Raw genomic sequence first — 54861 nt, 5'->3', positions numbered from 1 at the left:
TGAAGGCCATCGGTGACCAGGCCGCCAAGGACCTCGGCTTCAAGGTGACGATGCAGAATCTCGACACCTCGGCAGCCATCAATCGTTTTATCACCCAGCCGAATTCGGTCGACATTGCCGATCTCGAAGGCTGGCAGGCCAAGCTCGCTGCCAAGCGCGGCGTGATCCAGGGCATCGAAGCCAAGAGGATCAAGGAATTCGACAACTTCCTGCCGATCTTCACCAAAGGTGAACTCGACGGGCACAAAATCCCGCGCCAGGGTATCTCTCCCTATGAGGCGCTCTACATCGAGAAACCGGGCTCGACCGAACTGCATGACGGCGTCACCGAATGGCTGACGAATGTCCCGCAGGTCTACAATGCCGATTCCGTCGGCTACCGTCCCGATCTGGTCGGCCATCCGGTCACCGAATGGAAGGAATTGATCGACCCGAAGTTCAAGGGCAAAGCGGCGATCCTCGACGTGCCGGCGATCGGCATCATGGACGCCGCTCTTTGTTTTGAGAGCGCCGACCTGATAAAATACGGCAACAAGGGAAACATGACCAAGGCCGAGATCGACTTCACCATCGACAAGCTGATCGAACTGAAGAAGTCGGGCCACTTCCGGGCCACCTGGACCACATTCGACCAATCGGTGCAGTTGATGGCGGCTGGCGAGGTGATCATCCAGTCGATGTGGTCGCCAGCCGTCGCCGCTGTGAGGGTCAAGGAAATTCCTTGCGTCTATGCCCCGGTAAACAAGAAGGGCGACAAGGAAGGCTATCGCGGCTGGTGCAACGGCATGGGCCTGATGAAACATCTTACCGGAAAGAAGCTCGACGCAGCTTATGAATATATGAACTGGTACATGTCGGGCTGGCAGGGTGCCTTCGTCAGCCGCTACGGCTATTACAGTCCGGTCCCGTCCACTGCGAAGAAGTTCATGACGCCAGCCGAATACACCTTCTGGTACGAGGGCAAACCGGCACCGGAAGAGGTCAAGGATCCCTATGGTGTGCCAATGGAGAAGGTGGGCACCGTGCGCGACGGCGGCTCCTTCGTCGAGCGCGTAACCAATATCTCGTGCTGGAACACGCTGATGGACGAGGCGGCCTACATGAACAAGCGCTGGAACGACTTCAAGGTCGCCTGAGGCGCTAGCCGTAACCGGGCACGCCGTGCCCGGTCGTACCTTCATCCGAAATCTTCGGAGTTCCGCGATGGCGCAAAGCGCTGCGTTGAAGCAAAATCTGGCCGGATGGGCTTACGTGGCTCCACTGGTCGTCGTGCTGATCCCCTTCTTCGTGCTGCCACTGATCGCCGTGGTGGCCGCGAGCTTCTTTGACACCGACGGGTTCGGGGGATTGTTGCCGGCCTTCAACCTCGACAACTACACCGAGATCCTGACCTCGGGACTGACGTTCAATCTCTATTACGAGACGATCAAGTTCACCGTGCTGACCTGGTTCTTCAGTCTCCTCATCGGCTTCTTCGTTGCCTATTTCCTCGTCTTCCATGTCAGAAACCAATTGCTCGCGCTTGGGCTGTTCCTGCTCTGCACGGTGCCGTTCTGGACCTCGAACATCATCCGGATGATTTCCTGGATCCCCTTGCTTGGCAAGGAAGGGCTGGTCAACGAGGCCTTGCTCAAGCTCGACTTGATCGACCAGCCGCTCGAATTCCTGCTGTTTTCGAGCTTCGCGGTGGTGGTCGCCTATGTCCACCAACTGACCATCTTCATGATCGTGCCAATCTTCAATGCCATGGGGCGGATCGACAAACGCATCGTCGAGGCCGCGCTGGACGCCGGCGCCAGTCGTTTCGACATCATGCGGCTGATCATCGTGCCGCTGTCGAAGAGTGGTATCGCGCTGGGCTCGATCTTCGTCATCTCGATCGTCATGGGCGATTTCTTCGTGGTCAAGGTGATGTCGGGCGGCGGTTCGGCCTCGGTCGTCGGCGCCTTCTACGAGGACATCTCTGTGCTGCAGTATCCGACCGCAGCCGCAAGTGCGGTTCTGCTGACGACAATCCTCGTTGTCACGGTCGGCCTGATCCTGCGCTTGGTCGACATTCGCAAGGAGATCACGCGATGAGCCTGGCCCGTGTCTCGGACGCAACCGTCGCCAGCGCACCGGCGCGCAGAAGCAGGGCGATCGCGCCGGCCAGTGGACGCCGGCCGTGGACCTTCTACGTGCTTGCCACCCTGTTCACCCTCTATTTGATGGCGCTCTACGGTCCAATGGCCTGCATCTATATTCTTTCCTTCCAGGATCTGCGCGGCGGGCTGGTCTTCCCGATGAAGGGCCTGTCGCTGCACTGGTTCGTCGACCTCTTCACGCAAGTTCGCACCGGCGATGTCAAAGGCTCCTTCGAGCGCTCGTTCGAGCTTGCGATCGTGGTCACGGTGCTGACGGTGGCCGTGTCCTTCTTGGCCGGGCTCGGCTTCCGCAAGCGCTTCGCTGGCGACACGATCATCTTCTACCTGATGATCGGCAGCCTGGTTGCTCCTGGCCTGGTGCTCGGCATCGGCGTCGGGCTCATCTTCAACGCGGTCGGCGTCGAGGCAAGCCTGTTCACATCGGCGCTTGGCGCGCAGCTTTCATGGACGCTACCTTTCGGGGTGCTTGTCATGTTCGCTGTCATGTCGCGGTTCGACCATGCCTGGGAGGAGGCCGCGCGCGATCTCGGCGCCTCGCCCTGGCAGACGATCCGCCTCGTTGTGATCCCGGTGCTGGCGCCCGGCATTGTCGCTGTCGCGCTGTTCGGCTTCACGCTGTCTTACGATGAATTTGCCCGGACGCTGCAGACGGCCGGCTCGCTCAACACGCTGCCCCTGGAGATCTGGAGCATGACGCTGAACATCACCTCACCGGCGCTCTATGCGCTCGGCACTGTCACAACGATCGTCTCCTTTGTTGTCATTGCTGCGAGCCTGGGCACGATCGCCTCCATGCGGAATCGGCGCGAGTCGCGCCCGTCTGGCCAGTTGGGAGGCGCGGCATGAGCCTCGGCAAGGGCCATATCGAAATCGCCGGGGTCGCCAAGAGCTATGACGGCTTCACCTATGCGGTCGACGGCGTCAATCTGAAGATCCCGGACGGCGCCTATTGCTGCATTCTCGGCCCGTCAGGCTGCGGCAAGACCACGATCCTGCGCATGATCGCGGGCCATGAGGATCCGACCGTCGGCGAGATCCTGATTGGCGGCGAGAATGTCGTCGGCCTGCCGCCGGTCGAGCGCCGCACGGCGATGATGTTCCAGTCCTACGCGCTGTTTCCGCATCTCACGGTGCGCGACAACATCGCCTTCACGCTCAGGGTTCGCGGGCTTTCGAAGACGGAGCGCTACGCCAAGACCGACGCCATGATCGAGAAGGTGCGGATGGCCGAGTTTTCCGACCGCCTCCCGGCGCAGCTGTCTGGTGGCCAGCAGCAACGCGTTGCGCTGGCCCGCGCCGCCATCACCGAGCCGCGGGTGCTGCTGCTCGACGAGCCGCTGTCGGCGCTCGACGAGCATTTGCGCATCAGGATGCGCGCCGAGCTGAGACGCATGCAGCGCGAACTCGGTATCACCTTCGTTCATGTCACGCACACCCAGCTCGAGGCGATTGCGCTCGCCGACATGGTCGTCGTCATGGAGAACGGCAAGATCAAGCAGTCGGGTCCGGCCCGCGAAATCTATGCCGCACCGAAGGATCGCTACGTCGCGGAGTTTCTTGGCGGGCAGAATGTCCTGAGCGGCAAGGTCGGCAAGATCAACGGCACGCGGGCGATGATCGCGAGCCCCGAGATCGCCGGCATTCAGATTCCAGTGCACGCTGGTGCCCGGCTTGAGGCCGGCCAGGCAATCGACATCGCGGTGCGGCGCGACGATGTCGAGCTCTTCCGCCAGGATACGGTACTCTCCGAGGACATGGCATCGGTGCCGGCGACGATCCTCGGCATCGAGTACCAGGGAAACTTCGTCAAGGTGATGCTTGACGCGGCCGGCGAGACGGAATTCGTCGCCTATGTGCCGGAGCGCCGTTTTTTCAAGAATCCGTTCGATGTGGGCGACAACGTCCTTGCCGCATGGCTGATCGACCGCGCACATTTGCTTGCCTAGCCCGGAGCCCGTGATGGAAATCAATCTTACACTCAACACACGCCCGATCAGCGTCTCGGTGGATCCGGCGACGCTCCTGGTTGAGCTTCTGCGCGAGCAGCTCTCGCTCACGGGAACTCATGTCGGTTGCGACACCAGTCAATGCGGTGCCTGCCTCGTGCATTTCAACGGCGAGTCCGTGAAGAGTTGCACCATGCTGGCTGTCTCGGCCGATGGTGGCTCGGTGATGACGGTCGAAGGCCTGTCGGTTGCCGGGCGTGCCAGTCTGCATCCGATGCAACAGGCCTTTCATGAAAACCATGGGCTGCAATGCGGCTTCTGCACGCCGGGCATGTTGATGAGCGCGGTCGATCTCGTCGGACGCGATCCCGACCCGACCGAGACGAAGGTGCGCGATTGGTTGGAGGGCAATCTCTGCCGCTGCACCGGCTACCACAACATCGTCAAATCGGTGATCGCCGGCGCTGCCGCCATGCGCGATGCGAAGTGAGGGGCTTATGAACATGTCAAAAGTGGTCGGTATCGGCGCGTCGCCAAAGCGCAAGGAGGATCTGCGCTTCGTTACCGGGCGCGGCAACTACGTCGCGGACATGAGGCGGCCGGGCATGTTGTACGGCGCGTTCCTGCGCTCGCCGCATGCGCATGCCCGGCTTGGAGCGATCGATGCGACGGCAGCGCGGGCCATGCCGGGCGTGGCGGCGATCTATACCGGCGAAGATCTTAAAGCCGACAATGTCGGCGGACTACCGGTCGGCTGGGGCATCCACGGCAAGGACGGCAACCCGATGAAGGAGCCGCCACACCCGCCGATCGCGCATGGCAAGGTGCGCCACGTCGGCGACGCCGTCGCCTTTGTGGTGGCGGAATCGGTCGAGCAGGCGCGGAGCGCCGTGGAGGCGATCGAAGTCCAGTACGAGGTCCTGCCCGCCGTGGTCGGCGTCGTCGAGGCCCTGCAGGCGGGGGCGCCCGCCGTCCACGACGAGATCCCAGATAATCTTTGTTGCGACTGGGAACTGGGCGACGCCGCCGCCGTGGAGGCGGCTTTTACTGACGCCGCGCATATCGCCAGCATCGAACTCGTCAACAACCGCCTCATAGGCAATCCGATGGAGCCGCGCGCGGCCATCGGTGAATATGATTTCGCCACTGGCCAGCATACGCTGTGGACCACCAGCCAGTTTCCGCATGTGGTGCGCTTCTTGATGGGCGAGTTCGTGCTTCATATCCCCCAGCACAAATTGCGCGTCGTGGCGCCAGACGTCGGCGGCGGCTTCGGCGTCAAGCAGTTCCACTATGCCGAGGAAGCCGTCGTCACCTGGGCAGCCGCCAAGCTCGGCCTACCGGTCAAGTGGGTATGCGAGCGGTCGGAAGGCTTCATCTCCGACGCCCATGGCCGCGACCATTTCACCGAGGCCGATCTGGCCCTCGATGAGAGCGGCAAGTTCCTGGGTTTGAGGGTGCGCACCCTCGCCAATATGGGGGGCTACCTCTCGACCTTCGGACCCAATATCCCGACCAATCTTTATGCACCGCTGCTATCGGGGGTGTACCGGATGCCGGCCATCCACTGCTCGGTCAAGGTGGTCTTCACCAACACCGTTCCCGTCGATGCCTATCGCGGTGCCGGGCGGCCGGAAGCAACCTTCGTGTTGGAGCGTCTGGTCGACGTGGCGGCGATCGAGATGGGTATTGATAAGCGCGCCATCCGACGTCTCAACATGATCCCGACAGAGGCCTATCCCTATCAGACGCCGGTCATCGTCGAGTATGACAGCGGCGACCCGATGGGTTGCCTCGACCGGGCCGAGAAGCTCGCCGATGTGGAAGGATTCGAGCAGCGGCGGCTGGAATCGGCGCGCCGCGGCAAATATCGCGGCCTTGGGCTCTCCACCTACGTGGAAGCCTGTGGGCTTGCGCCATCGCGGCTCGCCGGTAGTCTCGGCGCGCGCGGCGGCCTCTATGAAAGTGCCACGGTGCGCGTGCATCCGACCGGTGCCGTCACCGTGCTGATCGGCACTCACAATCACGGCCAGGGCCATGAAACGACGTTCGCGCAGATCGTCTCGGATCGCCTTGGGGTACCCTTCGAGGATATCGACATCGTCTGCGGCGACACCGCCAAGGTGCAGTTCGGCATGGGCACCTACGGCTCGCGCTCGCTCGTGGTCGGCGGCGCGGCACTTTCGAAGGCGGCCGACAAGGTGATCTTGAAGGGGAGGAAGATCGCGGCCCACCAACTCGAGGCCGATCTAGGGGATATCATCTTCGACGCGGGGGAGTTTTCCGTCGCCGGCACGGACCGCAAGAAGAAGTTCACCGAGATCGCCGGCGCGGCCTATGTACCGTTCGATTATCCGTTGGAAACGCTCGAACCCGGGCTCGAGGAGCAATCCTTCTACGACCCGGTCAATTTCACCTATCCCGGCGGCGCGCATTTCGCCGAAGTCGAAATCGACCCCGACACCGGCACGGTGACGCTCGAGCGCTATACCGCCGTCGATGATGTCGGCACGATCATCAATCCGATGATTGTCGAGGGCCAGTTGCAAGGCGGCATCGCCCAGGGTGTCGGTCAGGCGCTGTTTGAGCACGGGGTCTATGACGAAAGCTCCGGACAACTGCTCTCCGGGTCCTTCATGGATTATTGCATGCCGCGCGCCGACAATTTTCCGTCGATCATCGTGGCGCCGCATTCGACGACCTGTACCCATACGCCGATGGGCGTGAAAGGTTGCGGCGAATGCGGCACCATCGGTTCGCCGGCTGCCGTCATCAATGCCGTGGTCGACGCCCTGCAGCCACTGGGCATCACCCATGTCGACATGCCGGCAACGCCCAACCGGATCTGGAACATCATCCGCAATTCACGCGCCGCGCTTGCAGCCGAATGAGGGGGCTTCGATGAAATCCTTCGCCTATCTGAAGCCCGAGACGACCGTTGCGGCAGCCGATCTGCTTTCCGAGCATGACGACGCCAAGATCCTGGCCGGCGGCATGACGCTGCTACCCACGATGAAGCAAGGCCTGGCCGCGCCGGCAGCGATCATCGATCTCTCAGCGGTAGCGGCACTTCGCGAGATAGCATTCGAGGAGGGTGCCCTGGTCGTCGGCGCAATGGCTCGTCACTACGACGTGGCGGTCTCCGTTCTGGTGCAGACGCATATCCCCGGCCTGGCCTTGCTCGCCGGGCAGATCGGCGACCCGCAAGTGCGCCATCGCGGCACGATCGGCGGCTCTGTAGCCAACAACGATCCAGCCGCCGACTATCCGGCGGCGATCCTCGCGCTCGATGCGACTGTGGTCACGACCAGACGGACCGTTGCCGCCGACGCGTTCTTCGTCGATATGTTCGAGACGGCGCTCGAGCCTGGGGAAATCGTCACCGCTTTCCGAATCCCGGTTCCGGACATGGCAGCCTATGCGAAATTCCGCAGCCCGGCGTCGCGCTATGCGCTTGTCGGCGTGTTCGTCGCACGGACGGCCGGAAAGGTGCGTGTCGCCGTCACCGGTGCGGCCTCGTCGGTTTTCAGGGCGCTCGACGTCGAGGCGGCGCTGCAGGAGCGGTTCGATCCGGATGCGCTCAACCGCGTCTCGATGGATCCATCGGGACTGAATTCCGATATCCACTCGGATCGCGACTATCGCGCCAATCTGGTGATGGTCATGGCACGCCGAGCGGTAGCGGCTGCGCTTCGAAACGCCGGCCAGGGTGCAACAAAAGGACAATAGCGGCCGGCCGGCGCGGTTCGGCCGCGCGAGTCCGGCCCGGGAGGGCTTATGACCGTCAATCCAGCCAATTTCGGCGCGGCCAGCGCGCCGGGCGACCTTGCGCGTCTTTCCGCCGCCGACATGGTCGCCGGCTACAGAGCAGGGCGTTTCGACGCTGTCGACGTGATCGACGATACGGTGTCGGCACTGCGCCGCGCGGACGCTGTCTGTGACATCGTGGTGACCGACCTTTATGACGAGGCTGTTTCCGCCGCCAAGGTGATAGCACAACGCTACCGAAAGGGCATTGAGAACCGTGCGCTGGCGGGCGTTCCTGTTACTGTCAAGGATCTCGTCTTCGTCGCCGGCAAACCGGCGAAAGCGGGCGCACCTTCGCTCGCCGGTTTCGTGCCTGAGGTCGACGCGCATGTCGTGCGCCGCCTCCGTGACGCCGGCGCCATCGTAACCTGCAAAACGACCACCTGTGAATCCGGCTACAAGCTCACCGCCGACAGTCCGGTCAGCGGCATTACCCGCAATCCCTGGTCACCGGACCGCACCAGTGGCGGCTCAAGCGGCGGTGCCGCCGCCGGTGTCGCCGCCGGCTGCGGCCCGCTGGCGATTGGCACCGACGGCGTCGGTTCAATCCGCGTCCCGGCTTCGTTCTGCGGGGTCTTTGGTCTGAAGCCGACCTTTGGCCTCGTTTCGCGCGCGCCCGGCTTCTTCCCGCCGTCATGGGGATCGCTCGCGCATACCGGCCCCATTGCTCGAACGGTCACCGATGCGGCCCTGCTGCTCGAGACAATTGCGGGCTACGACGTGCGCGACGCCGCCTCGCTCGCCCTGAAGCCACAGGAATATTCGAGGATACCGCCGTCAGCGAAGGGCCTGCGCGTCGCCTTCTCGGCCGATTTCGGCTACGCGCCGATCGACCCGCAAGTCCGGGCGGCGTTTGCCACCGCAGTGGATATCCTGGCTTCCGCCGGCGCCGAACTCGTCGAGTTCCCTTTTACCCTCGACCCGCAGATGCTGGACAAGGTGCTCAAGCCGATCGCCTTCACCGAACAAGCGGCATCGGTCGGCGACCGCGGTGAAGAGGCGTTTGTCGGTTCGGACGATGCGTTCCGCGCGGTTCTTCAAAAAGGCCTTGGCTACAGTGGCGCGGACTACATGGCGGCAACGCATCTGCGCACAAGGCTGAGGAGCCAGTTCGTCGAACTGTTCGGCACCGTCGACATATTGCTGACGCCGACGGTCGCAGTCACCGCCTTCGCCGCCGGCACGCTTGGCGCATCCTGCGTCGACGGGCGTCAGGTCGACGCGCATCTGGGCTGGTCGCCCTTCACCTGGCCGGTCAATCTGTGCGGCCTGCCGGCCGCGACGGTTCCTTGCGGGCGCGATTCCTCGGGTCTGCCGATTGGCCTGCAGATGATCGCGCCATGGATGCGGGAGAGCTCCGTCATTGCGCTGGCGGGAGCCTTCGAGCAGGCACGGCCTTGGGCTCTGGAATGGCCGCCGCTCAACTTCCAGTGAGGGGTTCTTCGCTTTCAGCTTCACGCATGTCCGGCATCAGCACACCGCCGATCTCGCGGCTGATATCGAGATAGTGCGAAAGATAGTCGTACAGTGCCTTGGCGGCCGGCGTGGTCGCGCCTTGCGCCTTGTAGAGCAGCAGGTCCACCTTCGGCAGTGTCGGAAATTCGCCGCTAGCGACGATCTCGCGCATGCCCGAAACGAGCGCGCTGCGGCCGAGCACTGTGATGGCCATACCCGAAAACACCGCGGCCTGGAGCCCGCTGACGCTTTCACTGACGCAGGCGATGCGCCAGGGGCGGCCCGCCATTTCTAGGTGCTCGATGGCGTGGTCGCGATAGATATTGCCAGGCGGCAGCAGTGCCAGCGGCAAGGGTGTCTCGATATGCGCCGTTGAGTGTTCCCCGGTGATCCAGACGAGCTGTTCCTGACGCACGACCCGCCCGCCGACGAAGTCGTTCATCCGCGTTACCAGCGCGATGTCGATTTCGCCGCGATGGACCTGCGCGACCAGCGGCGTCGACAGCGAACATTGAAGCTGGACCTGGACACGCGGGAAGGCGCGCTGGAATACAGCCAGGATCGACGGCAGCAGATAGGCCGCGTAGAGATCGGGCGTACCGAGAATGACCTGGCCTTCGATGTCGGGCGACGAGAGGCGCGACAGCAGCTCGTCGTGCAGGCGCAGGATCGAATTTGCATAGGAAAGCACCAGCCTGCCATCGGAAGTGAGCACCATCTTGCGTCCGTCATGACGGAACAGGTTGCAGCCGCAAATGTCGTCGAGTCGCTGAAGTTGCAGGGTAATGGCCGGCTGTGAGCGGCTGAGGCGCCGCGCCGTCTCCGTAATGCTGCCGGTTTCCGCGACACATTGCAGCGATCGGAGCATTCGTATGTCGACGCTGATGAGGTTCATATTCGTGCCCGAGCCAGATCCAATGCGCCCAGCCAATTTCAAGCAAGATTCATTCCAAATCTGATGCGCATGCATATGGCTTCCACCCACGAATATGAACGCCGAGATGCGGCCGGGTCTGACTGCGAAGAAGCAGATGGCCGCAGCCCGATCACCGTGCATGACGGCTACTAGCGAGCGGTCGGCTGGTCGATCGCCACGGGGCTTGCGGGCTGGACCAGATCTGCGAACGCAGGGTAGCAATTTGATCCCAGTCAATGCGAGGTGCCGGGTATTCGGGGTTAGAGTCGGGGAGTCGGGAGAGCGCTACCGCCTTTCCCCCCACTCGGAGAGCATGCGATATGTTCCACAGTGTCGGGCGTGATGGGCCTGTCTCGGTGCTGCAAAGACCGGTAGGGAACGGGAGAGTCTGACCCGAAAGCTATCCACGACGCGAACGGCAACTTCGCGCCTGATTTCGGTCGTAGAGGCAAACTTTGCCTTCGACGAAGCTGCGCGTCTTGGACGGCCGCGTGAGATTGCCTGAGAAGCAGACGACGGTGGGATTTGTCATGGCAGTCACCGGGGTTGCGGGTCCAGTATGACCGGGCAGCTTTCGTCTTTCGCCCAGTCGGCGAAGCTCAGATAGTAGGCGCGGACGTCGTCATATCCGGCTCGGACCGCGGCGGCGGCCGCGAGTGCCGCCCGGCCACCACCGTCGCAATGGGTGATCACGTGACCCCCGGCCTGGAAGCCGGCCTTGGAGAGGAGATCGCGAAGAGCGCTGGGCGACTTCAGGCGGCGATCGTCGAGCAGGTCCGCATGCGGAAGCGAGCGCGCGCCCGGCAAATGGCCGCCCCGAGCGTTACGCCGCAAGTCGGTGCCGGCAAACTCGTCCGCCGTTCGAGCGTCGAGAAGTTGGACGCTGTCCAGGTCGGCCTTCAGCATGTGCCGATCGACCAGCCCAACCGATCCGGCTCCCGGTCGAGCTTGGAACGCCGCTACTTCCGAAGCTTCGCGTGCCTTTGCCAGAAGTTCCGCGCGTTCGCGGATCGCAGGCCATCCGCCGTTCACGATCAGCGCCTCGGCGCCGAAATACTGCAGGACGAACCAGACGCGGGCGGCCTCCGTCATGCGCCCGTCGTCATAGATCACAGCGGGCCGTGGGCCGCCGACGCCGAGATCGGTGATCGCCTGCTCCCAGTAGGCGACGTTCTCAAAGGAGGTCTCGCCCGACTTCGCGGCGGCCTCCCATTCTTCGATTGGCACGCGAACGGCCATCGCCGGGTGATCGGCCTCGAAGGACGCAGGCTCACGTACGTCCAGCAGACGAAACTCGCCAATTGATGGCAGCGCGTCGGGCTCGATGATGGGATCGTGTGGCATCAGATTCTCTCTGACAGGAGGCGCGGCGCCGAATTGTGCCGCAACTGCATTTTGGGCGAGTACTGGCATGGATGCGCTAGACCTCGACCTTGGTGCCGTCGAAACGGGCGAAGCTGAACCCCTCGAACGGCTCGCGATATGTTTGCCGCTCGTTGCGGAGAATGCTGATCGCGAGCTCTTCGCCGAGCGCCAGCGACGCCGAGAAATCCGAGCGCCAATGGATGCCGGCCCAGTCGCGGCCGACGCCGTAGTTCCAGGCAAGCTTGTTGAGCTCGCCTCCGACAGTGAGCGGCCCACCCCGGTAGGGGATGAGCTTAGTCGGATCCTTGGGATCAGTCTGAACCGGGTTCGAAATCACGGCGTCCTCATCGAAGAGCGCCTTGAGGATCGTCACGTTGGACGCGGCGATCTGGGCGGCTCCGCCGGGATAGCTCGAGTGGATCGGCGCGCCCTCGGGGTAGACGTGCGACAGGAGATGGCTGCCGAACTTGCCGACGCTTCGCGCCAACGCAGCCGAGTTCAGGACGTCGCTGTGGACCGGATAGACGTCCACCTTGTTGGCGATACGGTGATGGATCAGACCGCCATACGCTTCCGGCCGTAAAGTGCGGTGGACATAGAACTTCTGCCAGTACGCAACGCGAATGGCCAGCGAGGCGGTGATCGGCAGCAGGCTCTGCGCGTAGGGCAGCCCGAACGTGCCGTAACCGCCGGTCTGCGTCTTCGACTTCACATACGGATTGGATTTGCTGAAGGGGATTCCAAAACCGCCATAGTCCGGATTGGCCTTGTCGGGTGCTACACCAAGGAGCAGGGCTGCCGACCAGAAGGCGGCCGGGTTGTTGTGGACGTATTCCGCGAGATCGCGGCCGGTTGCGATGTAGCGCGGCGTCGGGTCGAAGCTGGTCGGCTTGGCGGGCGGATTGCCGTTCTGGATGGCGAGCCACTCGTCGTAGCCGGTGAGGAAATCGGTCCCGGCCGCGGCGGTGCGAATGCGGGCGGAGATGAGTTGGCTGCCGTAAGGAGCGTCCTTGAGCAGGAATTGCGAGATGTAGGGACCCTGAAGTGTGCCGGGCGGCGTCACATAGCGACCGGTTCGCCGCGACGGATCAGCCACGTCGACGTAAAGCGCCGTCCCACGAAACAGCGACTGTGGAGTAATGCTTCCGTTCCTGCGCGGCCCCTTGAAGGCAGCGAGCTTGCTCAACTCTTCAACCGCGGCGAGCACGTCCTTGCTGCTGGTGTCGTCCGTCAGCTCCGACAGCGGAACGTCGCGCAGGATCGACTGCCAGTAGAGTTCGACAGCCTCGCTGGCCCGCGCCACGCTGTCGAGCGCAGGTGCCGGCGGGATCGCGAACTGCGGACCGACGCAGCCCGTCAGGTTCACGGCAAGGGAGCCGATCGGATTGAGCTGCTTGCGCTTGCCGCCGAGCGGTATCGCCTCGAAGTCGGCCGGATCACCCGAGGCGTAGGCCTTCAGCGTCGCGTCGAAGGCTGGTCTGTCGACTTCACCGCGTTTGTCGTGCGGCAGGCCGCGCGTATCGGAACCGATGAGAGTTGGGTATTTCTCTTCGTCGCCACTGACCGGATGCGGCACGACCGCCACCGCGAAATCCGTGTCCGCCGCGGCGCTCCGCACGACAAAGGCGTGTTTGCGGAAAACAAGGTGGGCGTCCGTCGTCTCCTCGCCGGCATGCGCCCTGGCCGAGCGGACGACCGCAAGGGAAGGCAAGCCTGTGACCGCTATCGCCGCGACGCCTCCGGCTGCTCCAAGAAAGCGGCGGCGGCCGCCGTTGTGGACATCTGCCCTATCCGGTGCGGATGCCTCACGGCCGGTCTGGCCGTCGCCTTCTGATCCGTGATCCCAGTGCGTCATTGCGATCTCCTTGTTTCGCCGAAGCGCTGCATTGATCGAAGGTGTGCCGCGCCTAAACCTCTTCGAGAATTCGCGCTTGCAGGGCGACGGCCGACGTGTCCGCGGCCTCGCGTCGAGGGCGAGGGAGATCGACCGGATTGTCGAGCGCTATGGCGCCGTCGCGGATGACAATCACCCTGTCGGCAAGGGCCACCGCCTCGGCGACATCGTGAGTGATGAGAACCGTCGTGAAACCGTGCTCGCGCCAGATGCGCTCGAGCAGACGATGCATCTCCATGCGCGTCAACGCGTCAAGAGCCCCGAACGGCTCATCGAGGAGAAGAACACCGGGCCGACTCACCAGGGCACGGGCAAGGGCGACGCGCTGACACTGGCCCCCCGACAAGACCGCGGGCCAATCGTTTGCCCGGTCCGCAAGCCCGACATCGGCGAGCGCTGCCGTGGCGGTCTCGCGCCAGCCATTCGCCCGTGCGATTCCGACATTGCCGAGAACACGATGCCAAGGGAGAAGCCGCGCGTCCTGGAAGAGCAGCCGGACGTTCGACTGCAGCGATTGGACCTTCGCGCCGCCGACCGAGACGGTCCCGCTCGTGGGGCGGTCGAGGCCGGCGATCAGGCGAAGGAGCGTGGACTTGCCGCAGCCGGAGCGACCGACAATCGCCAGCAGTTGCCCCGCCGGAATACTCAGACCGAACTCGGACAGCACCCGCCTTTCTCCGAACGACTTGGACAAGCCGTCGAGCAGCACGGCTTCTCCGTTCGCTGAGCGCTCTTCAAGACCACGCTCTGCGAATTCGCGGAGCGTCTCGGTACGAACCAGGACGGAATCCGTTTCCTGGAATACTGTGGGGCCGCCTTCGCGCAGCCGGAGCGCGGTTGCAACTTCTCTCATGGTGCTGCCCTGGTGGCGGCGGGTTGGTACGCCGGATGCCAGGCGAGAGCGCGCGCCTCGATCAGCCGGGTGATCGCGTCGGCGAGCTTGCCGAGCAGCGCGTAGACGATGATGCCGAGGACAACGATGTCGGTCTGAAGGAATTCCCGCGCATTCATTGTCATGTAGCCGATGCCCGAGGAGGCCGAGATCGTCTCGGCGACGATCAGCGTCAGCCACATGATGCCGAGCGAGAAGCGCAGGCCGACAAGAATCGACGGCAACGCACCCGGCAAGATCACCCGCCAGAACAGCGCTAGGCGGCCGAGCCCATAGACGCGCGCCATCTCGATCAGCTTGACGTCGATGGTGCGGATGCCGTGAAAAGTATTCAGGTAGATCGGAAACGCGGTCCCGACCGCCACCAGAAAGATCTTCGCCTCCTCACCGATCCCGAACCAGAGGATGACGAGGGGAATCATGGCCAGGTGCGGCACGTTGCGCAACATCTGCATCGACGAGTCGAACACGGTCTCGGCCGGCCGCGAAATTCCGGCCAGAACGCCGAGGACGAAACCGATACTGCCGCCGATAGCAAGCCCCTTCAGCGCCCGTTCCGTCGAGATGGCGGCATGGGTGAGAAGCGTCCCATTGCGCAGGCCTTCCCAAAAAGCGGCGGCCACCGCGCTCGGAGCTGGCAGCAGGCGGGTCGACATTATTCCGCTGCGCGAAGCAATTTCCCATACGACCACAGTGCCGATCGGCAACGCCCAGGACGCGAGGATCTGCAGTGCCGCTGCGCCTGCGTTTCGAAGCTGCGTCGGGTGAGCCACGGTCAGGATGCCCTTGGCGGCGCCGGGCGCAGATACGGCAGGTCTGTGGCACGCCCGTCAGTCGCTGTGCCGAGGTACCTGCCGTCTCCATGAGACGGCAGGAACCACAGCACGTTGACGCGGTCGGGAAAAAGCTCGTCGGCGACGTTCACGACTGTGGCTTCCTCACGGCATCGGCGATCGAGATCGCGGTCGGGATCAGGCCGAGTTCATGGAACACATCGGCGATCTTCTGCTGCGCGGCCACCACGTCCGGTGTGATCGGTTTCACGCCATAGGAGCGCCGCTGGACTGCGACTTCGAGAATGTCGGCAGGAATGCCGAGTGCCGGCGAAAACTGTTCGGCCACATCGCCGCGATTGGCGTTGATCCATGTGTCGATCTCGCCGAGGGATACCACGATGGTGTCGACGACCTCGGGGTGAGTGTCGACGAAGCCGCGCGAGGCGAGATAGAATTCGTGGTTGTCCACCACGTCGCTGCCGTTCGCCAATTGGCGGGCACCGGTGGCTGCTTCCGCGGCCGCCAGAAATGGTTCCCAGATCACCCAGGCATCGACAGCCTGCTTCTCGAATGCGGCGCGTGCGTCGGCAGGCGGCAAAAATGAGACTTCCACGTCAGAATAGGCCAGCCCGGCTTTCTCCAGCGCCTTGACGAGAAGGTAATGGACATTCGAGCCTTTGTTCAGCGCGACCTTCTTTCCCTTCAGGTCGGCGACGGTCTTGAGCGGGCTATCCTTGGGGACCAGGATCGCCTCGGCTTCAGGCGCCGGAGGTTCATAACCCACATAGACGAGGGGAGCACCGGCAGCCTGCGCGAAGATAGGCGGCGCTTCGCCAGTCGTGCCGAAATCAATGGACCCGATGTTGAGCGCCTCAAGCAGTTGCGGCCCCGCCGGGAACTCGGTCCACTCGACCGTGTAGCCCTGCGGTTTCAGCTTTTCCTCAAGGAGCCCCTTTGTCTTCAGTAGAATGAGTGTGCCGTACTTTTGGAACCCTATTCGGACGATTTTGTCATCCGCATGAGTTGCGGTGGCGGCGGCCAGCGCAATGGTGCCGGCGAGAGCGAGCTTCGCAAGGTAGCTTATGAAGGCATTCATCAATCGGACTCCTCTTCCCAACGTCAGTACAGGACTTTGAAATCAGCTGGCATGAAGCATGCCGCAGTGCTCTGCGCCCGCAATTCAGGAGCGCAGTCGGGGATGCCCGATTTCGTTGAGCGTAACGGGCGGGAGGAGCCCTCACAAAGGATATTCTACTAATCTGATAGAATTTATTGAGAAAGGTTTTCCTTTGGAGGAGAGGACCGACAAAGCACCGGCCCGTGGCCCGAACAAGAAGGCGCCACCTGGCGTCACGTCGACGAAGGCTGGCTGAGCAATGCGGTCGCGAGGCGCTGGCATTGAACGCGGATGTGGGATCGCTTCGATCTCGAAAAAGGTGCCGCGGGTAAGCGCACTGCTGAAATGCGATCTCTGCGGATACGTGAAGCAGCGACGATTTGGCCGTGGTGCCCGGCGAGCATCAGAGACAGGCATGTATCGACCATGCTGAGGCCGCTGCCGATGATGAGGACTTGATCGGCTGGATCGGGCAGGGCGGCGTCATCTGCCCCCTGACTGCGCAAGCAAGGACTGACTGCGGCTCGCCTTCTGATCGTGTCCCGTCGCCAGAACGCATCGCTGCGTCACAACACTTGAACCATCGGCCAGCTCCAAATACTCATCGCGCTCAACGATTCCGACGCATTCCTCGTCGATTATGCGCAATCTTCCATATGAGCCGTTCTCTTTCGAAGTCTCATGCAGCAGCTGCCCGAGATATCTGCCATACAGGCGGCGGGGAGCGAAATAGGTCGTCGGATCATCGATCTGGATATTGCGAGCCCGCAGCCAATGCACGAATGGTCGGGATCATCGGCGAAGGCCTCATATTCGAGGCCGGACATTGAGAAGGTGATCCGGGAGGTCGGTTGAATAGGCTAAGCCTCGTCCAAGCAAGGTCCGCTTTTCGAGGATGACGATGTCAAGGTCGGAATCTCGATTGCGCAGAAGCTGGTCGTCATCAGCACGCCGCTTGCACCGCCGCCGATGATTGCAATCGAGCTCGCCGATACCGTGGGGGCGGCCAAATTCCATTTTCGGCGATGGGCGACCGTCATCAACGAGCGATCTCCGTGCGGCTCGCGAGCGCGGGGCGCGACCCGGGAGGGGGGTATAAGGAGAAATCCGACACGCTCCAGTTAGATGTGATTACTAGGCGGCGTCGAGATTGCGTAGACGCTCGACACAGAGCGCCCGCAACACGCGCGCGGCATCCTGGATGGGCCGCCTCCGCCTGCGAGTAGGCGAGCGCCATAGCCAGGAGATTCTCGATCCCAACCGAGCCTTTGCCGAGGGCGCTCGTCTGCATCATTTCATAGCCGGTGAGCGGAAACCGAGAGCGGCAGAAATTCGCTGGGCGGCTTTGGCCACCATTTCACCGAGTTCGCATATGCGTTCTTCTGGTACGCGGTTTTCCGGGGCGGCGATGTTCAGTGCTGCGACTATCTTGCCAGGCGAAGCGAACACAGGCGCGGTGATCGAAATCAGATCGTCGTTGATCTCACCGCGACTGACGAAAAACTTGGCCTTGCGGATTTGCTCGAGCCCGCCCCTTAGAAGCCGAGGATCGGTCACAGTTTTCTTGGTGAAGCGCTTCAAGGGGCCGGAAAGAATGGCCTCGCGCTCCTCGTCATCCATATGGGCCAGGAATGCCTTACTCGAACCAGCATGTAGTGGGCGCCGTCGGCCGACAATCGCGTTGACGCGAAGATCTCGCTTCGGCTCCCATTTGGCGACGCAGAGGCTTTCCTGGTCATCGCGGATTCGCAGTTGTGTGGTTTCGCCGATCTCCTGACCGAGTTCTTCCAGAACAGGGTTTGCAATGCGGATCAGGTCCATCTGTTCGCTAGCGGCGTGGCCGAGCATCAGCGCGGCGAGGCCGAGACGATAGCCCTTTCCATCCGATGACCGCGCCAGCAAGCCGCGCTTCACCAGCGTCTGCAAAAGCCGGAAAGCTCGTGCCTTGCTGTCACCAGAACGCCGCGCGATTTCGGAAACACCAAGATCTGCCTCGCCGGCCACAGTGTGCAACAAACTGATCGCGCGATCGACGGAATCGACCGTGTATCGGGTGTCTGCCTGATCGGTCATTTCTCACTCCCTCCCCAAAACATCTGATTCCGAAGGTTAAATGAGGAATTTCGTTTCGTCCAGTGAAACAACGGTTTATCTGCGTTGACAAACGGAGAAGCTTTCTTTTCAACTCGCTGTCAGGAAGGAGGCCGGCACCGTAAGCGAACCCCCCAACAGGGTCGATGATGGCAAGCGGCAGCGGAAAAGAACTCCTCCGATGGAACTATCCAGAGTGGACACGGAGAAAACCAATGAAGAACCGGACAATATCGCGCCGTGCGCTGATGCAATGGGCGCTCGGCAGTGCCGCCGTCTTGCAAGGCGCCAACTGGACGGGAGTGGGGATGGCCCAAGCTGCGGCGGCAAGCGGCCAGTTGCGGATCGGCATGGCTGCTCCGCCGACGACGCTGGACCCGCATCTGAAGAGCAACGCGCCGAACAACGCGCTTGCCACCCACATCTACGACACGCTTGTCACCAATGACGAAAAATCCGTCTCGAGACCGGGGCTCGCGACGGCCTGGCGCGTGGTCGACGACACCCATTGGGAGTTCGACCTGCGGCCGGACGTGCGCTTCAGCGACGGCGAGCCGCTCACGGTAGACGACATCGTCGTCTCATTCGACCGGGCCAACACAATCGAAAGCACCGCGTCCTTCCGGACCTACACGCGCAACATCAAGTCGATCACCTCACCCCAACCCGGCAAGCTTCTCATCGAAACCAAGCAGCCGGAGCCGCTTTTGCCCAATTCCCTCAGTCGCATTCGCATCATCCGCGCCAAGTTCAAGGATACCGCGAGCGATCAGTTCAACAACGGCACCGCGGCGATCGGCACCGGCCCGTATGTGCTGAAGGAATATGTTTCCGGCAACCGTGTCGCGCTTTCCGCCAATCCCAACTACTGGGGACCGAAGCCTGCCTTGCCGGACGTCGAGCTTCGCATCGTCACCGATGCCGGCGCGCGGCTTGCGAACCTGCTCGCCGGCGATCTCGATCTGGTCGAACAGGTGCCCTATGAAGGCGTTGCTCGCGTCGAAGAGGACGAACGTTTTCATATCATCCGCGGCGTCTCGAGCCGGGTCGTCTTCTTTTCCCTGGACACGTTCCGAGACGTCACGCCCTTCATCACTGGCAAGGACGGCAAGCCGCTCGACCGCAACCCGCTGAAGGATCTGCGCGTGCGGCAGGCGCTGTCCATGGCGATCGACCGCGGCGCCATTGTGGAGCGCTTGATGCAGGGCAATGCCATTGTCGCTTCGCAGTTCCTGCCTGCCGGCGCCCCGGGCACTTCGGCTGCTATCAAACCCGTTCCATTCGACACTGCAAAAGCCAAGGCCCTGCTCGCCGAAGCTGGCTACCCCGAGGGCTTCCGACTGACTATCCACGGGCCCAACGATCGTATCGTCAACGACTCCAAGATCGTGCAGGTGGTGGCCCAGATGCTCACCCGCATCGGCTTGAAGGTCAGCGTGGACGTCATGCCCTGGTCGGTTTATGCCGACAAAGCGGATGCGCATACGTTCAGCTTCAATCTGGATTCTTGGGGCGTAAACACAGGCGAGACTTCGAACCCGCTGACGGCGCTGATTGCGACGCAAAATTCCGACGCTGGTCTGGGCATCGCCAATTCGGGCCGCTACTCCAATCCCGACGTTGATGCCAAGCTCGCCGTGGCCAAGCGGACGCTCGATGATGCCAAGCGCGAAAAGATGCTGTCGGAAATTAGCGAGATTGTCTTCAACGATGTCGCCCTGATCCCGATGCACCACGAGGTTCTCGTGGTGGCTGCCCGCAAGGATATTCAGTTCACGACGCGGGCCGATCAGTACACGCTGGCCATGAACGCCAAGACTGCCTGAGGAGTTGTCGACTTGACGAGCATTACCACTGGGTTCGTTGCAGATCGCGGTCGCGCTATCTATGATCTTGGCGCGACCGCAATCTTTGCTTCCAAATCAGATCCGCGCTTTCACTATTGTCTCTATGTACCGCGCTCGGTCGGAGACGGCGCCAAGGTCGATCTGCTGGTTGCCATGCACGGCACCGGCCGAACCTCCTTCCTGGACTTCCGAGACGGTTTCGCTGAGTTCGGGCGCTGGAATGACTGCGCCATTTTGTGCCCGGTATTTCCAATGGGCGTTCTGGGCGATGGTGCCCGCAGTGGTTACAAATACATGCTGGAGGGCGAGATCCGCTACGATCAGGCGCTGCTCGCCATCGTCGAGGAAGTCAGTGTCAAATACCGTCAGGACTGGAGCCACTTCGCTATGTTCGGCTTTTCCGGCGGCGGGCATTTCACGCATCGTTTCGCCATTCTGCATCCCTATCGGCTGTGGGCGGCTTCGATCGGCGCGCCCGGCTCGGTGACCCTGCTCGACCCGACCCGGGACTGGTGGGTAGGCATTCGCGATCTTCCAGAGAAGTTCGGTATCACCTTCAACGCCGCCGCACTGGCCAACGTGCCTGTCCAGATGATTGTCGGCGACGCTGATCTGGAGACTTGGGAAATCACGCATCGTGAAGGCGGGCCCCACTGGCTACCCGGAGCCAACGATGCCGGCCGCACGAGGCCGGAACGCCTCAGGGCATTGTGTCAATCGTTCGAGCAAGTGGGCGTGCGCGTCCGCTTCGATTTGCTGCCGGGGGTCTCGCACGACCGATTGGAGGTTCTTGATCCCGTCCAGGATTTCCTCGCAGAAGAACTCAAGCAACGACGGAACGCGTCGTGATGAATGCAATGATCGTTGCCCCACAGCCCGAAGCGGTGGAGGCAGGCGCCCTTGTGCTCAAGCGCGGCGGCAACGCCGTCGATGCGGCGATTGCCTGCGCTTTCATGCAGGGCGTCGTGGATCCACAAATGTCCGGCCTTGGGGGCTTTGGCTCGATGCAGGTCTATATGCCACGGCGCGGCGTGCACGAGGTGCTTGAGTTCTATGCAAGGGCGCCGCTCAAGGCCTCCCCGGATATGTGGAGCGAACTGCTGGTCGGCCAATCGCGTGACGGTTTCGCTTTTCTGCTGGAAGGCGGCATCAGCGAGGTCGGCTATCTCGCCGTTTGCACTCCGGGCAGCGTCAAGGGTTACGCCGAGGCGCTGGAGAGATACGGCACCTTCGATTGGGCCGACGTCATCGCACCCGCGGCCGGGCAGGCGAGGCGAGGTTTCATGGTCCGTCCGCATGTCCATTGGTATTGGGCGCAGGACGGAGTCGATACCGGCGAAGTGCGGACCCTCGACAAGCTGGGTTTCAGCAAGACCGGACGCGCCATTTATTTCCGCGCCGACGGCACGGTGAAGCTGCCGGGCGACATCGTCGTCAACGCCGACCTCGCGCACACGTTGGAGCGCATCGCTGCAGCTGGCCCTGATATCTTCTACAAGGGCGAGATCGCCGACGAAATCGCAGCCGACATGGCCGCGAATGGAGGCCTGATCGAGAAAGACGACCTGGCTAACTATCAGCTCTCTATCGCCGAGCCACTCTGGGGGGAGTATCGCGGCTACGGCATCGCGACCAGCCCGCCGCCCGCCAGCGGCATATCCATGCTGCAACTGCTCCATACCCTTGAGCATTTTGACATCGGTGCCCTGGGCCACGGCAGCACCGAGCATGTCATCGTACTGGCAGAAGCGATGAAACGCATGACCAACGACAAGGATCGACACCTCGGCGATCCAGCCTATGTCGATGTGCCGGTCGGGCGTCTTTTGTCCCGGGAGTATTGCGGTCAAATGGCCGACGAGATCAAGGCTGGGGTTCGGGCCCAAGTCCAGCGAGTGGAGGACCGGTCGCCGCGCGAGACGACGCATATCTCGGTGATTGACCGGGAAGGGAATGCCGTCGCATTGACCCACACGCTGGGCAGTCCGTCGGGAGCGATCACCGATGGCTTGGGTTTCATGTATAACGGAACGATGAGCCGCTTCGATCCGAGGCCGGGCAGGGCAGGATCGCTGGCTCCTGGCAAACGGCGAGCCAGCTCAGCGGCGCCCACTATTGTCTTCAAGGATGACCGGCCGGTAATTGTGATGGGAGCGCCGGGCGGCAGCTATATCGCGCCATCGATGGCCCAAGGCCTGATGAACATCATTGATTTCGGCATGAGCATGCCGGAAGCGGTGGCCGCCCCGCGGATCGTGGCGGTGTCGAACACGATCGACGTCTCCAACCGCGTTCCACGCTATGTCACCGACGAAATCGAGGGCAAGGGCTACGAGGTGAAGCGCTCCTGGCAAAGTTACGCCTTTGCCGCTCTTCACGGAATCCAGATCGAGGACGGAGTTTGTCGCGGCGGCGCCGATCCGCAACGCGATGGCATGGCTATGGCGGTGCCGGCGTGACGCGTTTCGTACACGCGACCTGCAACAGTTCCCGGCAGGCAAGCTGGGGTAGGTCGTCATGATCGCCGCCATCGTGCGTCGTCTGTTCCAGGCCGCATTGGTCATGTTTGCCATGACCGTCATCGTCTTCATCGCGGTCAATGTCATCGGCGATCCGGTCGATATCCTGATCTCGCCTGACGCCGACCAGATCGAGCGAGCGCGCGTCGTCCAGGCCCTTGGCCTCGACCTGCCGCTTTGGCAGCAATATTTCCGCTTCCTCCAAGCCGCGCTGCATGGCGATCTCGGCCAGAGCTACGTCTACAACGAACCGGCGATCAGGGTGATCTTGGAGCGGCTGCCGGCAACGCTTGAACTGGCCGTTTCGGCGATACTCATAGCGACCGTCGTCGGCGTGCCGCTCGGCCTCTATGCCGGGCTGCGGCCGGATGGCATCGTTAGTCGCATCATCATGACGGTCAGCATTCTTGGTTTCTCGCTGCCGACCTTCTGGGTCGGGCTGGTGCTGATCATGCTTTTTGGCGTGCAGCTCGGATGGCTGCCGAGCGGCGGACGCGGGCAGACCGCCGAGCTGTTCGGCGTCCAGTGGGCATTCCTGACAAAAGACGGGCTTGCCCATCTGGTCCTGCCGGCGGTCAACCTCGCTCTGTTCGATGCCTGCCTCATCCTGCGCCTGACACGCGCCGGTGTCGCCGAAGTCCTGCCGCTCGACTACATCAAGTTTGCACGAGCCAAGGGCCTCAAGGAATCGCGCGTCATCGGCGTCCATGTCTCGAAGAACATCATGATCCCGGTGGTGACCATCGTCGGCCTGGAATTCGGTTCGATCGTCGCCTTCTCGGTCGTTACCGAAAGTGTGTTCAGTTGGCCCGGAATGGGCAAGCTGATCATCGACAGCATCAACGTGCTCGATCGCCCCATCATCACGGCCTACCTGATGGCAATCGTCGTCTTCTTCGTCATCATCAATCTCGTCGTCGATCTCACTTACACCGCGCTCGACCCTCGGGTGCGGCTTCAGGGCGAGGGGTCGTGAGATGAGCATCGACACCTTGCCGCCGCCACTGCCGACCGAGGTTGAAAAAGGTGAGGAGCCGCCGTTCCGGCTCCTCGTGCGGGCATTCTTCCGCTCGCCTATGGCTGTCGTCGGTCTGGTGCTGCTGACGGCGATCGTTCTGCTGGCGCTTTTCGCGCCGCTCATAGCGCCGCAGAACCCCTATGACCTCAGTCAACTGGATATCATGGACAGCCGCCTGCCGCCCGGCTCGCAATCGATGGCCGGCATGACCTACTGGCTCGGCACCGACGACCAAGGCCGCGATATGCTTTCCGGCATCATCTACGGCTTGCGCATATCCCTCGGTGTCGGCGTCAGTTCAGCGCTCTTCGCAGCGCTGTTCGGCGCTTCGCTCGGTCTGCTCGCCGCCTATATCGGCGGCCGCACCGAGACGGTGATCATGCGCATCGTCGACCTGCAACTCTCCTTCCCGTCCATCCTCGTCGCCCTGATGATCCTTGCCTTTCTCGGCAAGGGGGTGCTCAACGTCGTACTCGCTTTGGTGATTGTCGAATGGGCGACCTATGCGCGCGCCGCGCGCGGCACCGCATTGACGGAGCGGCGCAAGGAATACATGGAAGCCGCGGAATCGCTGGCCATTCCGCGATGGCGTATCCTGTTCGTCCATCTGCTGCCGAACTGCTTGCCGCCGCTGATCGTGATCGCGACGGTGCAGGTGGCGCGCGCCATCGCCTTGGAGGCGACCTTGTCCTTTCTCGGTCTCGGCGTGCCGATCACCGAGCCGAGCCTTGGTCTGTTGGTCTCCAACGGTTACCAGTACATGCTCTCCGGCATGACATGGATCAGCTTCTATCCAGGGGTGGCGCTTTTGGTAACCGTGGTGGCGATCAACCTCGTCGGCGATCGGCTTCGCGACGTGCTCAATCCGCGGGGGCGAGCATGAGTGGGGCACTGCTGGAAGTTCGCGATCTGCGGACCCATTTCGGATCGGCAAAAGCCGTCGACGGCGTCTCCTTCAGCGTCGCGCGCGGCGAGGTTCTGGGTCTCGTCGGCGAAAGCGGCTCGGGCAAGTCGGTCACTGGCTTTTCGATCATCGGTCTGGTTGATCCGCCTGGGACGATTGTCGGTGGCCAGATCGTGTTCGCCGGACGCGACATCACCCGCTCCAGCCGCGAGGAGATGCGTGCGCTGCGCGGGCGCCGCATGGCCATGATCTTCCAGGATCCGATGATGACCCTGAACCCGGTCCTGCGCATCGATACGCAGATGATCGAAGCGGTGCAGGCGCATGAAGATGTCTCACGAGCCGACGCCAGGGCGCGGGCCCGCGATGCGCTGGGTATGGTGGGAATTCCGAGCCCGGATGAGCGGTTGCAGGCCTATCCCCATCAGTTTTCCGGCGGCATGCGTCAGCGCGTCGTCATCGCTATCGCGCTGCTGCACCGGCCGGACTTCATCATCGCCGACGAGCCCACCACGGCGCTCGACGTGACGATCCAGGCGCAGATCCTGGCCGAGATGCAAAAGCTCGTGGCGCAGAACAACACGTCGCTGATATGGATCACGCATGATCTCGCCGTCGTCTCGCGGCTCGCCGACCGGATCGCCGTGATGTATGCGGGCCGCATCGTCGAATCCGGCCCGGTGTCGGACGTTCTCGCCCGTCCGCTGCACCCTTATACCGCCGGTCTGATCGACTCCGTTCCCAGCCGCAACCAGCGCGGCGAGCGGCTTCGGCAGATCCCCGGAATGGCGCCCAGTGTTGCGCGGCTGCCGACTGGATGCGCTTTCGCCCCGCGCTGCGCCCGTGCCGAGGCGATGTGTGCCGAGGCGGTGCCACTGTTCACTGCTGGCACACGCGAGCACCGCTGCGTTCATCCCTTACCGGAGCTCCGCATATGATCTCCTCCACTCCGGTTGCGGCAAATGTCCAAAGCGCCTCGGCCGGTTCTGCCGAGGCGGTGCCGCTGATCGAGCTGAACGACATTTTCCACAGCTTCGGCACGCGGCCAGACCTCGCCGCCCGTCTGGCAATCTCGCTCAAACTCGCCAAACCGGCAGCAAGGGTGCAGGCGGTCGATAGCGTCAGCCTCACCGTTCGCAGGGGCGAGGTTCTGGGCCTCGTCGGCGAATCGGGATGCGGCAAGTCCACCCTCGGGCGGATCGTCGCCGGCATCGTATCGCCCACCAGGGGATCGGTATCGTGGCGCGGCAAGGATATGAGGGCGCTCCCGCCTTCCGAGCGGCGTGAAGCCAAACTGCGCGTGCAGATGATATTCCAGAACCCCTATGCGTCGCTCAATCCGCGCCGCAAAGCGGCCGATATCGTCGGCGAGGCGCCGCGCGTTCACGGGCTGGTCAAGGGCGATCTCGGCACCTTTGTCGATGAACAGTTCCGACGTGCCGGCCTCGATCCGGCGCTGAAGCACCGCTTTCCGCATCAGTTCAGCGGCGGTCAGCGCCAGCGGATCGGCATCGCGCGCGCTCTGGCCGTGCAGCCGGAATTTCTCGTCTGCGATGAGGCCGTTGCCGCTCTGGACGTCTCGATCCAGGCGCAAATCCTCAATCTCTTCATGGACCTGCGCGAGAGGCTGAACCTTACCTACCTGTTCATCAGCCACGATCTCGGGGTGGTCGAGCACATCTCCGATCGCGTGGCGATCATGTATCTCGGCCGCATCGTCGAAGAGGCTCCGGCCGAGGAGATCTTTGCACGGGCCAACCACCCCTACACGCAGGCGCTTCTCGCCGAGGTGCCGCGGATCGAAACCACCAAACGCAGCTTTGCCGCGATCAACGGTGAATTGCCGAGCCCGCTGTCGCCGCCGAGCGGATGTCATTTCCACCCGCGCTGCCCGCACGCGATGCCTCGCTGCCGGACCGAAGCGCCCCGCCTGAAGGTGGTTGCTGCCGGACACAAGAGCGCATGCCACCTCAATGACGCTGCTGCCTGAACGCCTTGGAATTTTTAGATGACCGACCTCCAGGCACTCCAGTCCGTGACCGATGACATGGTCCTCTGCCGCGACGTCATGGTGACGATGCGCGATGGCGTAAGACTGGCGACCGACATCTACCGACCGGCAAGGGGAGGCCGCGCGCTGGACCGGTCAGCTCCCGTCATCATCGAACGGACGCCTTATGGCAAGGCGATGGCGTCGCGCGCCGAGCTCGAAGTCGGCATGACCGAACCGATGGATCGCGCGACAGTCGCCGAGCATTTCGTGCGCCATGGTTACATCGTCATCTATCAGGACTGCCGCGGCCGCTACGGCTCGGAAGGAGAGTTCGTCAAATATCTCTCAGAAGGTCCGGACGGCTACGACACGCTCGCATGGATCGCGGCCCAGCCCTGGTGCAACGGCCGGATCGGTACCATGGGCCTTTCCTACGCCGCGCATACCCAAATGGCGGCGGCGTGCCTTGCGCCGCCCGCTCTTGCAACCATGATCCTCGATTCCGGCGGGTTCTCGAACGCCTTCACCTGCGGCATCCGCCAAGGCGGCGCGTTCGAGCTGAAACAGGCGACTTGGGCCTACCGGGAAGCCCGCGAGAGCGCCGTTGCCGCCGGCGACGAGTTGGCCCGAAAGGCGATCGACGCCGAGAACCTGCATCGCTGGTTTGGCAAAATGCCCTGGTCGGAGGGCCGTTCCCCGCTCCGCTGGGCTCCGGACTACGAGGCTTATCTGCTGGAGCAGTGGCGGCACGAGACCTTCGACGATTTCTGGAAGCAGGCCGGCATTCATGCGGCGGGCTTCTACGACGCCATCCCCGACATTCCGATCGCCCTGATGTCGAGCTGGTTCGACGTCTATGTCTCGACGACGTTCGAGAATCTGGCAGGCCTTGCCAGCAATGGCAAACGGCCGCTCTCCATGATCATGGGTCCGGGCTTGCATGGCGACCGGAATCTGACCTTTGCCGGCGACGTCGACTTCGGACCGAACGCTCCGCTCGGCGGCAATGTGGCAGCAAGCTGGCTGGAGTTTCGTCGCCGCTGGTTCGATCGCTGGCTGAAGTGTGGGCCGCAGAACGATCTCGACAAGGAGCCGATCCGTCTTTTTGTCATGGGCGGGGGAAAGGGCACGAAAAATGAAGCGGGCCGTCTCGATCACGGCGGGCGCTGGATCAGGGCTCAAAAATGGCCGCTGCCCAATGTGGAGGAGCTAAGCTACTACTTGCATCGCGAGGGCAGGCTCTCGAAGTCCCTTCCTGCGCCCGACGACCCGCCGCTGAGCTATGATTTCGATCCCGCCGATCCAGTCCCGACCATAGGCGGCGCGCTGACAAGCGGCCAACCGATCTTCGCTGGCGGCGGCTTCGACCAGAGGGAGGACGAGAGGTTCTTCGGCTGCCGAAATTTCGGCCTGCCGCTTTCTGCCCGCCTCGACGTCCTTTCGTTCGAGACAGAGCCGCTGGTCAACGATCTGACCGTGCTTGGCAAGGTGGCAGTGGAGCTCTGGGCGGCGACCGATGCGCCTGACACCGATTTTACGGCGAAGCTGATCGACGTTCATCCACCGAGCGCGGACTATCCGACGGGCTTTGCCTTGAACCTGACCGACGGGATTTTCCGATGCCGGTTCCGGCATTCATTCGAAAGAGCCGAGCTGGTGAGGCCAGGTGAGATCATGCGGCTTCGCATCGAGCTGTTTGCAACCGCCAACCTGTTTCGTGCCGGCCACCGGCTACGGCTGGACATATCCTCGAGCAATTTTCCAAAGTTCGACGTCAATCCGAATACCGGTGAACCAGCTGGCTTCGGTCGTAGCCGTCAGGCGGCGCGCAATACGGTTTTTCTCGATGAGATGCGACCCTCGCGGTTGATCATGGATAAGATTGACATCAACTAACGGCACGCGTTTGGGCGCGACCGCTACTGTCGAACCTTCGACCGGACACGTCCTTGACCGGATCGCATCTGGTCATGAAATTTTGCCGGGCGGCGCGGATGTTGTCTTCGAATGCGGTCCTCCAGGGAACCGTGGGGCGGGCCGTTTTTGACGAGCCGTGACGTGGATTTGGTGGGCGGCTGATGGTCAGCCCTTCTGCGAAGAGATGGGCAAAGGCGGCGTGCATCGGCTTGCCTGTTGGCTTGTAGGTTCCGGAGTAGACCCCGAAGGCGGCGACACGGTCGCCGTCTTCGAGATAGATGTGAACGTCGGCGCGATAGCCGATCCATTCCGTGGCGAGGCGCCGGAAGACGCCGGCGATGATCTTTTCCGCGCCGACATATGTCCCGGCGTATGGGAAACCCTCGGCTTCGGTCCACCGCGCGTCGGGGGCGAGAGCGGCCAGCAGGTTGCGTCCGTTGTCTTCCGAGGCCCCCTCATAGGTGGCGCGGATCAGATCGAGATTGGCTCCCATCTCAGCCCCACTTCATTTCGCCGGTGGCAACCTTGGAGCCGATGTCGAGCGCGACCCCCATGCCGAGGCCGGGGAAGCGGGCTTCCATAGCGCTCTTGAGCGCGGCCGCGTCCTTGGCCTTGGCCAGTTCTTCCTCGAATGCAATGAGATAGGTCTTGGTGTGCTCAACGCCCGAGAGGTCGGTAGGGGTCTGTGGCGTCATATGACCGGCAACCACTATCGCCGGCTTGCGCGCCGCGATCTTTTCGAGATTGGCGATCCATGCCGCACGCTGTTCCTTAGTCGGCGTGTCGGCGGTCCAGACATGTACGCCGCCAAAGATCATGACGCCGCCGCACACCGCGTTCAGCGACGGCACGAAGAGATAGCGCCGATTGGCGAGGCCTTCGGCGCTGACGATCTCGATGGTCTCGCCATCGACGGTGAGCGTCTTGTCGTCGAACGCTTCGGGGATGACGACATCGGCGAGCGCCTGCGGGCCGTTCTCCTTGAGCTGCGGCCCCCAGACGGCGAGCTTCTTGTCGACACTGCCCTTGATGGCGGTCACCGTCTCGGAGGCAGCGATCACGCGTGCGTCGGGGAAAGCCTCCTTGATCGGCTTCAGGCTGAAATAGTAGTCCGGGTCGGACTGGCTGATATAGATGGTGGTGAGCTTCTTTCCCGTCGCCTTGATCGCCTCGGCCAGGGCCTTGCCATCGGGGAATGTGAAGCCGCCGTCGATCAGCACGGCTTCAGTGGCTCCGGAGACCAGAACAGGGGCCCGGAAGAAGCCGTTTTCCCCGGCGGGAAAATGCTTCCAGGAAAGTCGTGCGGCAGCATGGCCAAGCCCTGCGGGAGCAAACACGGCAGCGGCGCCGGCGGCGAGGGTCGTTTTCAAGATGGTTCTCCTGGTAAACATGGATGTCTCCTTGATTTTGGTTTCAGGGCATGGATTTCAGATATGGCGGGGTGCTAGGGAAGCAGGCCTTTGCACCGGCATTCGCAACGGCGCCGTCATCCGGCAGCATGCCGCCACTGGCGCCGATCGCTCCGACGACCTTGTTGTCGACGATCAGCGGTACGCCGCCTTCGACCGGAAAGGCGCCCGGCACCCCAAGCAAACTGATCTGGTTTTGAGTGACGATCAGATCCTGGATGGCCTTGGTCGGAGACCTGATCCCGTTGGCCGCCTTGGCCTTTCCAATCGCCGCATCGATCGTGCCGATGCCGGCCTGGTTGCCGCGTTCCAGATAGACAAGGTTGCTCCCGGAATCGACGATGGCAATGGTCATGTCGAGGTTGCGCTTGCGCATCTCCGTCGCGGCGGCTTGCGCCGCCTGCTTGGCCAGCTCGATGCTGATGGGAGCGCCATAGGGCAGGTTCTGGGCAAAGCCGGGTGTGCCGGTCAGAAGAACCGAAAGGGCAAGAACTACGCACGGGATTTGTTTGGTCGTCATCTCACGGCCTGTGCTGGTCTGGGGTAACGCGAGCGAACGTCTTGATGGGCGAAAATATGCCACGCGCGCATCGATTGATAAGACCAACAAAATAGACATAATGTATGCTATGGCCATACAATACGGCTGGAGCCGATCTGCTTTGGGCTATGCATGAACCTCAATAGGCTGGCGTACTTCGCGGCGGTCGTCGATGCCGGCTCCTTCACCCAGGCCGCCGAGCGGCTGGGCATCACCAAGGCGGTTGTGAGCCAGCAGGTCGCGCGGCTGGAGCGCGATGTGGGAACGACGCTGCTGATCCGCACGACGCGACGAGTCCAACCGACAGAGGCGGGTCGGGCATTGCATGCCCGTTGCCTCCTGATCCTGCGCGAGGCGGAGGATGCCTTTGGCGAGCTTGAGCAGGCCGCCGCCGAGCCGGCCGGCACGCTGCGGATCGCAGCACCAAACGACTACGGCACGTGTGCGGTCGTCCCGGTGGTGACCGCCTTCAGCGCGCGTTACCCCGCCTGTCGCGTGGAATTGGAACTTGATGACGAGATGATCAACCTCGTTTCCGGCAGGATGGACTTAGCGATCCGCGTCGGCTGGCTTGCCGATTCCAGCCTCCAGGCGCGACGGATCGGCACCTTCCGGCAACTCTTGGTATGCGGCGCGGGCTTCGCTGGGCAGATGGCGACTACCGAACCGGAAGGTCTTGCCCGGCTGCCCTTCGTCGCCAACACGGCGCTGCGTGAGCCGCTGCTGTGGCAATTTTCGCGTGGCGACCTCGAACATCACGCCGTGCACATGCAGGCAACAATCTCGATCAATGCCACACCGGCAGTGCTGTCGGCCGTCCGCACCGGCGGTGGCCTGTCGGTTCTGCCGGATTTCCTGGTGAGCGATGACTTGGCCGCGGGCCGCCTCGTCCACGTCTTGCCCGAATGGGTGCTGCCCTCCGGAGGCATCTACACGGTCTACCCCGCTGCGCGGTTCCGGCCACCCAAGGTAACCAGTTTCGTCGAGATGCTCATGGCGGCTGAGCGGCAGACGGGTTCAGGTCCGCAGGGTCGGGCACACGCGCCCTAGCAAGCTGTTGGAGAATCCCTTTGCAGACAACGACTCATCGTTGCAGACCTGTGGCGAGTTCATTCTAAACTTCACTGGTTCGGCCAAAGTAAGATATGCGTACGCCCGCTTTGCCCATCGGCGCGGCCCATCTGGTCTCAGATTGCCGGGACAAAGTGCCCGAGAACTCCTCCCCGGCCATGCGGCTCGACACCCAACGCCAACGAGGTGCCGGGCCTAACCGACGAGCTGTCTGTGAACTAGCCCGCCGGTGATGCGCTGGTCGGTCACGCCCCGGACGAACTCGTCGAGCTGCAGGCGTATTCGCTGGCCTTCCGCGAAGGCTAGGGCGAGCGATTCCAGGTCGAATGATCGAGTTAGTCCCTGATCTTCCTCGACCACACGGACGAACCATTCGCCACAGGCTTCGACCACTTCGATGCAAGGATGACCCTTGCCGTTGGCTATGTCACTATCCATCGCATTGCCTCCCGCAATATGAGGACAATCGCGAATTTATATGAGTGCTCAAATCGACCACAAGGCTTGGTACAGATCGTACAAATCGCAAGGAGCGCAACCTGGTTGGAAGCCTGATCGATCGACGGTGAAGATGGTCTAGTCGTTATAGCCTAGATATGCCTTCACCCGCCCCAGATCGCGCCCATCCGAATTTCTGGAGCTGTAGTCCCAGTCGATCTCCCAAAACCCTGTTTTCTCCATGGCCTCGGTTGCCCGGACCCGCTCCGACATGTCGGGAAATAGCTCTTTCAGAAGTGCATTGACAGCTTCGACTCCGCCCTCGCGGTAGGCCTGCTTATAGATATCGTCGGTCATTTGCGCGCCTTCCCAAAAAACAGCAATCGCGCCAGGTGAGCACTAAAGACGACCGGCTTGTGTCTGATGACGGCGAGAGTGAAACCACGACATCGTCATACATTGGGTGTTGCGACCCCCTCAAGCGCAATGATCCTGGTGTTGGCGCAACGCTTGCGAATTTCGATAAGGCGGGCGTATTCCGGCGAATTATACCAGCCCATCAATGACGCCATGTCGGGGAATTCGATAATAACCAAACGGTGTGGCTCCCAATCGCCTTCCAAAACCTTAGTCGCACCGCCACGACCCAGGTATCGACCACCGTAACGCTCTTCGGTGGCAGGCACATCCCGCCGGTATTCCTCGAACTCGGCAGCGTCTTTTATGTCTACATCCGCGATCAAATAGGCCGCCATTTGTGCTCCCTCACTCTAGCAGGGGCGAACCTTGCGCGCTCCCAGCTTAGCCCTAGGATGCCAGCCGCGCATGGCGTTTTCACGTTTCGCTTACATTAGCACGAATGCATATTTATGCTAGCCGAGTGCGCGGTTGGCGCCGCTCTCCTGTTCTCTTCAGGTGACGAGCGAACGCAGCATTCCGGACCTCACCGAAGGGGATGAAGCGGTCGGCGACGCGATGCGTCAATGTCGACGCGTGAAGCGCACGCGGCGAGGAAGATTTGCGGCACGCCTCGCAGCAAGATTTCAGTGAAGAACCGTAAGGGCCGACTTGCCGGCTAGCCCGAGATCAGGAATATAATCCTCTAGTTGCGGCGAAACCCTTCAACGGAGATCGCTACTATGGCCAGGACCAAACCATCCAAACACCTCTCACAGGCTGAAATCGAGTGCTTTCTGGTGGCAGCGGAAGCGCTGCACAAGAGCATCGTGAAGCCGCTTCTATCGCCTATGAGCGAGCATTACCGGGCGCTGCACAACACGCATGAGGCGCTGCTGAAGACGGTCAAGGACATCACCGGCAAGAATGCGCCGTTCATACAATGGAACACCACAGGACCGGTGCGGCCAGCGCCGACCAAACCGGCTTGACGGAACATTAGCGATCTCTAACTAATTTGTGCTATGGCAGACGATGCTCACCCCATTGCTGCTGATGATTGGGATCTTCACCGGCTCCCGATCGGCCCGCGCCTCCCGCAAGTGGCGCGGGCTTCAATTGTGCAGGAGATGCGAGATCGACCAGCCGGCCACACTTATGTCGTGAGCGTCTTCGACAAACCGTACTGGCGCACCACGGCGCTAGTCTCGGGGCCTGCTGGGTGGGAGGAGCACCTTCAAGGGAAGGGATGGATTTGCGGTGCTGGCCTGAGGCTGCGGGTTCGTTGCCTGCGCAATCTGTTGTCTTTGGTAAGCAACAATTGTGACGTAGCCCGCGATCGAGGCAACGATCGCGAATAGCAGAAGCATCGTGGCGATGACGAGCCCGCGCCGTCCCGGTCGCGACTTTGGGAGGTCCGCTGCTGCTTCGGAATAATTCGAGACGGGCTCGTTTGGCTGCGGCAGGTGGGCAGGCTCAGGATCGGGAAACTTACGATCGAGCGCGGCCTGCTTCCGACGCGTTTCCTCGTCAAATTGATATTTGCGTGCACCACGCCAGTTTGCCTGGAACTCTTCTTTTGCCATCGTCTCCAACTAGCCGCCGCTGTCTATGCCGCCGCCCTTCCGCAATCTTAAGAAGTGCTAGAACAGCAGGTAGGCGCCCATTCCGGCCATCAGCAGGCAAGCGGCCATGCCCAGCAAATCCCGCTGCCGGTAGCGCCAGACGGCGCCGGCAAGCACCGATGCGGTGATGGCGGCGATGTAGAGCGCTACCACCAGCCCCACGCTGTGCCGAAAGGATAGATGCCTGCGAGCAGCGCACCGAAAGCAGCGATGGTGGCGAGAAACGTCTGATACCAATCAAGGGTCAGCTTGCGTTCAAGCACAACGCCCTTGCCCATCCAATAGAGCCGGCCGTCAATGTCGTCGACTTCAAGCGCGTCGAATTGGTCAATGGTGATCGGCTTGCGCATCAGTTGACGGTCCGCTCGATCGTTTCTTTCTTGCCTCGCGACAACAGTACTAGCAACACGAGAATGATATCGCCGAACACCCAGATCCAAAGCAAGACGCCGACGGCAATGGTGCCGCCGATCGCGGTGCCGACGTGAGATGCGGCGTCGGTGGTCGCCTGATATTGTTCGCTCGCCCCCTTTATGCCGGCAAAGATCCACAGCCCCATCAGGGCATTGAAGGCAAGGAACATCCACCAGAAGATCATTCCGAAGAACCCGCGCTTCCTAGTCTCTACGCGTTCTATGTGCGGCATAGTAAAAACCCCTCCCTTTGTTTCCCCCGCCGTCAGCATTGCGCAAGTAGTGTGCGCGCGCAAGCGGGCTCCCCAAAAGGGAGCGGCTTGACGATTTCAGCCAATGGGCCGCGCCGACGTCGTGCGGGCAAAGTTGCGGAAGCAATAGGGCGCGCGTTACTCTGCGGCACCTTTCGACAGAAAGCCCTTGGCCTCCAAGTCATCGACGATCAGTTTTTCGACATAGGCAGCGACCGTACGCCTGTCCGCCTTGGCGGCGTTCTCCAGAGCCTCTTTCACGACGGGCTCGATCCGAAGTCCCAGTGCCGCAGTCCGTGCCATGCAGTCCTCTTGTATGCGATTGTTAGCAGATGCTAGTTGACGATTACCATAGCCGGCGCCTTGCCGCTGGCGGTGCAGGGGCAACTGCGGCGACGGAAACCATCGAGGATCGCATCAGGCGCCTTTCCAGCGGTTTATCTGAGGCCATGGACGAGTGGGCCGCAGCTCCCGGCAACAATGCAGAAACCAAACGTCTATGGCTGGCCAGGGCAAAGCCATGAGCGCACATCTGTCGGCACTGAAGCCCTTTGGGATGCCGAGAGGTATGAACCCGCGTGAATGGCGCCAGTCTGTCGAGAAGCGGCTCAACGACCTCCTAGACCGCGCCATGAGCCTGATAACGGTACTGGATCTCATGGAGGCCGATTGCGATCTGGAGGAAACCGCAGACGATGAGCCTTCTCTTGGCTGTCTCGATGATCTGGAGCTAGACAACGCGAACGACGGCGACGCCGAACCATGCCCGGACACCTACGGCGAAAGCGTCATGTGGCCCGAAGATATGAAGTCGCAGGAAGTGCTGGTGTCGCTATGACCAACCGTGACAGCCTTGGTGTCTTCAACCGCATAGCGACCGATGCCGAGACGCAGGCGAGATCAACGGTGGAAGAGGTCGAAGTGCTGGCCCGCATCATCATGGAGAAAATGCAGAGCCTTCACGGTGACAGCTATCGGATCGACGTCAACCAGCGCTGCGGTTACGTCCTGGTAACGAAGCACAACCGCTGACATACGCGACCGTCGCATTTGGCCCGCTGCCTCACGGTGGCGGGCTTTTTTCGCTGACAGGAACCTTACGCGGCGGCCAGCCGTTGAGCATGACAATCAAGGGAGGTTGAAAATGGCCGCCGACCAAAACGAAGCCGCGACACCGAGACCGACGCAGCGCGAAGCTCAGGAAGCCTTGGAGAAGCAGGTCGCTCAGCTGAAGCGGGAAATCAACAAGATCAATCGGACGCTGGCAGAGCGCGCCGAAGAGGCCATCGAGGAAGCCACAGGCTGGTATGACAGCGCTGCCGATCGCGCTGGCCGTACAGCCAAGGCGCTCCGGACTGGGGCTCAATCTGTTTCCGGTGCCGTCCAAGACAATCCGGGTACGGTGTCGACCGCCTTCATTCTCGGCGCCGCATTAGGTCTGCTGATGGGCCTCACCCTCAACACTACTGGGCCTAGTCAGGATCGCTGGTTCTATAAGTGATCATCAGGCTGCGCTGGATATGCCAAACAAAGTCCAAGATCCGGCAAACCAAACGGCGATAAGAATTCCAATCGCAGGGGCGCGACGAGCCCGTTGCCTCACGGTGGCGGGCTTTCTTTCTTGTGGCAGAAAAGTCACGCAGCTTGAATATCCAGAGATGCAACCGGCGCGAGCTTATTATCCAGCTAAGCGAGGCGTACCGCGGTTTCATTTCCTCCCGAACTAGCGCCCGCTGCCTCACGGTGGCGGGCTTTTTGCCAACGCGACACGGCGCTGACAACGAACGATTTTGCCCTCGGGTGCTTTCGGTGGAGCGCCCTCATATTAGCAATAAACGATATATTAACAGCCGTGATGCATGGACCAAGGCAGCTTCTCGTTACCGGAAAAGTGCGTTCGCGAAACGAAGGTGGCCCTCCTTGGCGACGAAGTTAGTGCGGAGGCGAATTGCAGTAAGGGCACCCTTAGGTAGGGGAGATGACCTACAAAATGCCGGTTGACGAGAACTGTGCATCCGGGGGCATCTTCGCCGCGCCAGCTTTCAAAATGCTCTGCCCTAGCTATCGAGGCAGGGTGGGGCATCCGTGAGGATGCTATTGCGACATTGCCCCCCTGAAGGTAGTTGCACGTTAGATATATACAACTCTTGATTGTCGAACGTATTTCCTTCAAATGGCGGCGCGCCGCCTGATCCTGAGCTATGGCGTCGTCGACCGGATGCCTGATATTCCGGGCTTTGCCGAAGGCTGGGGCACATCCATCGTGCCCTGTCCCTACTGCGACGGCTTTGAAGTCACCGGCCAGCACTGGGGCCTCGTCTGGTCCGGCCCGCAGTCGCACAATTCTGTCAGGCTGTTCCACGATTGGACCGACACGCTGACGCTCTTCGCCGATGGTCACGACCTTCCGCCCGATATCCGGGCCGATCTGGCGCGCCGCAACATACCTGTCGTCGATGGCCGGATCACCGAGATCGCCCATCACGGGGGCCATAACGCCACCGTCAAGCTCGATACCGGCCCCAATGTCGCGATCGACATCCTGTTCGCGCATCCGCGCAACAAGCCGTCCGCAAGCCTGCATGAATCACTGGGTCTCGCCACGGTCGATACGCCCCTCGGCATCGCCCTCAAGGTCGACGAGCGCCGCGAAACCAGCATGCCCGGCATCTACGCCGCCGGCGACCTCGCCAACCCCCTCATGGCCTCGGTCACCCTGGCATCATCGCACGGCGCGACGGCGGGTATCTCCGCCCAGCAGTCGATGCTGGTTTGAGAGCATAGATTCCTTCTCCGGTGGCCGCGCGCTTTCATATTCTGAAGGTTGCGGGCCGGTGTCACGGAAAACCGACTGGCCGGCTGACCCCGCAGTACACCCGGCGCCTGAGGAGACGCACATGTCCAAAACCAGAGACACCGAAGCCAGCATCAGCATCTCTCGTCCGACCGCTCTTGGAAAAGCCTGACACACATGAAGTTCGAACACGTCACGTTCGACCTGCCACACGGCACCTTTCACGCGCTGCAGGGTGGTGATCCCGATGGCCAACCGACGCTCGTCTTGCACGGCTTCCCGGACCATCCGCCGACCGCGATGCCCTTCCTTGCCGAGCTCGGCCGCCGCGGACGTCACGTCGTCGCACCCTGGCTTCGCGGTTACGCGCAGTCCCCGACCGCGGAGCCGTTCGACTTCGCAGCCCTCACCAGCGACGTGCTCGCGTTGATCGACCGCTGGTCTCCCGGGCGAGCCGTGGAGTTGGTTGGCCACGACTGGGGCGGCGCGATCATATACGATGCCTGCGTCACCGCGCCGGAGCGGATCGAACGCGCGGTCACGCTCGCTTTCCCCACCCACTCACGTTCCTGAGCCGGCCGCGCCTCGCTCAGCTACGCCCGAGCTGGTACATGGGGCTCTTTCAACTGCCGGGAAGCGGCTGGATGGTCAGGATGTTGAAGAGGCCCGCGACGCCTTGCTCGTCGCGGCAGATGTGCCCACACCGGCCCTGCTGCTCAGCCTCAAGGGAATAGGTCCGGAGTTCGCGGCCGTCCTGTGGTCTGAGGGATTGTCGCGCCGGCAATCCTAGGCTCCGGTCGACGCTTGTCCAGGTTGCGTGGCTCTGGGCGCCATCAACCCAATTCGGCACATTGTGGATCAAAACACTTAGACTGAAATCGTTATATGTACCAGATGGTTGTGCGACTCTTTTGAAAAGTTGGGGTCGTTAACTGGGGCGTGTATTGAGTGACCACTTGTGATCTTCCACGCTTGGGCATGATCGCATTTGCTCAGTACCCTGACGTCCCGATCAACCACGGATTCCGAACGCTCATCTTTCTCGCTAGTGCCACTCGGGACGGCTGAACGGGCTTTCTCTCCTCTGGTGGAGAGGCCTTTTCGAACGGCAGTTTGCACGTGGGCCTGCAGACAACAAGGATCGATTTGTCCCAGCGATCGAGCTCGCTGCTCGGGTAGAGGATGCTTTGCCGATCTTGAGGAACGACGGCCCGATGCGCATGCAGCGCCAGTTGCGAAGCGTCCTTTCGCTCAGCTGTCCGCGGTAGCGAGCGATGACTTCTTCAGGAGTGAGGTAGTTCGGGTCAGACACTGGAGCTATAGATAGCAGGCTTTGGCGCCACCGGCGGCAGGCGAGGAGACCGGCATCGGCGACCGCCGGAGGAACACAAAGGTCGTTGCAAGTCGAGCTTCTGCTAGAGGCCTGGGTGCGAAGCTTCGAACTCGGCGGACTTTTGGAGCGCGCGCACATAGGGTAGCACCCCGCCGTAAGGCTTGGCGGTTTCTTCAAGCGCAGAACGAATTCTGCGATCTTTCGCAAACTCCAAGAGTTCTTGTGACCGCCGCTTCGCGATCAGTTCCCGGTCCCCGGGGTCTACTCCCTGCGACCCAAGTGCAACAATGTGTTCGCTTATCCATTCGCGTAAAATCGCGTTTGCATTTTGGTTCATCGTCCTTCCTCAATGAGGCGGACAGCAAAGCACTGAAAGTCTTGTCTCACAACCGATCAGGCTAGCCATATCCTCAGCTGTCCGCGGTAGCGAGCGATGACTTCTTCAGGAGTGAGGTAGTTCGGGTCAGACACGGACGCTATAGATAGCAGAGGTGTGCAACAGCTTGTTGCACACCTGCGGCCCATCGGATCGAGACCTGCGGAGAATGCCGGTGCCGCACCGCAGACTTCTCGTCGTGACCGATGCTGCCGTTGAAGGGCTCAGGCGATGATGACCGCTTTGCGCCGCAGCCATTGAGGTCAGGTTTGGTGCCTCCTGAAAGCAGACATTGCGCGTGGCCAAGCTTGAGGTCTGGTAGCGCCATAACTCTCCAGCCAATTGCCGACCTGGTCTCGCACCACGGATTGTTCCAGGACGCTGGCGTTTGGCAGATACGAGGAGCATTGTGGTAACGGTTAATGTCAGCCGCCGCCGAAAGTGGGGGCGAGGAGTCGGCGACGGGGTGGAGAGTAAATAGGAGGTGGGATGCTGGAATCCCTCTATCTCAACCTCGGGCAGCACGACTCGCTCTCTGACACAGAGAAGGCGCTTTTGAAGGGCGCCATGTCATTTGAAAAAGAGTACGCGACCGGGCAGGATCTGGTGTCGGAGGGGTCAAGGCCCACTTATAGCACGCTTATTCTAGATGGCTTGGCTGCTCGGTACAAAGTGCTGGACGACGGCGGACGTCAGTTCACCTCCTTGCAGGTGCCTGGCGATTTCGTCGATCTCCACGCCTTCCTCTTAAAGACCATGGACCATGGGATCATCGCGCTGTCGCCTTGCCATGTGGTCGTTGCCGAGCACAGCCGCTTGCGTGTCATTACGGAGGAAGCCCCCCACCTGACGCGCCTGCTTTGGCTGGACACTCTCGTTGACGGAGCCATCCATAGGGAGTGGATTGTCGCCATGGGAAGGCGGTCAAAGACTTCCCATCTTGCGCATCTTGTTTGCGAACTTTTCGTTCGGCTTCAAGTTGTGAAGCGCACCAACGGCATGAGTTTTCGCCTCCCAATTTCACAAGTCGAGCTCGCTGACGTGCTCGGGCTGTCTGTAGTGCATATGAACCGGGTTCTCGGGGCCTTGCGGAGGGCCGGTGTCATAGGCTGGGCGAACCACATAGTGACTGTTTTGGATTGGGATCGATTGGTGGACATCGCCGAATTCGATCCCACCTACCTCAGCATGAATCATGAACCGCGATGAGAGCCATTCAAAGGAGCGTCGAGACCCAGACTCTAGGGCCGAGTAGGTGAATTGACCTGCCGGAGGCGCCGGTTCCTGGTTCAACGCCCTGCCGGCCGGTCAGGCGATGCTTGTGGTGTTGGAAAATAGCGTGCCTGCCGACGTTGCGGCCCGCCTTACGGCGGCACGGCCGCTAGCCGAACAGGAGGACGGCCGGATCGTCGGCGATGCGCCACCGCCGGAAGCGCTGAAGGCGATGCTGGGCGGAACGACAGATGCACCCTGAAAGGGCTCGTGGTGCAACCTTTTGAGAAACGAGAAATGGGGACTGGAAAGCAAATGCTGATCGCCCTGCGGCGGCTAGTTTTCGCGGCGATGGAATGTCGCTTCGGATTATTTAACAGCCACGGGTGGCGCGCAATGCTGGCATCTTGTCGTCCCGCCACGCAAACGTCAGCTTTTCGCTCTAGCACGGCCTTTGACTGTAATGCTGATCAAGGTTCGTTCCTGGCGCGCGAACGGTCATTCACGTCCACCTTTAACGGCGGCCAATTGGGCAGGGAAGGCGGGTATCTCTGCCGCCAAACAGCCTGCCCAAGACGACCGGCAAAATTGATTTTTATCGCCCGTCGCATGGTAGTGGGGGATGGTATGGGAGATTGGTAAGTCCCTAGTCTCAAAGGGAGTTCAGATCGAAACGTGACACGTCGTGATCCAGAGTTCCGGATGGGTATCGAGCGGGATCATTGTGGATCAGACCACTGTGGACATATTCACGTTATTTATCAATCACTTGTAACTTTCTTCTGGAAAGGTGGTGCCGTTAACTGGGGCATGTATCGAGGGACCACTTGTGATCTTCTACGCTTGGGCATGATCGCGTTTGCTCAGCACTCTGACGTCCCGATCAACCACGGATTCCGAACGCATATTTCTCTAACCAACGCCTCTCGGGCCGAATGAACCGCCTCTCTGCGACTCTGGCGGTGCCGTCTCTTCCCGCGGCAGTTCGCGTGTGGGTTTGCAGGCGACGAGGATCGATCTCTCCCAGCGATCCAACTCACCGCTCGGATAGAGGATTGCTTTGCCGATCTTGAGGAAGGATGGCCCGATCCGCAAGCAACGCCAGTTTCGAAGAGTCCCGTCGCTTACCTGTCCGCGATAGCGAGCGATGACTTCTTCAGGGGTGAGGAAGTTCGGGTCAGGCATGGGCGTTACAAATAGCAGAGTTGTGCAACAGATTGTTGCACCCGCGACCCCGTCGATAAAGACCTGAGGAGAAATGCCGGCGGCGTCACCGCGGACTTCTCGTCGTGACCCGAAGCTGTCAATAGAGTTCAATGACCGCTTTGCGCCCAAAATCGGCCGTTAGGGGCGGTCCTATCCGCGCCGATAAGCGGACGTCGCCACGAACGGCTTGCGCCATCAGGGGTCACCTGAGGTAGATTGTGGGGCGCCGATATCGGGCGAGTTGATATTAGATCCGGCGTATTGCCCGATTTAAAATGGAAGCTTGATATCGGTTACCCGGAGAGGGCTACCAGCCGCTATGAGCGCGGCAACCGTCTCTCTGTCCTGTTGCCGGTGCTTCATGAATCCATTCAGGACCCAATCGAGGGATACCGTCCCGGCGCCGGCGACTGCCAGGACGAACATTCCGCCGGCTATGGCGAGATCCTTTTCGAAATGCAGCAGTTCATTTTGACTGGCAAAATTGGTGTGGAACAGCGCTGCCGTTGCCAGACAGAACAGTCCGAGCGAAACCGCGCCCAGGCGCGTCAGCAAGCCGAGGCCGACAGAAAGCCCTGCACCCAGCTGCAGCCCTATGGTGGCCACGAGAAGCGGCAGGCTCACGCCGAGTGCCGCCATGGCTTTCGCGGCGCCGTCGAAATGGATCGCCAGATAAAGGCCTTCATGCACGAAGAGCAATGAGAGCAGCAGGCGACCCGTCAGCAGGATCAGGTCGCGGAGGTGGAATTTAGAGGCGATTTGTGTCGGTGTCACGGGTTGGCTCCAGGCAATAGGGAAGGGGCAGGCGCCCTGCGGCGCCTGCCTGGCTTCATTTGGTCACTTTGGTGTCGATGGCCTTTTGCAGGTCGGCGCGTTCCTCGCAGCCTGCCGGGCAGAGCTGCGTCAGCGAAGCCAGCTGCTCTTTGGCCTTGGCCATGTCGCCGGTTTCGACATAGAGCTCACCCAGATATTCGCGCGCGGCCTTGTGGTCCGGTTTCAGTTCGAGCGCCTTGCTGTAGTAGGTCAGCGCCGTCGTGTAGTCGCCGGTCTTGCGCAGCGTGAAGCCAAGCAGATTATAGACGTCGGCCTGCTGCGTATCCTGCGCCAGGTCGCGAAGTTCGGCCAGCGCGCCGGTATAGTCCTTGGCGGCGATCTTGGCTTTGACCGCCGTGAGATCCGGTGCGTCGTCGCCTTCGATGTTGTCGACGGCATAGGCCGGCACGGTGACGGCGGCCGGAACCGTGGTCAGCACGGCAACGGCGCCAAGCAGGCCGAACAGGGCCTGCTTGCCGAAAGGTGAATGTTTCATTGTCGTTCTCGCTCTCTTGATTTTCTCAAATCTGCACGGGGGTGAAGCCGTATGCGTTGCCGTCCTTGACGAAGACGCCGGTGCCGGGGAACGGGAAGTGCGAACCGGAAATGCGGATGTTGTCGGCAATCACCCGGTCGATGAACTTGTGGCGCGTGGCGATCGCCGTCGGCCCGTCCTGGTCGTAGCTGCCCTGCCACTCCGGATGCGGCGCCAGAAGGGCCGGCACATACATCGTGTCGGCCGAGATCATGAGCTGCTCGTTGCCGGAGTTCGCCAGATACACCGAGTGGCCGGGCGTGTGGCCGGGGGCGGCGATGATCTGGATGCCGGGCGCCACCTCGGCGCCGTCCGCCACCAGCTTCCAGTTTTTCCATTTCGGGAAGTTTTCGGCGATGCGCTTGCCTGCCGGCTTGCGGCCCTCGGGCAGCTTGGCCAGCCGGCCGGGGTCGGTCCACCAGTTGTATTCGGTGGCGTTGACGATCAGCTCGGCATTGGGGAACACCGGCGCGTTGGTGCCCTTCTCCATCAGGCCCCAGACATGGTCGGGGTGGAAATGCGAGATCATGATGGTGTCGATCGCCTTGTAATCGATGCCGGCAGCGGCCATGTTGGCCGGCAGATGCGTGGCATTGGTCTGCCACTGGCCGACGCCCGAGCCGGCATCCATCATGATTAGCTTGCCGTTCATTTTGAGCACGACGACGGTGAGCGGAATGGGCATGAAATCGGTGGTCAGCCCCGCTTTGGCGAGCGCCGCCTTGGTGTCGTCGACGGAGACATGCTTGATGAAGGCCGGGTCGTGGGGCTTGCGCCAGATGCCGTCATAGATGGCGGTGACCTCGATATCGCCGACCTTGTATTTGTAGAAGCCGACGCTGGGTTCGACCGGCGTGTCGGCAAAGGCAGGCCGGGTGAATTCCAGCCTGCCGGCAAGGCCGAAGGCAGCGGCGGCGGCGGCGGATCCAAGCAATGTGCGACGTGTCATGCTGAACATGGGTGTTCTCCTCAGTTGAGTGGTGGCTAAAAGTCGCGAAAGGCCAAAAATCCCGGCAGGCCAAAGTCAGGGAAGAGATGACGGAGGGCCAAGCCCCTGGCCCTCCGTCCTGATGCGGTTGAGGCGAGCACCGTCGGGGTCCGGTGCCGACCCCGTGAACTCAGTGGCCCCAGATGCCCTGGCCGGGTTCCCCCGCATCAGATTGCATCGCCGCCTGGACGCCGTGCCGGGCCATGTCCGTCTTGCGGATCGAGGCGGTGTAGGTGTTGTCGATGGTGGCAGTCGTCTGGTTGGCGGTGCGCGCGCCAAAATGGTCGCTACCGGCAAAGGCGCTGGTCGTGGCGACGAGGATGGCGGCGGCGGTGAGAGCAAGGGTTTTCATGTCGATGGTTCCTGTTTGTGAGGGTGAAGGGTCGAGCATTGGGAGCGCGTTCAGCCGCCCCAGATGCCGTCGTTGTTGTGCCGGATGATGATGTCCTGCACCGACCCCTTGCTCGGCCCTGTCGTCACCTTGGTGTCGACGCCGTCCTGGCGCGGGGTGTAGGGAATGGAAGCAGTGGCATTGGTGTCGACGGTAGCGACCGGCTGGTTGGAATTGTTGGCGCCATGGTCGCTGCCGGCAAAGGCAGCGCTCGAGGCAAGCAGCATTGCAGCCACGCTGAGAGCGATCTTGGTCATTTTGATAAGTCCTTGTTTCTTTTCTTGGTTGCGTGCCAGGAAATTGGCCCCGCTGATAACAAGACCCGGGAGGGCTTCGCTTTATTCCCGGGTGTCGCGAAATTCTTTTGGAAGTCCCGAAATCAGGGGTTGGCGGCCGGCTGGAACTGGGCCAGCCGACGCTGCACGAGCAGAGAGATGGGCAGCTCCAACGAAGGAAGGAGTGGCGGGAATTACGGACGCGCTCGGGAGCCCGCGTGTGGACTTGCCCGTGGTCAAGTCGATAAGTCAAAGCGAGCACGCGCGTCGCGTCCGAAGTCGGCACGATGCGGCCGTCACGGCCTGTCAGCCCATGCGCACGCAGGTCTGCAGCTAGCGGTGGCGTCGCATTTGATGTCGCTGCCGATGTCCGGAACGACGGATATCAGCCGGTCACGACGGTGGCGCGGAAGCGTGCCACGAAATCGTCGAGCTCCGGCCGCTCCATGTCGGAAATCGCCCAATAGGAGAAGGCGCCGTCGCTCCATTGCACCAGTGAGAAGCCGCCCTCCGAGAGATCGACGGGGTCGGTAACCGTCCCGGCGTTTTGAGGCTCGGCGACAAGGGTGATCAGATGTTCGCGGTGGCGATACACCAGCGCCGGCACCGCTCGACCGCCGATGACCTCGACCCTGCCACCGATGAGTGCAAATCCGTCCTTCGCCATATCTGGCGCGGGTGGCGAAAGGCCGAGCCTTGCATCCAGCCAGGGCTTTACCGTGTGCCGGTCCGACGAGACGACATCCACCGGGCTCGTCGCCAGCAGGCTGCGCTGGTGGCCGCTGGCCACCCCTGCGGCAAAGCTGTCGACTACGCCAGGCTGCATCACCCATTGCGTCGCGCCGCTGGCCAGCACCGCACTGATCATGATCGACGCCGCCATCGCGCGCCAATCGAATGATGCGAAGTTGCGCGCCGACCATCTCGTCCGAGTGGGCTTCGCTTGCGCCGCCGGCGCTCTGGGGCGCAGCTCCTCGAGGTTGCCGGCTGCGGCCATGGCTGCGATGCGCGCGCTGAACGCTTCGCTGACTTGCGGCTTTGGAAGTCTGGTCACAGCCCTTTGCAAGGCCATGATGCGGGCATGTTCGGCCGCCAGCTGGGGATCGGCGGCTATGCGCCGCTCGACGGCCATTGCCGCGGCGGCATCGAGCTCGCCATCGACCAGTGCGTGCAGCATCAGATTCATGCCTTCGGCTTCCTCGGGCAATCCGTCATTGTGCGCGTTCATTGCGCCCTCCCAAGGTCAGAGATCAGCAGACCGCGCGCCCGCGCCACCCGTGACATCACCGTGCCGATCGGCACGCCCAGCATGGCCGCGATATCGCGGTAGGCGAGGCCATTAATGTCGCGCAGCACGAGCGTCTCGCGAAACGGCTGCGGCAAGGCGGCGATCGCCGCCTCCAGGGCCGCCGTGTCTGCTTTGGCGATCAGGCTCGCTTCCGGGCTTTCGCTGTCAGGTAGATCGGCTGCGTGAGCGGCGCTCACCTCGTCGAGATCGCTGAGATCGCCCACCGAGACAATGCTGCGCGGGCGGTTGCGCGCCAGCCATGTGTAGCACGCGTTGCGGACGATGGTGAGCAGCCAGGCTCGCGCATTGCCGCCGGCATAGCCGGCGATGTTGGCATGTGCCTTCATGCAGGCGTCCTGCACGACATCCTCCGCGTCGGTGGCATTCCCGGTCAGCCAGCGGGCCAGCGAAAGCGCGTCAGCGAGATGAGGCATTACCACTTCGCGGAAGCGGTCGGCCTGCGCATTGCTGCTCAGCATCGGTACACCGTCATATGCGCCTTGCCTTGAGCTCGCGTGCTCACGGGGCAAGGAGGGTTCTGCCTTGCGAGCGAACCCGGCAGGAATATGCCGGGTCGCCAGCTGCGGTGAATGGGAAGGCATATGTCTCATCGATGTCTATCACACTGGACCACAATGATGCATCCACCCGAATCCGCTCTGGAGCACGAACTTTGCCGCATTCATGGTTAGGACCTTGACTGCGGCGCCAAGGCTTTCTCGATCCGCCCGGCGCAAGATCTTACAAAGGACAGGCGCGGAGCGAGCCGGCCACGGAGCGAAACCCCATTGCGCTCCAGGCATCTCGGGAATGGTTTGGCCGCTGCCGTCGTGCTCGTCAATGTAGGGGTTTGCAGTGTAGTGTTCCTTCAAGGTCAATCAGCAGCGTATGCATGAAAGACCAGGGCAGGCGCCGGTTTATTCCCGCAAATTTTTTCACGGCAATGTGATTGGCCGGAGCGAATCCAGCCTTGAAGGCACTCTGCCCGGCAGTCCGGCCCAGACTGCCAAAATTGGGATATCTTGGAGCGCTAGCACGGGCGCCGCCACTTGATCGTTCTGGCTGTTGAGCCGAAAGCCAAGTCTCTGCTCATCTCGGCCATTGGCGGCAGCCAGCCGATAGACGCGACCTCTACAACGCGAGGAGAGTTCGTCGCCGCCCATACGGTGAGCCGACGATGCCCATGCCGTCAAGAGTCTGTTGGACCCTAGCACTCCCTCGACGGATACGGGCCAGGCTCATGCCGTCAGCGGCTTCAGGCACCGATGACGTGACTGCTGATGTCCGGTCCAAATGCCGACAGACCGCTTTCCCGATGAGTTTCGGGCGCCGGCAGGCGTACGAAAGACCCCGAGGAAGGGACCCGCAGGCCACAGGCGATGGCTATGCGGATTTTCGATTTCGGCCCAAAGCTGTCGGACGGCAATGCGCCTCATCCCGGCCATTCCGACGAATGGTTCCTAGGTTCCAAAGCAGACATTGCAGCAGACGTCGCCTCGGCCGAGACGTTGCTGCGCCGCGCCACACGTCTCGATCCCGACTATGCTCGCGCCGACAGTCTGCTGGGCGGAGGCAGGCAGCCCGTATGCAGCGAGGCCTCGACGAGTGCACTGGCCTGGCCGAGAAGCTCATCCGCAACCATGTGACAGACCTTGTGCTGCGGCATGTCGACTCCTGCGATGCAGCTTAGTTTGCGGTCCCTTTCTCGCATTCTGGCAATCGCTGAGGCTTGGCGAACTTCGCCAGCGCCTCGGGGCTCGCACAGGTCGGGAAGCCGGCCTTGCGCATGGTCTCGATGAAGCGCTGATGCTCGGCGTCGCTGAGGCCCGGCTCGTTGGCCATGGCTTCGATGGTGAGGTCGGGGAAGCGTTTGAGCGCCTCTGCGACACAGGCTTTCGCGTCTTCCGTTCGACCAAGATCGGCGAACGAACCGCACCGCATCGACCACTTGGGTAGGTTGTAGGTTTCCAGCGTCATGCGCGCCTGCATCTTCAGCGCATCCTCATAGCGGCCGACCATGAAGTAGGCATAGGAGAAGACGCCTGTGGCCCACAATGGGTAGTTCGGATCGAGTCGGATCACCTGGTCGACCAGTTCCACGCCGCGTTCGGGTTCCCCGAAGGTGGACGCCCAGCCGACATAGAAGGTCAGGATTTCAGCTGAACCCGGAGCCATGCGCAAGGCGGTGTCCAACTCGATCTTGGCGCGCGCCAAGTCGCCCCTTTCGCCAAAACTCATGCCGAGCACGGCATGCGCCTCGGCGTCGCTCGGATCAAGCCTGACGGCACGCTCGGCCGCTTCGACAGCCACCTTCCGCTCGCTCTCAGGGTTGACGCCGAAGCTCGCTAAGAGACTGTGCGAATGATAAAGCTCGACCCAGGCGCGGGCGAGGCCGGGGTCCAGCTCGACGGCGCGGGTGAGCAAACGAATGGCCTCCTCGATATCGGCTTTGGTCATCTGCTCGAGCTTTTCGGTGCCGAGTAGATAATACTCATACGCGTTCAGGTTTTCTGGCCGCTTGCGTTTCGCCGCCGTCCGTCCGGTCTCCTGGATCAGGCCGGCGCCGCCGCCGAGCCTGTTGGTGACCTGCTCGGCGATCTCGGTTTGGACAGCGAACACGTCTTGATCCGGCCGGTCCCAGCGATCCGACCATAGATGGTTGCCGGACGCCGCCTCGATCAGCTGCGCATTGATCCGCACACGGGTACCCTGGCGCTGGATGGAGCCTTCGAGCACATATCCGACGTGTAGCGCTGCGGCGATCTGGCGGACGTCCACCGGCTTACCCTTGTAGGCATCCGTCGAATTGCGAGCGACGACTTCGAATTCGGGGAAACGTGCAAGGTCGGTGATGATGTCTTCGGTAATGCCGTCGGCAAGGCGCCCGGTGGCCTCGTCGCCGCCATAGTTGCTGAAAGGCAGCACCGCTATCGAAGGCTTGGCGGTGGCAGTATCAACCGGCCTCAGCCACGACCAAGCTCCAGCAGCCACAAGCGCAAGCAAAACAAGGGATGCAGCCGCCGTCGGCAGAAAGCGCCGGATGCGGCGAGTGCGCGGGCTCCACCCACGCTTTGCCCCTTGCATTCTGACACTGTAGGTGCGAACCGGCTCGGCGATATTCTTGACCTTTTGAGCGCCGGCGAAGTCGATTGGCAGGCTGAGCTTGCCCTTCATGTGATCGTAGGCAGTGCCCGAGATGAGAACGCCGCCCGGCGGGCAAAGCTGCTCAAGGCGCGCCGCCACGTTCACGCCGTCGCCGAAGAGATCATCGCCTTCGACCACCACGTCGCCGAGGTTGATGCCGATACGAAATACTATGCGGCGCTCGGCAAAAGCCTCGCTCTGATGCGCGGCGACCCTGGTCTGAATGGCCACGGCGCAAGCAACGGCATCGACGACGGAGTGGAACTCAACCAGGGCGCCATCGCCCATGAGCTTGACGACGCGTCCCTTATGCTCGTTGAGTAGTGGATCGATCACCTCCACCCGGAGCGCCTTGATCGCTCCGAGCGTCGCCGCCTCGTCGGCCTCCATGAGCCGCGAGTAGCCGACGATGTCGGCGGCCATAATGGCCGCCAGCCGCCGCTCCGCTCGAGTGGTCACCACGCTGGCGTGCTCCCACAGCCAAAGGTGTGCGCTCGCATCTGGCTCGCTTCGATCTTTGCAGGTCTCGATTCAAACCGCAAGGCGAATGGGGCCCATTCGCCCCGGCGAATGGGCTACGGGTAGTGGGTCAGTTTGAAATCTATTGCTCGGCAAAGAGGCCTGATCATCCCGAAGGCCGCAGGTCGGGCTAAACGAGCACTGAAGTCGCGTCAGATTTGGGCCATCCGCTTTGTCCTCGATCGCGAATTACTTTGCCTTCCCGAGCAGGATCAATCGTTCAGGCCCTATGAGCACGCGGCAGTATGCCCGCCTCGTTGATGGGTGGGTATCGGCGATTGGACTGCGCCGTGCAGAATACGGCACACACTCGCTTCGGCGAACCAAGGCCTCGATCATCTACAAGGCGACGGGAAATCTTAGAGCTATCCAGATCCTGCTTGGCCACACCAAGATCGAGAACACGGTCCGTTATCTCGGTGTTGACGTCGAGGATTCCCTTGAACTTGCCGAGGCGACGGAGGTCTGACCAAGAGCGGCTCCACTTCCCGATTGGAGCCGCGAATGCTTTGCGCCGCATGTCGGCCATAGAGGCGAACTTTGCCTCCGCCCGGAAGCAGACACTGCAATTGACCACGCTGAAGGTCGTGGTCGCGCCAGAGCCTGCAAAGGCGCAACTCGGTACAAGGGCGAACATTCCGCAGCGGAAACAACTTGAAGAAACGCTTCGCGACCCATAGCATGCCCCGCCATGGTGAAATCTGATCGGGAGGTCAGTGAGATCGGTCGGGTTTTTGAGCCAGTGCAAGGTAGGGAGGACAATAATTATGGCTTCCGAAGTACAGGCAAACAACGGCGTTAACGTAGAGGCGCTGCTCGGCGCACGCGAAGCGCTTACCAACGCCCCGGAGGCCGCGCAGTTCAAGTGGCGCGCGGCCTGCGAGTGGAAGGATGGGACCCACAGCCACTCGACGGTCGAAAGTTTCTACGGTCTCGGCCAGGACCAGCATCGTAAGACCACCTTCACATTCGATGCCGACCATCCCGAAGTCTTCGCTTCCTTGGATCAGGGCGCCACGCCTGTCGAATACGTGCTGGTCGGGCTGGCAAGTTGCCTGACCGCAGGCATCGCCGCGGTTGCCCAGCACCGGAACATCCAGTTGAAGTCGGTGAAGGCGACCATCGAAGGCGACATGGATATCGCGGGCATACTCGGCATCGACAGCGACGTCCGCAACGGCTTCAGCGGCATCACGGTGAAGTACAACATCGACGCCGACGCCAAGCGCGAGGACATCGAGGCTATCGTCGCTCAGTCGCAGAAGCGATCGGCGGTCTTCGACATTGTCACCAATCCGACGAACGTCACGGTCGTGGTGAATTGAAACGAGTTTCAAGCCGTAGACTTTCCTGATGTGAGGGCGCGATTAGTTCCGTCACAACCGTGATCGTCGGCGCAGGGCACGCGGGGCTCGCAATGAGCCGCTGCCTCGCGGAGCGCTCTATCGACCATGTGCTGCTGGAGCGCGGCGAGATCGCCCATAGCTGGCGCACCGAGCGATGGGATTCGCTGCGGCTGCTCACCCCGAACTGGCAGAGCCGGCTGCCGGGCTTCTGCTATGATGGCGACGACCCCGACGGCTACCGGACGATGCCTGAGGTGATCGACTTCCTCGGCCACTATGCCAAGGCGATCTCGGCCCCGGTCAGGACCTACACGACCGTTACCTCGGTTCGCAGCGACGGGGCGGAATATCTCGTGCGCACGCACCGCGGCGAGTGGCGGTGCCGGACCGTGGTGCTGGCGTCGGGCGCGTGCAACGTCGTGCGCCTGCCCGATTTCGCTGTTCGCGTGCCGCCGTCGGTCGCCATGCTGACGGCGCAGTCCTACCGCAATCCGGGTCAGGTCGCCGACGGTGGCGTGCTGGTGGCGGGCGCCTCGGCCAGCGGCACCCAGATCGCACAAGAATTGCAGCGTGCAGGGCGCCAAGTGACCCTCTCGGTGGGCGAGCACATCCGGGCGCCTCGCGTCTATCGCGGCAAGGACCTGGAATGGTGGATGGACGCCGCCGGCGTGCTCGACGAGCGCTACGACGAGGTGGACGACATCCGGCGGGCGCGACGGGTTCCTTCGCTGCAGCTTGCCGGCACACCCGACCGCACGACTCTCGACCTCAATGCGCTGGTCGACCTCGGCGTCAGGCTCATCGGCCGTCTCGCCGGCATCACCGAAGACGGCAAGGCCCAATTTGCGGGGTCATTGCGCAACATGTGCGCGCTTTCCGATCTCAAGATGGCCCGGCTGCTCGACCTCATCGACGAATGGGCGCGCGCCAACGGCCTGGACGCTACGGTCGAGCCGCCGGATCGCCTGCCGCCGACCCGTGTCGAGGACCACCCGGCGCTCGGCCTCGACCTCGCCGGAGGCGCGATCAGGACGATCATCTGGGCGACCGGCTACCGGCCGGACTACTCCTGGCTGGAGCTGCCGGTCCTCGACCGCAAGGGCTACGTCCGTCACGATGGCGGGGTTGCTGAACATCCGGGCATGTACCTGATGGGGATGCAGTTTCTGCGCCGCCGCAAGTCTTCGTTGATCGACGGCGCCGGCGACGACGCGCGTGATCTCAGTGACCATCTGGCATCGTACCTCAGGCAAGATTCAATGTGACTGGTTCAGTTGAGCGATACTTCGGTTCTGTGACCGAGCAATCATATTCCAAGGTGCAGCTTCGGCTTCCAGAAGGGGCGGAACAACTCAATCTTGGGACAGCGGTTCATCACCACTTTCAAGCCCGCTTCCTCCGCCAACCGGGCGGCAGCGTCGTCGCGCACCCCAATCTGACCCCACAGAACCTTGGCATGAATTGCGATGGCTTCCTGTGCAACTTCCAACAGATCTTCGGCGCGGCGAAAAACCTCGACCATATCCACAGGCCGGTCGATGGCCGCCAGTGACACGTACACCTTGAGCCCGCGAATTTCATCCAGACCGGGACTGGGGTTGACGGGGATCATGTCATAGCCGATTTCGTGGAGCACTCTGAGTACACCATAGGAAAACTTGGTCTTGTCGGGGCTGGCCCCCACCATCGCGATGGTTTTGACCGATTTCAGAATGCCTTGCAGATAGGCCTCAGGATAGGGCTCATCATGGTTCATAAGGGTCATTTCTTTGCTTCCAACGGGGTCGCAATATCGGCTTTCAATTCATGCGGAGCCAGGGGGTCGAGGAAGGGGTTGCGATAGAGCTTGTCATGGCTTTCAACGCCGACCTCCAGCGTGCAGTCGCTCATCGGGCGGGCGACGCACAGGATTATGTAGCCATTGTTGATCTGGCGGTTGTTCAACGCCCGCTGCGCTTTTTGATCGACCTTGCCGCTGATTATTTTGGCCGCACAGCTTATGCAGCCGCCATACTTGCACCCGTAGGGCAGATCCACGCCCTGCTCGCGCAAGCTTTGCAAGAGGGGCTCACGGTGATCGACGTCAAAGGCCGCACCGCCTTGATTGGCGAGAGTGATGGTAAAGCTGGTCATACCCAGATGTCACTCGTGCAATCGCCGCCGGGATAACGGGTTTCGTGGCAGCGGCTTGGTCCATTTGGTTCCTTGCCAAAATCGACGACGAACAGCGGATCAATTTCCATGCCGCCGTTTTCCGTATCGCAATTGACCATCAGCATGCATCCGCCATTGGTGCGGATTTCCGGATAGAACTGGTTGTCCCAGGTCGAGAAGAGCGAGGTCGTCACATAAAGTCGCCTGCCGTCGAGGCTGAGCTGTATCATCTGAGGTCCGCCGGTCACTTTCACGCCATTGACCTCAGGCGCACGGCCGAGAAGTCCGCCCATCCACACTTGTCCGGTGAGCTTGGCGTTATGAGGGTCCGACACGTCATACTGGCGGATATCGCCATGCAACCAGTTGCAGAGATAGAGGTATCGATCGTCCATACTGAGCAGAATGACCGAGATCACGCCGGGTATTGGGATCGGCCATTCGGGATGCGGCTCATTGCCAACATCGACGATTTTTTCCCATTGCCAATCACCCGCCGCATCCTTCCACCAATGGATGATGTTTGCAGAAAGCGCTGCGCCAACAAAGCCGTGACTGCTGTCGGGATTATGATGGAACCGCACTTCCAGCGGGAGCAAGCCATCTTCACCGAGATAGAATGTTTGCTTTGGCTCCTTCTTTTCAAAATCCCAGAAATGGATCTCTCGGCCATATTTCAGATGGCCAACCTCTTCCAAGTCAAAACCAGGCATGAAGGTATTGGGCGCGGCCCACTCCGAGCTGACCATTACGTTGTGTCGCGGCTGGTACCAGAAATCATAACCAAACTTGATACCGCCCATGGAGTTTTCCCAGCGTCCGACAATCTCGAACTCCTTGCTGAGCTGCAAATAGCCGCCGGGGGCATTGCCTTGAGCGTCGCCAAGCATGGAAATGATGATGTCCGAGCCGAAGCAATGTACTGTGTGCGGCGCCGACAGATTGGTCCTGGTTTTGATTTCAGCGCCGTCTATGACCTTGAACAATGTCGGATTGCGGGGATCGGTACCGCTATCGACAATATGCAGGTTGGACGAGCGCACACCGGGCACAATCAGATATTTGCGCTCCATGCTCGCATCGCCATGGCACGACGAACAGGCATTCCAGCCCATGTGATGAAGTTCATCGCCAATACCTGGCATTTGCAAACGTGAAATCACCTGGCTGTAGGTCGAACTCTCTGGGTCGACATCAATGGTACACAAATAGTCTGGCTTCTGAATGCCCGTGCCCGTGTAGATGGCAATCGAATAGAGCAGCTTTTCGCGAGGTGCCCTCATCGCCTCGGCTGGAGAAGCATAGCCCGGTCCGCAGCAATGATTGGTCATGGGTACTTCCCCAATTTGAACAGATCACCGGTCGGCCCCAACGGGGTCGAGCTGGAATGTTAGTATATGCTTGGCATTGGCGCTACGGCCGGGGTGGCTGGTGAAGCGCGCACCGTGACGTTCGGCTTGGCGACAGAGCCCCCGTGGGACGCCACGTATTAACCGCCCGAGGGTTATTGAGAACCCTTGCAGCGGCCCAATCATCATCGGAGCGTATGGCAGCGAACCATAACCAGGTCAGCAACTGGTCAGGTCACGTCGATAAACGCACGGCGCTTAACGGTCCGCTTCTGGCCTTCCGAGCCTCGAAGCCGCCATTCCCCTTGCGTGAAGAGTTTCGGGCGCCGGCAGGCGTACGAAAGTCCCCGAGGAAGGAACCCGCGGGCCACAGTCGATGGCTATGGGGATTTC

General features: G+C 61.7%; 60 protein-coding genes and 3 pseudogenes (1 of these 63 only partly in view). 30 read left to right on the top strand and 33 right to left on the bottom strand.

The features are described from left to right. From NKH19_RS25555 to NKH19_RS25520, 8 genes are all read left to right on the top strand, one after another. Positions 1 to 1136: the 3' portion of an ABC transporter substrate-binding protein gene (locus tag NKH19_RS25555; protein ID WP_352872300.1), read on the top strand. 175 nt of this gene lie to the left of the window's left edge; only the last 1136 of its 1311 coding nucleotides appear in the window; its start codon lies beyond the left edge, outside the window; its stop codon occupies positions 1134 to 1136. Between the two features lie 67 nt (positions 1137 to 1203). Next, the gene (locus NKH19_RS25550; RefSeq protein WP_352872298.1) at positions 1204 to 2079 is read left to right on the top strand and encodes an ABC transporter permease; all 876 of its coding nucleotides are present in this window, start codon (positions 1204 to 1206) and stop codon (positions 2077 to 2079) included. After that, positions 2076 to 2990 (top strand): ABC transporter permease, encoded by a 915-nt coding sequence (locus NKH19_RS25545; protein ID WP_352872296.1) that lies wholly within the window; start codon positions 2076 to 2078, stop codon positions 2988 to 2990. The genes NKH19_RS25550 and NKH19_RS25545 overlap by 4 nt, the downstream gene beginning before the upstream one ends. Further along, the gene (locus NKH19_RS25540) at positions 2987 to 4090 is read left to right on the top strand and encodes an ABC transporter ATP-binding protein (RefSeq protein ID WP_352872294.1); all 1104 of its coding nucleotides are present in this window, start codon (positions 2987 to 2989) and stop codon (positions 4088 to 4090) included. Before NKH19_RS25545 ends, NKH19_RS25540 begins: the two co-directional genes overlap by 4 nt. 13 nt (positions 4091 to 4103) lie before the next feature. Then, positions 4104 to 4580: a (2Fe-2S)-binding protein gene (locus NKH19_RS25535; RefSeq protein ID WP_352872292.1), complete on the top strand. Its 477-nt coding sequence runs from the start codon at positions 4104 to 4106 to the stop codon at positions 4578 to 4580. 13 nt (positions 4581 to 4593) lie between these two features. After that, positions 4594 to 6981 carry a xanthine dehydrogenase family protein molybdopterin-binding subunit gene (locus tag NKH19_RS25530; RefSeq protein WP_352883270.1) on the top strand — a complete coding sequence of 796 codons (2388 nt, stop codon included), beginning with the start codon at positions 4594 to 4596 and terminating at the stop codon, positions 6979 to 6981. A 10-nt stretch (positions 6982 to 6991) separates the two neighbouring features. After that, positions 6992 to 7819 carry an FAD binding domain-containing protein gene (locus tag NKH19_RS25525; protein ID WP_352872290.1) on the top strand — a complete coding sequence of 276 codons (828 nt, stop codon included), beginning with the start codon at positions 6992 to 6994 and terminating at the stop codon, positions 7817 to 7819. A 48-nt stretch (positions 7820 to 7867) separates the two neighbouring features. Further along, positions 7868 to 9331, top strand: a complete 1464-nt coding sequence (locus NKH19_RS25520) for an amidase (RefSeq protein WP_352872288.1) — start codon at positions 7868 to 7870, stop codon at positions 9329 to 9331. Here the strand turns inward: NKH19_RS25520 and NKH19_RS25515 are convergent. The 9 genes from NKH19_RS25515 to NKH19_RS25475 all read right to left on the bottom strand — a co-directional run bounded on the left by NKH19_RS25515 (position 9318) and on the right by NKH19_RS25475 (position 18385). After that, on the bottom strand, positions 9318 to 10247 hold the full coding sequence (locus NKH19_RS25515) for a LysR substrate-binding domain-containing protein (protein WP_352872287.1): 930 nt from the start codon (positions 10245 to 10247) through the stop codon (positions 9318 to 9320). The two genes, NKH19_RS25520 and NKH19_RS25515, sit on opposite strands and share 14 nt — an antisense overlap. A gap of 558 nt (positions 10248 to 10805) precedes the next feature. Further along, entirely contained in the window at positions 10806 to 11612 is an 807-nt protein-coding gene (locus tag NKH19_RS25510) for a sulfurtransferase (RefSeq protein WP_352872286.1), read from the bottom strand. A 76-nt stretch (positions 11613 to 11688) separates the two neighbouring features. Continuing rightward, the gene (locus NKH19_RS25505) at positions 11689 to 13488 is read right to left on the bottom strand and encodes a vanadium-dependent haloperoxidase (protein WP_352971435.1); all 1800 of its coding nucleotides are present in this window, start codon (positions 13486 to 13488) and stop codon (positions 11689 to 11691) included. Between the two features lie 52 nt (positions 13489 to 13540). Beyond that, positions 13541 to 14236: an ATP-binding cassette domain-containing protein gene (locus NKH19_RS25500; RefSeq protein ID WP_502911026.1), complete on the bottom strand. Its 696-nt coding sequence runs from the start codon at positions 14234 to 14236 to the stop codon at positions 13541 to 13543. Positions 14237 to 14376: 140 nt separating this feature from the next. Next, on the bottom strand, positions 14377 to 15192 hold the full coding sequence (gene ssuC, locus NKH19_RS25495; RefSeq protein WP_502911025.1) for an aliphatic sulfonate ABC transporter permease SsuC: 816 nt from the start codon (positions 15190 to 15192) through the stop codon (positions 14377 to 14379). A gap of 148 nt (positions 15193 to 15340) precedes the next feature. Continuing rightward, a complete protein-coding gene (locus tag NKH19_RS25490; RefSeq protein ID WP_352872282.1) occupies positions 15341 to 16291 on the bottom strand; it encodes a sulfonate ABC transporter substrate-binding protein in 951 nt (316 codons plus the stop codon). Between the two features lie 504 nt (positions 16292 to 16795). Beyond that, a complete protein-coding gene (locus NKH19_RS25485; protein WP_352872280.1) occupies positions 16796 to 17092 on the bottom strand; it encodes an FAD/NAD(P)-binding protein in 297 nt (98 codons plus the stop codon). 80 nt (positions 17093 to 17172) lie between these two features. After that, on the bottom strand, positions 17173 to 17355 hold the full coding sequence (locus NKH19_RS25480) for a hypothetical protein (protein ID WP_352872278.1): 183 nt from the start codon (positions 17353 to 17355) through the stop codon (positions 17173 to 17175). 247 nt (positions 17356 to 17602) lie between these two features. Beyond that, complete coding sequence (locus NKH19_RS25475) at positions 17603 to 18385, bottom strand: IclR family transcriptional regulator (RefSeq protein ID WP_352872276.1); 783 nt, start codon at positions 18383 to 18385, stop codon at positions 17603 to 17605. 233 nt (positions 18386 to 18618) lie between these two features. On the opposite strand from NKH19_RS25475, the gene NKH19_RS25470 reads away from it, so the two are divergent. The 8 genes from NKH19_RS25470 to NKH19_RS25435 are packed head-to-tail and all read left to right on the top strand — an operon-like array spanning position 18619 to position 28580. Then, positions 18619 to 20229: an ABC transporter substrate-binding protein gene (locus NKH19_RS25470; protein ID WP_352872274.1), complete on the top strand. Its 1611-nt coding sequence runs from the start codon at positions 18619 to 18621 to the stop codon at positions 20227 to 20229. A gap of 12 nt (positions 20230 to 20241) precedes the next feature. Continuing rightward, positions 20242 to 21099: an alpha/beta hydrolase gene (locus NKH19_RS25465; protein WP_352872272.1), complete on the top strand. Its 858-nt coding sequence runs from the start codon at positions 20242 to 20244 to the stop codon at positions 21097 to 21099. Further along, positions 21096 to 22709, top strand: a complete 1614-nt coding sequence (ggt, locus tag NKH19_RS25460) for a gamma-glutamyltransferase (protein WP_352872270.1) — start codon at positions 21096 to 21098, stop codon at positions 22707 to 22709. Before NKH19_RS25465 ends, ggt begins: the two co-directional genes overlap by 4 nt. A 58-nt stretch (positions 22710 to 22767) precedes the next feature. Next, positions 22768 to 23745: an ABC transporter permease gene (locus tag NKH19_RS25455; protein ID WP_352872268.1), complete on the top strand. Its 978-nt coding sequence runs from the start codon at positions 22768 to 22770 to the stop codon at positions 23743 to 23745. Between the two features lies 1 nt (position 23746). Next, positions 23747 to 24670, top strand: coding sequence for an ABC transporter permease (locus NKH19_RS25450; protein WP_352872267.1), 924 nt, complete (start codon positions 23747 to 23749; stop codon positions 24668 to 24670). Further along, complete coding sequence (locus tag NKH19_RS25445; RefSeq protein WP_352872265.1) at positions 24667 to 25629, top strand: ABC transporter ATP-binding protein; 963 nt, start codon at positions 24667 to 24669, stop codon at positions 25627 to 25629. Before NKH19_RS25450 ends, NKH19_RS25445 begins: the two co-directional genes overlap by 4 nt. Then, a complete protein-coding gene (locus tag NKH19_RS25440) occupies positions 25626 to 26681 on the top strand; it encodes an ABC transporter ATP-binding protein (RefSeq protein WP_352872263.1) in 1056 nt (351 codons plus the stop codon). The genes NKH19_RS25445 and NKH19_RS25440 overlap by 4 nt, the downstream gene beginning before the upstream one ends. A gap of 18 nt (positions 26682 to 26699) precedes the next feature. Further along, positions 26700 to 28580, top strand: coding sequence for a CocE/NonD family hydrolase (locus NKH19_RS25435; RefSeq protein ID WP_352872262.1), 1881 nt, complete (start codon positions 26700 to 26702; stop codon positions 28578 to 28580). Here the strand turns inward: NKH19_RS25435 and NKH19_RS25430 are convergent. From NKH19_RS25430 to NKH19_RS33610, 3 genes are read right to left on the bottom strand one after another with little or no spacing between them, the layout of a single operon-like run. Further along, positions 28573 to 29094, bottom strand: coding sequence for a nuclear transport factor 2 family protein (locus NKH19_RS25430; protein WP_352872260.1), 522 nt, complete (start codon positions 29092 to 29094; stop codon positions 28573 to 28575). The genes NKH19_RS25435 and NKH19_RS25430 overlap by 8 nt on opposite strands. Position 29095: 1 nt before the next feature. Further along, on the bottom strand, positions 29096 to 29992 hold the full coding sequence (locus NKH19_RS25425) for an MBL fold metallo-hydrolase (RefSeq protein WP_352872258.1): 897 nt from the start codon (positions 29990 to 29992) through the stop codon (positions 29096 to 29098). A gap of 22 nt (positions 29993 to 30014) precedes the next feature. Beyond that, the gene (locus tag NKH19_RS33610) at positions 30015 to 30386 is read right to left on the bottom strand and encodes a GlcG/HbpS family heme-binding protein (RefSeq protein ID WP_502911024.1); all 372 of its coding nucleotides are present in this window, start codon (positions 30384 to 30386) and stop codon (positions 30015 to 30017) included. Between the two features lie 297 nt (positions 30387 to 30683). Here NKH19_RS33610 and NKH19_RS25415 point away from each other — a divergent pair, with 297 nt between their 5' ends. Next, positions 30684 to 31601, top strand: coding sequence for a LysR family transcriptional regulator (locus NKH19_RS25415; RefSeq protein ID WP_352872255.1), 918 nt, complete (start codon positions 30684 to 30686; stop codon positions 31599 to 31601). A gap of 216 nt (positions 31602 to 31817) precedes the next feature. On the opposite strand, the gene NKH19_RS25410 is transcribed toward NKH19_RS25415, so the two are convergent. From NKH19_RS25410 to NKH19_RS25400, 3 genes are all read right to left on the bottom strand, one after another. Continuing rightward, complete coding sequence (locus NKH19_RS25410; protein WP_352872254.1) at positions 31818 to 32060, bottom strand: hypothetical protein; 243 nt, start codon at positions 32058 to 32060, stop codon at positions 31818 to 31820. Positions 32061 to 32198: 138 nt separating this feature from the next. Beyond that, entirely contained in the window at positions 32199 to 32417 is a 219-nt protein-coding gene (locus NKH19_RS25405) for a hypothetical protein (RefSeq protein ID WP_352872252.1), read from the bottom strand. A gap of 95 nt (positions 32418 to 32512) precedes the next feature. Further along, positions 32513 to 32815: a DUF1330 domain-containing protein gene (locus tag NKH19_RS25400; protein WP_352872250.1), complete on the bottom strand. Its 303-nt coding sequence runs from the start codon at positions 32813 to 32815 to the stop codon at positions 32513 to 32515. 384 nt (positions 32816 to 33199) lie between these two features. Between NKH19_RS25400 and NKH19_RS25395 the strand changes: the two genes are divergently transcribed. After that, positions 33200 to 33448 carry a hypothetical protein gene (locus NKH19_RS25395; protein ID WP_352872248.1) on the top strand — a complete coding sequence of 83 codons (249 nt, stop codon included), beginning with the start codon at positions 33200 to 33202 and terminating at the stop codon, positions 33446 to 33448. Between the two features lie 210 nt (positions 33449 to 33658). On the opposite strand, the gene NKH19_RS25390 is transcribed toward NKH19_RS25395, so the two are convergent. The 5 genes from NKH19_RS25390 to NKH19_RS25370 form a co-directional block, all read right to left on the bottom strand. Continuing rightward, positions 33659 to 34042, bottom strand: a complete 384-nt coding sequence (locus tag NKH19_RS25390; RefSeq protein ID WP_352872247.1) for a hypothetical protein — start codon at positions 34040 to 34042, stop codon at positions 33659 to 33661. 57 nt (positions 34043 to 34099) lie between these two features. Then, positions 34100 to 34234 carry a hypothetical protein gene (locus tag NKH19_RS25385; protein ID WP_352872245.1) on the bottom strand — a complete coding sequence of 45 codons (135 nt, stop codon included), beginning with the start codon at positions 34232 to 34234 and terminating at the stop codon, positions 34100 to 34102. Next, positions 34228 to 34431, bottom strand: coding sequence for a hypothetical protein (locus NKH19_RS25380; RefSeq protein ID WP_352872244.1), 204 nt, complete (start codon positions 34429 to 34431; stop codon positions 34228 to 34230). The genes NKH19_RS25385 and NKH19_RS25380 overlap by 7 nt, the downstream gene beginning before the upstream one ends. Further along, positions 34431 to 34679, bottom strand: coding sequence for a hypothetical protein (locus NKH19_RS25375; protein WP_352872243.1), 249 nt, complete (start codon positions 34677 to 34679; stop codon positions 34431 to 34433). The genes NKH19_RS25380 and NKH19_RS25375 overlap by 1 nt, the downstream gene beginning before the upstream one ends. Before the next feature lie 204 nt (positions 34680 to 34883). Next, the gene (locus NKH19_RS25370) at positions 34884 to 35048 is read right to left on the bottom strand and encodes a hypothetical protein (protein WP_352872241.1); all 165 of its coding nucleotides are present in this window, start codon (positions 35046 to 35048) and stop codon (positions 34884 to 34886) included. A gap of 217 nt (positions 35049 to 35265) precedes the next feature. On the opposite strand from NKH19_RS25370, the gene NKH19_RS25365 reads away from it, so the two are divergent. The 6 genes and pseudogenes from NKH19_RS25365 to NKH19_RS33605 all read left to right on the top strand — a co-directional run. Further along, positions 35266 to 35583: a hypothetical protein gene (locus NKH19_RS25365; protein ID WP_352872238.1), complete on the top strand. Its 318-nt coding sequence runs from the start codon at positions 35266 to 35268 to the stop codon at positions 35581 to 35583. Continuing rightward, positions 35580 to 35777 carry a hypothetical protein gene (locus NKH19_RS25360; RefSeq protein WP_352872236.1) on the top strand — a complete coding sequence of 66 codons (198 nt, stop codon included), beginning with the start codon at positions 35580 to 35582 and terminating at the stop codon, positions 35775 to 35777. Before NKH19_RS25365 ends, NKH19_RS25360 begins: the two co-directional genes overlap by 4 nt. Before the next feature lie 112 nt (positions 35778 to 35889). Beyond that, positions 35890 to 36246, top strand: coding sequence for a hypothetical protein (locus NKH19_RS25355; protein WP_352872234.1), 357 nt, complete (start codon positions 35890 to 35892; stop codon positions 36244 to 36246). Between the two features lie 672 nt (positions 36247 to 36918). Further along, positions 36919 to 37521, top strand: a pseudogene (locus tag NKH19_RS25350) (FAD-dependent oxidoreductase); the annotation flags it as partial. A gap of 195 nt (positions 37522 to 37716) precedes the next feature. Then, the gene (locus tag NKH19_RS25345; RefSeq protein ID WP_352872232.1) at positions 37717 to 38112 is read left to right on the top strand and encodes an alpha/beta fold hydrolase; all 396 of its coding nucleotides are present in this window, start codon (positions 37717 to 37719) and stop codon (positions 38110 to 38112) included. 76 nt (positions 38113 to 38188) lie between these two features. Beyond that, positions 38189 to 38388, top strand: a pseudogene (locus NKH19_RS33605) (IS110 family transposase); the annotation flags it as partial. A gap of 566 nt (positions 38389 to 38954) precedes the next feature. Here the strand turns inward: NKH19_RS33605 and NKH19_RS25330 are convergent. Next, positions 38955 to 39209, bottom strand: a complete 255-nt coding sequence (locus NKH19_RS25330) for a hypothetical protein (RefSeq protein WP_352872231.1) — start codon at positions 39207 to 39209, stop codon at positions 38955 to 38957. A 528-nt stretch (positions 39210 to 39737) separates the two neighbouring features. Here NKH19_RS25330 and NKH19_RS25325 point away from each other — a divergent pair. Then, positions 39738 to 40457, top strand: coding sequence for a Crp/Fnr family transcriptional regulator (locus NKH19_RS25325; protein WP_352872229.1), 720 nt, complete (start codon positions 39738 to 39740; stop codon positions 40455 to 40457). Positions 40458 to 40587: 130 nt separating this feature from the next. After that, on the top strand, positions 40588 to 40722 hold the full coding sequence (locus NKH19_RS25320; protein WP_352872227.1) for a hypothetical protein: 135 nt from the start codon (positions 40588 to 40590) through the stop codon (positions 40720 to 40722). A gap of 650 nt (positions 40723 to 41372) precedes the next feature. Here the strand turns inward: NKH19_RS25320 and NKH19_RS25315 are convergent. The 8 genes from NKH19_RS25315 to NKH19_RS25280 all read right to left on the bottom strand — a co-directional run bounded on the left by NKH19_RS25315 (position 41373) and on the right by NKH19_RS25280 (position 46432). Next, positions 41373 to 41645, bottom strand: a complete 273-nt coding sequence (locus tag NKH19_RS25315) for a helix-turn-helix domain-containing protein (RefSeq protein WP_352872226.1) — start codon at positions 41643 to 41645, stop codon at positions 41373 to 41375. A gap of 291 nt (positions 41646 to 41936) precedes the next feature. Next, entirely contained in the window at positions 41937 to 42440 is a 504-nt protein-coding gene (locus NKH19_RS25310) for a DoxX family protein (protein ID WP_352872224.1), read from the bottom strand. 55 nt (positions 42441 to 42495) lie between these two features. Further along, positions 42496 to 42975 (bottom strand): tetratricopeptide repeat protein, encoded by a 480-nt coding sequence (locus tag NKH19_RS25305; protein WP_352872222.1) that lies wholly within the window; start codon positions 42973 to 42975, stop codon positions 42496 to 42498. A 25-nt stretch (positions 42976 to 43000) separates the two neighbouring features. Beyond that, on the bottom strand, positions 43001 to 43972 hold the full coding sequence (locus NKH19_RS25300; RefSeq protein ID WP_352872220.1) for an MBL fold metallo-hydrolase: 972 nt from the start codon (positions 43970 to 43972) through the stop codon (positions 43001 to 43003). Positions 43973 to 44132: 160 nt separating this feature from the next. Beyond that, positions 44133 to 44354: a DUF680 domain-containing protein gene (locus NKH19_RS25295; RefSeq protein WP_352872219.1), complete on the bottom strand. Its 222-nt coding sequence runs from the start codon at positions 44352 to 44354 to the stop codon at positions 44133 to 44135. Between the two features lie 50 nt (positions 44355 to 44404). Further along, complete coding sequence (locus NKH19_RS25290; protein ID WP_352872217.1) at positions 44405 to 44650, bottom strand: DUF680 domain-containing protein; 246 nt, start codon at positions 44648 to 44650, stop codon at positions 44405 to 44407. Positions 44651 to 45053: 403 nt separating this feature from the next. Beyond that, a complete protein-coding gene (locus NKH19_RS25285) occupies positions 45054 to 45896 on the bottom strand; it encodes an anti-sigma factor family protein (RefSeq protein ID WP_352872215.1) in 843 nt (280 codons plus the stop codon). Continuing rightward, positions 45893 to 46432 (bottom strand): sigma-70 family RNA polymerase sigma factor, encoded by a 540-nt coding sequence (locus NKH19_RS25280; protein WP_502911027.1) that lies wholly within the window; start codon positions 46430 to 46432, stop codon positions 45893 to 45895. The genes NKH19_RS25285 and NKH19_RS25280 overlap by 4 nt, the downstream gene beginning before the upstream one ends. Before the next feature lie 909 nt (positions 46433 to 47341). Here NKH19_RS25280 and NKH19_RS25275 point away from each other — a divergent pair. Further along, positions 47342 to 47602 (top strand): hypothetical protein, encoded by a 261-nt coding sequence (locus NKH19_RS25275; protein ID WP_352872211.1) that lies wholly within the window; start codon positions 47342 to 47344, stop codon positions 47600 to 47602. 40 nt (positions 47603 to 47642) lie between these two features. Here NKH19_RS25275 and NKH19_RS25270 read toward each other — a convergent pair whose 3' ends face one another. Next, positions 47643 to 49562 (bottom strand): adenylate/guanylate cyclase domain-containing protein, encoded by a 1920-nt coding sequence (locus NKH19_RS25270; protein ID WP_502911022.1) that lies wholly within the window; start codon positions 49560 to 49562, stop codon positions 47643 to 47645. A gap of 250 nt (positions 49563 to 49812) precedes the next feature. Between NKH19_RS25270 and NKH19_RS25265 the strand changes: the two are divergent. The 3 genes and pseudogenes from NKH19_RS25265 to NKH19_RS25255 form a co-directional block, all read left to right on the top strand. Further along, a pseudogene (locus NKH19_RS25265) lies at positions 49813 to 50088 on the top strand (tyrosine-type recombinase/integrase); the annotation flags it as partial. A gap of 298 nt (positions 50089 to 50386) precedes the next feature. After that, the gene (locus NKH19_RS25260) at positions 50387 to 50944 is read left to right on the top strand and encodes an OsmC family protein (RefSeq protein WP_352872209.1); all 558 of its coding nucleotides are present in this window, start codon (positions 50387 to 50389) and stop codon (positions 50942 to 50944) included. Between the two features lie 59 nt (positions 50945 to 51003). Continuing rightward, entirely contained in the window at positions 51004 to 52230 is a 1227-nt protein-coding gene (locus NKH19_RS25255) for an NAD(P)-binding domain-containing protein (protein ID WP_352872208.1), read from the top strand. 41 nt (positions 52231 to 52271) lie between these two features. On the opposite strand, the gene NKH19_RS25250 is transcribed toward NKH19_RS25255, so the two are convergent. From NKH19_RS25250 to NKH19_RS25240, 3 genes are read right to left on the bottom strand one after another with little or no spacing between them, the layout of a single operon-like run. Continuing rightward, positions 52272 to 52721: a CoA-binding protein gene (locus NKH19_RS25250; RefSeq protein ID WP_352872302.1), complete on the bottom strand. Its 450-nt coding sequence runs from the start codon at positions 52719 to 52721 to the stop codon at positions 52272 to 52274. A gap of 5 nt (positions 52722 to 52726) precedes the next feature. Next, positions 52727 to 53098: a 2Fe-2S iron-sulfur cluster-binding protein gene (locus tag NKH19_RS25245; RefSeq protein ID WP_352872206.1), complete on the bottom strand. Its 372-nt coding sequence runs from the start codon at positions 53096 to 53098 to the stop codon at positions 52727 to 52729. Next, on the bottom strand, positions 53095 to 54450 hold the full coding sequence (locus NKH19_RS25240; RefSeq protein ID WP_352872204.1) for a selenium-binding family protein: 1356 nt from the start codon (positions 54448 to 54450) through the stop codon (positions 53095 to 53097). The genes NKH19_RS25245 and NKH19_RS25240 overlap by 4 nt, the downstream gene beginning before the upstream one ends. Positions 54451 to 54861 lie beyond the last annotated feature (411 nt).

The sequence above is a fragment of the Mesorhizobium sp. M1338 genome, assembly GCF_040318045.1.
GTDB lineage: Bacteria > Pseudomonadota > Alphaproteobacteria > Rhizobiales > Rhizobiaceae > Mesorhizobium.
Note: the sequence above shows the minus strand (reverse complement) of the source record. Positions and strands in the feature narration are given on the sequence as shown.

What these genes read in the sequence shown, in the direction of transcription:
- NKH19_RS25550 (WP_352872298.1), top strand. Translation starts at nt 1,204, where the DNA reads ATGGCGCAAAGCGCTGCGTTGAAGCAAAATCTGGCCGGATGGGCTTAC.
- NKH19_RS25545 (WP_352872296.1), top strand. Translation starts at nt 2,076, where the DNA reads ATGAGCCTGGCCCGTGTCTCGGACGCAACCGTCGCCAGCGCACCGGCG.
- NKH19_RS25540 (WP_352872294.1), top strand. Translation starts at nt 2,987, where the DNA reads ATGAGCCTCGGCAAGGGCCATATCGAAATCGCCGGGGTCGCCAAGAGC.
- NKH19_RS25535 (WP_352872292.1), top strand. Translation starts at nt 4,104, where the DNA reads ATGGAAATCAATCTTACACTCAACACACGCCCGATCAGCGTCTCGGTG.
- NKH19_RS25530 (WP_352883270.1), top strand. Translation starts at nt 4,594, where the DNA reads ATGTCAAAAGTGGTCGGTATCGGCGCGTCGCCAAAGCGCAAGGAGGAT.
- NKH19_RS25525 (WP_352872290.1), top strand. Translation starts at nt 6,992, where the DNA reads ATGAAATCCTTCGCCTATCTGAAGCCCGAGACGACCGTTGCGGCAGCC.
- NKH19_RS25520 (WP_352872288.1), top strand. Translation starts at nt 7,868, where the DNA reads ATGACCGTCAATCCAGCCAATTTCGGCGCGGCCAGCGCGCCGGGCGAC.
- NKH19_RS25515 (WP_352872287.1), bottom strand. Translation starts at nt 10,247, where the DNA reads ATGAACCTCATCAGCGTCGACATACGAATGCTCCGATCGCTGCAATGT.
- NKH19_RS25510 (WP_352872286.1), bottom strand. Translation starts at nt 11,612, where the DNA reads ATGCCACACGATCCCATCATCGAGCCCGACGCGCTGCCATCAATTGGC.
- NKH19_RS25505 (WP_352971435.1), bottom strand. Translation starts at nt 13,488, where the DNA reads ATGACGCACTGGGATCACGGATCAGAAGGCGACGGCCAGACCGGCCGT.
- NKH19_RS25490 (WP_352872282.1), bottom strand. Translation starts at nt 16,291, where the DNA reads ATGAATGCCTTCATAAGCTACCTTGCGAAGCTCGCTCTCGCCGGCACC.
- NKH19_RS25475 (WP_352872276.1), bottom strand. Translation starts at nt 18,385, where the DNA reads ATGACCGATCAGGCAGACACCCGATACACGGTCGATTCCGTCGATCGC.
- NKH19_RS25470 (WP_352872274.1), top strand. Translation starts at nt 18,619, where the DNA reads ATGAAGAACCGGACAATATCGCGCCGTGCGCTGATGCAATGGGCGCTC.
- NKH19_RS25455 (WP_352872268.1), top strand. Translation starts at nt 22,768, where the DNA reads ATGATCGCCGCCATCGTGCGTCGTCTGTTCCAGGCCGCATTGGTCATG.
- NKH19_RS25450 (WP_352872267.1), top strand. Translation starts at nt 23,747, where the DNA reads ATGAGCATCGACACCTTGCCGCCGCCACTGCCGACCGAGGTTGAAAAA.
- NKH19_RS25445 (WP_352872265.1), top strand. Translation starts at nt 24,667, where the DNA reads ATGAGTGGGGCACTGCTGGAAGTTCGCGATCTGCGGACCCATTTCGGA.
- NKH19_RS25440 (WP_352872263.1), top strand. Translation starts at nt 25,626, where the DNA reads ATGATCTCCTCCACTCCGGTTGCGGCAAATGTCCAAAGCGCCTCGGCC.
- NKH19_RS25435 (WP_352872262.1), top strand. Translation starts at nt 26,700, where the DNA reads ATGACCGACCTCCAGGCACTCCAGTCCGTGACCGATGACATGGTCCTC.
- NKH19_RS25430 (WP_352872260.1), bottom strand. Translation starts at nt 29,094, where the DNA reads ATGGGAGCCAATCTCGATCTGATCCGCGCCACCTATGAGGGGGCCTCG.
- NKH19_RS25425 (WP_352872258.1), bottom strand. Translation starts at nt 29,992, where the DNA reads ATGTTTACCAGGAGAACCATCTTGAAAACGACCCTCGCCGCCGGCGCC.
- NKH19_RS33610 (WP_502911024.1), bottom strand. Translation starts at nt 30,386, where the DNA reads ATGCGCAAGCGCAACCTCGACATGACCATTGCCATCGTCGATTCCGGG.
- NKH19_RS25415 (WP_352872255.1), top strand. Translation starts at nt 30,684, where the DNA reads ATGAACCTCAATAGGCTGGCGTACTTCGCGGCGGTCGTCGATGCCGGC.
- NKH19_RS25410 (WP_352872254.1), bottom strand. Translation starts at nt 32,060, where the DNA reads ATGGATAGTGACATAGCCAACGGCAAGGGTCATCCTTGCATCGAAGTG.
- NKH19_RS25405 (WP_352872252.1), bottom strand. Translation starts at nt 32,417, where the DNA reads ATGACCGACGATATCTATAAGCAGGCCTACCGCGAGGGCGGAGTCGAA.
- NKH19_RS25400 (WP_352872250.1), bottom strand. Translation starts at nt 32,815, where the DNA reads ATGGCGGCCTATTTGATCGCGGATGTAGACATAAAAGACGCTGCCGAG.
- NKH19_RS25395 (WP_352872248.1), top strand. Translation starts at nt 33,200, where the DNA reads ATGGCCAGGACCAAACCATCCAAACACCTCTCACAGGCTGAAATCGAG.
- NKH19_RS25390 (WP_352872247.1), bottom strand. Translation starts at nt 34,042, where the DNA reads ATGGCAAAAGAAGAGTTCCAGGCAAACTGGCGTGGTGCACGCAAATAT.
- NKH19_RS25380 (WP_352872244.1), bottom strand. Translation starts at nt 34,431, where the DNA reads ATGCGCAAGCCGATCACCATTGACCAATTCGACGCGCTTGAAGTCGAC.
- NKH19_RS25375 (WP_352872243.1), bottom strand. Translation starts at nt 34,679, where the DNA reads ATGATCTTCTGGTGGATGTTCCTTGCCTTCAATGCCCTGATGGGGCTG.
- NKH19_RS25370 (WP_352872241.1), bottom strand. Translation starts at nt 35,048, where the DNA reads ATGGCACGGACTGCGGCACTGGGACTTCGGATCGAGCCCGTCGTGAAA.
- NKH19_RS25365 (WP_352872238.1), top strand. Translation starts at nt 35,266, where the DNA reads ATGAGCGCACATCTGTCGGCACTGAAGCCCTTTGGGATGCCGAGAGGT.
- NKH19_RS25360 (WP_352872236.1), top strand. Translation starts at nt 35,580, where the DNA reads ATGACCAACCGTGACAGCCTTGGTGTCTTCAACCGCATAGCGACCGAT.
- NKH19_RS25355 (WP_352872234.1), top strand. Translation starts at nt 35,890, where the DNA reads ATGGCCGCCGACCAAAACGAAGCCGCGACACCGAGACCGACGCAGCGC.
- NKH19_RS25345 (WP_352872232.1), top strand. Translation starts at nt 37,717, where the DNA reads ATGAAGTTCGAACACGTCACGTTCGACCTGCCACACGGCACCTTTCAC.
- NKH19_RS25330 (WP_352872231.1), bottom strand. Translation starts at nt 39,209, where the DNA reads ATGAACCAAAATGCAAACGCGATTTTACGCGAATGGATAAGCGAACAC.
- NKH19_RS25325 (WP_352872229.1), top strand. Translation starts at nt 39,738, where the DNA reads ATGCTGGAATCCCTCTATCTCAACCTCGGGCAGCACGACTCGCTCTCT.
- NKH19_RS25315 (WP_352872226.1), bottom strand. Translation starts at nt 41,645, where the DNA reads ATGCCTGACCCGAACTTCCTCACCCCTGAAGAAGTCATCGCTCGCTAT.
- NKH19_RS25305 (WP_352872222.1), bottom strand. Translation starts at nt 42,975, where the DNA reads ATGAAACATTCACCTTTCGGCAAGCAGGCCCTGTTCGGCCTGCTTGGC.
- NKH19_RS25300 (WP_352872220.1), bottom strand. Translation starts at nt 43,972, where the DNA reads ATGTTCAGCATGACACGTCGCACATTGCTTGGATCCGCCGCCGCCGCC.
- NKH19_RS25295 (WP_352872219.1), bottom strand. Translation starts at nt 44,354, where the DNA reads ATGAAAACCCTTGCTCTCACCGCCGCCGCCATCCTCGTCGCCACGACC.
- NKH19_RS25290 (WP_352872217.1), bottom strand. Translation starts at nt 44,650, where the DNA reads ATGACCAAGATCGCTCTCAGCGTGGCTGCAATGCTGCTTGCCTCGAGC.
- NKH19_RS25285 (WP_352872215.1), bottom strand. Translation starts at nt 45,896, where the DNA reads ATGAACGCGCACAATGACGGATTGCCCGAGGAAGCCGAAGGCATGAAT.
- NKH19_RS25275 (WP_352872211.1), top strand. Translation starts at nt 47,342, where the DNA reads ATGCGGATTTTCGATTTCGGCCCAAAGCTGTCGGACGGCAATGCGCCT.
- NKH19_RS25260 (WP_352872209.1), top strand. Translation starts at nt 50,387, where the DNA reads ATGGCTTCCGAAGTACAGGCAAACAACGGCGTTAACGTAGAGGCGCTG.
- NKH19_RS25250 (WP_352872302.1), bottom strand. Translation starts at nt 52,721, where the DNA reads ATGAACCATGATGAGCCCTATCCTGAGGCCTATCTGCAAGGCATTCTG.
- NKH19_RS25245 (WP_352872206.1), bottom strand. Translation starts at nt 53,098, where the DNA reads ATGACCAGCTTTACCATCACTCTCGCCAATCAAGGCGGTGCGGCCTTT.
- NKH19_RS25240 (WP_352872204.1), bottom strand. Translation starts at nt 54,450, where the DNA reads ATGACCAATCATTGCTGCGGACCGGGCTATGCTTCTCCAGCCGAGGCG.